The following is a 53,763-nucleotide window of genomic DNA, read 5'->3' as shown; positions in this document are numbered from 1 at the left end:
TTTTCACCATTGTATTGATAATAGTAAGTTTTATCCTCTTTTTCAGAAAAACTTGCGAAAGATAATGTATTTTCATTTTGTGTAAGTGAATGACCATTCAAATGCAATTTTTTCATGAAATTTTTCATCCTCGTTATTTTATATGATAATCCAATTTGCCTCTGGTTCAGGGGCCTTTAAATCATATCCATTTCTCCATAAATAGTAATTCATCTTTTTTAAAGCCTTGTTTCTCATAGAATTCTTGAACTTCTTCATTATTTCTTTCTATTAACAAGTTAATCTTTTCACATCCAATTTTTTTAAAACGCATTTCTAATTCTTTGATGATCTGCTGCCCAATTTTCATTCCTTGGTATTCAGGGTCTACAGCTAAATGGTTTATCCAACCTCTTCTTCCATCATAACTGCCCATTACTACGCCAATAATAAAAGAATCTTTCTCCATGACAAAAAATAACTGCGGATCTCTTTTTATTTTTTTCTTCAGTCCTTCAAGAGTATCTGAACGGGAAATAATCAATCCAGCCTTTTTCCATAAATTAATCACTGAATCAAAATCATATAAAGTAAATTCTCGAAAGTTCATTTATAGTCCTCCTTATGTATAAAAATACAAATCAATAAATTATTATTCATTTTATGTATAGAAAAGTCAACCCTTTTGTACAATTTCCAATAAATATGTATACTTAAAATTTTATGAATCTATTCTTTAAAAACTTTCCTTTCAGTGAGATCAAATATTATTTTATATCCCCTTTCTTATCTTCATTAATTTCAATTATCTTGTTATTCTTCATGTTGTCCCTTGTATAAAAACTAGATAAAACGCTTGTCATATTGATTCATCTACACGGTTATTCATAAGCTTCCCTTTCCTTTTATCAATTTTAATCATACACTTATGTTAAAATTTAACTATCAATAAATATAAGGGGCATTTTTATGGAGATCATCATAACCAAAATTTTTAGTGAGATTAGTTACATAGCTATCATTCCTTTATTAGTGGTTACAATTAAAAATATTATCGATAACAGAAATCTTTCAGAAATTGAAAAGTTATTAATGACTAACTGGAAAAAATTTAAAATGGATTTATCTAATTATGGATTTTATAATTTTGTTATTTTAACCATAGGCATTATCTATACGGCGTTTAGTAATCCTCATTTATTAGACAAAATTTTTCCTTCTATTACAGTAGGTCTACTAGTAGTTGCAATTGTTTGGTTTCTTCTGACATTTACTTTTATTGTATTGTTTAATTCAATTTCTTTAATAGAAAGAAACTTAACTTCTTATGATGAGTTTTTTATTATGCTAGGAGATGAAGAATGGGAAATTATTAAAATGAAAAGTGAAACTTCAATGTTAGTAAAAAAAGACAATAAATATATGTTTATAGATGACTGGAATAACAAGGTGATATATACCCAACCAAAAAAATCTATTCCATTAAAAAGAATCTATATGCTCTTGCCAAACACTAAAGTAATGAATAGAATTATTTTTCCCACAGTTTCTGTCTTTTCACTATCAGGATTTATTTCTTGTTTTTTTATAAAAAACTTAATGCTATTCCCAATATCATTTCTCAGTGTTTTTTCGATGCTAACGTTTGCAATGATATGGTCTGATTATTACCTATACTCTAAATCTAATCAACAAAGTTAATCACTGTTCTTTCCCTCAACCTAGATAATTAAGCCTGAAAACCAATTACTAAAAAAAGTAAATATACTAAACCTTTCCAAGTCCTGTACGATAACAAGTATGGAACTAAAAATGTGAATAGGAAGGTGACAACTTATCATGATTACGACGAAATTTTCTAATATGCAATATTTAATGTCACGTAGGTCCTCGTCTAAGTATTACGGGTTGACGCGACAAATGAGCAAGGAAGTTAAAGCTACATCAAAAGAGGACCAAGAAAAAATAAATAATGTAAATAAAATACTTGAAGAAAGTAAAACCTCTAAACTATCTACCAAGCAAATTGAAACGTTAAAAAGCGCTGTAAAGCAAGGGTTATTAGGATCGAATTCGAATCATTTAAGCCCATTAGGTATGTATAACTATAAAAAATCAATCGCAAGTTCGAATTCAAACTTAAATTCAACTTTAAGAGCTTATCGAAATTCTATCTAGTATTAAAACACCCTTTAACGTATTAGAGGGTGTTTTAATATGGTGAAATAATAATATTCAGTTCATTAATATCATCATTAGTCACTATTCGTCTAACATACTGCCTATCATTCCTGCGAATAATTGATTGCAAAGCATATTTCCTTTCAACCTCACATCCTGTTTTTTGATAATCAATGACTTTTGAATATCCACCTTTGTAAAAAAGTATCCCTTTAATTAATTGTTCCTGAGTTGCGTAATGGCCTGATTCCCTACTACATACTCATGCATCGCAGCCTCATCATAATCAAACCAAGAAATTTATAAAAAGAATCCGCTAGTGCACTGGGGCATAATCCTATGATCACTTAAATCACCTTTCCCCAGGAAATATTGATGCCATTTCGATGTTTCACGATAATGAATTCCGCTTCATTATCAGCACTCATTTGTATTTTATAATAACTTCCTGATTATAATCGTCTGGTGACATGTAATCGAATGCGGAGTTGATTACGAACTCATTTGGTTCTTTCCATTTTAATTGATAGGCACCCTCAGAAAATGGTATATTTTGCATCTGTAGCTAGTAATCCGGTCATGCATGTAAAAGCGAAAATGGAAAAACCTATCAATAATGCGATTGCCGTGTCTCCTTAATGAAATAAATCCCAGATAGTCAGGTGGAAAACATGCATAAACATTTTAAGAAATGATGAGATAGTCCACCTGGTGGGAATCCAATCTGTAGGTAAATGCCATTCATACTAAGAATAAGCATTAAAAGTAACATGGATGCACTCACAATAAAGCATACAAACCAAAGCTGAACATCAAGTATGCGCTTAAATTCTTTCATTAAATTTCCCTGCCATTTGAAACTTCCTCTACATAAAAAAGGTCACTTTCCTATCAGTGACCCTTTCAACAATTATTTAAAATTCTGTGGTTTTACTACTTTAAATGAAGCAACTTCGCCACAGTTTTTACAAAAAGTCATTAGGAATGGTGACCCTACTGCCATAATTGCGCCAATAGGTCTTATATTGCCCTGACTTGTAGTACCGCCCACCTGTCCAGTCGTAAATTTATCTCGACCACAAGCCTTGCACACTAATTTTTCATTCTCCATCTCATCACCTCATTATGTAATTTATGGTAATTATAACATAAAACACTTAGTATGAGCGATGAGCGGGTCTGACCCATTAAATTATTAGCCTCTTGTAACGAAGCCCTATAATTTGAAGTCTACTCTATAAAATCTCTTGGGATATGAATGAAGAAAACATTCTTATTACTCATTTTGTTATTTCTTGTAGGGTGTAATGACACGGTTAAAACGGAGGGAAAACGTTTGCATTTCCTGATGAAATACAAAAAATAATTGTGATGGGACAAGGGGTAAATAGTGAGGACATCGCCATAATGAAAATACCATGCAAAACGCTAATTTAACAGAACCTCATACAGATGAAAGGCCATTCTATCAGCTGGAAGTGATTTATAAGGATTCGATAGATGTATGGTATTACGCAAGCTCCAATAGAGGGCGAGTTTATCTAAACGATATGTATTCTTTGAACGAAGAAGCGCTCCCAGCTTTCATCAAAATGATGGACAATAATTAACGGACCTCGCTTCTTTTAAATCAAGACAAAGCTTTGTACGGACACATAGATTGAAAATAAAGATACGCCCATTAGGCACCAACCAAACACTGTTCTCTGTCTTTGAAATTCTTGAATGCCTAGAGTGAACATGAAGAAGCCTAAGAACAATATCATGAGGTAATTCAATTGGAAATCTCGTGTGATTAGACCGTAGGCTGCGAGAGAAATGCCTGTGATTGAAAAGATAATTTTTAAAATATTTAACATAACTTACCACCTCCTACTTAGTATACTAAAAATAGCTCTTACTCAATTGCAAAGCCACATTCATCAGAAAATGTGGCTTTGTATACTATGTATGTTAAATAGTTTTTTCTAAGTTTATACTTTTCATCTTATAATTATAGAATCTATAGGTTTCACGGGATAAATAGTATAAAGACATAATAGAATTTTTGGTAATTATTAATCCTAACACTAATAGTGCTCCAAAAATTGCACCCATTGTGGCTGATCCATCATTTCGCCTTGAAAATATGGATTCCAACACGGCAGTAAATGCAACAATACTTATACCAGCAGATGCAGCACCAAGTAATGGTTTTATAGAATTATACCTAGTTATAAATAGTATCGTTGCTATTAAAAATAGTACAGCAAAGAATTCAACGATAGAATTATTCCTAAATTTAGCAGCAATATCTACCAGAAAAATAGATAATAGTGCAATAACAATTAGTGACCAACCATAAATTACTGAGGCTTTTAATTTTTCTTCTTCGGTTTCAGCTTTAAAAATATAGTTTAATACTAATTTAAATACCATCTAACACCCTCCTAAAGTAACTTCTAATATATTTCCTTATAAATTAAATTATACCTATATTTAGAAATATTTCTACATAAATATTTACATGAATATAAAATACTTACATGACTAAAGTTATATAAAATAGTTTAGTCCATAATCCGAATAAATTTTAAAAACGCTACTCAATGTGAGTAGCGCTTGAAAAATCAATTAAGAAGTATAGTTTTAAATTTAATTAAACGATAATAAACTCCAAAATAAGATAGAATTTCAAATTAAACTCTTAACGACCCACGGAAGCCTCTTGCGGCGTAGTAGGAATCTGCTCCATTGTGGTACATAAAGACCATGTCATAGCGACGGTCGCAGAAGATGGCACCGCCGAGCTTGCGAATGTTGTCAGGTGTTTGTACCCAGCTGGATGTTTTTAAATCGAATTTGCCAAGCTCCTGTAGATGGCGATATTGCTCCTCTGTTAACAGCTCAATGCCGATGTCCTTGGCAACGTCCATAGCCGTGTTTTCAGGCTTATGATTTTTTCTAGCTTCCCATGCTTCACGGTCGTAGCATAAACTTCTGCGTCCTTTAGGGCTTTCCGCTGAACAATCATAGAAAATGAACTCGTCCGTGTTTGCATCATAGCCTACTACATCTGGTTCACCGCCTGTTGCTTCCATTTCGTGGAGCGACCATAGTTTTTCCATTTTAGCCTCTAGCTTAGCTTGGACATTTGCCCAGTCAAGCCCTTCATGACGAGACGGATTTTTCTCAAAGCGAGCTTGCAAAGTATTGATTAGTTCCTCGCGTTGCTCTTGTGATAATTCCTTCGTTGTCATCGTTGTCTTCCCCCTCGCTTATTTAAATGACAAGCCTTCTTCCTCCAATGATGATCTCATAATCGGTAAGGAGGCTGGTCCAATACCATGCATTTTTACTATGTCCTTTTCCGTATACGTAGATAGTTTTTCCAACGTATCGATGCCTGCGTGCAGCAATGCATTTCTTGCAGGTGAACTCAGTTTGGAAAGGAAGCCACTACTCGGTTTATTTTCCTGATCACAGGTAGGGCAGTTTGGACAATCTGTGCTTTTGTAAAATGTATGCCCTTTTTCGCAAACTTTTAGCCTTTTTTCTGCCAACATCATCCCTCCAAACCTTATGCTATTGTTCATTTTAACATATTTCATCGAGGGAATTGCTAGAGGAACTTAGAAGGCCTCGATTTGTTGATCTGTTAAGTTTTGTGCACCCATATATTGAACTTTCGGTGCCCCATCCATATATTTCACGACCGCATATCTTTGGATCTCTGGTTTTAACCAAATGCGCGCTTCCTTCGGCCAACCCGCAATATCCTTCGCAAACATTTCCTCTGCTGTGATATTTGTATCTTTCGAGAGCGAATATTCAGTATTATTAAATTCATTATCTAAAATGGTCACATAGTATAAATCATCTCTGACTTTATAGACATCTTGAAAATGGCGGTCAATTGCATCGAAATAAAAGCCAGTTGGATATATATAAAACTCCCCTGCTTCATAAGCTATAATGGACTGACTTTCTCTGGATGGGAAATTCATATTCTCTATATCTAAGTCAACGCCAAATGTTTCTTTGTATTTTGCTTTGACAGTTGCCCCATCAAAAACCATTTCACCCATGTCGGAATACTCATGGTCAAGATTGTACTTTTGAATAACATCTAACACTAAAAATTGGACAACTTCACTGGCGTGATGATGAATGCGTCTCGTTGTACTAAATTCATCTAAGGCCTTAATGATTTCCTCCCTTTTGTTCTTCTCTAGTAATTCTTCTTGTCCAACAATACTATTTACGCTCGGTGCGAGGGCAGCAAGGACTTTGCCTACATTACTAGCTGGACTTGTATAATCGAAACCGTATTTTTTCTCTGAAAAATTACTAATCAGGATGGAACGTTCCTCTCCAGCATATGGGGTAAAAGCTGTGTCATATGTAGCTTGATCTGTTTCTTTACCATTTAAAATATAGTCGATAGCACCTTCATTATTATCAATTGTAAATCCAGTTATAGCTAGCTCCATTGCTGAGTTATTTGGCTCCTTTGCATAAATCCATGTCTTGTCAACCGTAATCCCCTGACTTGTTTGATTGGAGAACATTTTAATGAACGTCCGACCATCCTGACCTTTGACTAAAGACACATTCATATCACAGGCCGAACAGACCAATTGATCAACTTCGCTTGAAAAAGATAGAATGGCGCTTTCACCGTTCGCATTTCCCGTCCAAATTTCTTGGATATAATTATCCTTATTTCGATGTGTATATGCAGATACTGGGTAGTCTGTTCCCTTCATGAAGGCATAAACCTCATGAACCCCATCATTATCAAAATCCACCAATTCCGAATATAAAACGCCCCGATTATACTCATTTTCAGCAAATGTTTGCATATCGTATGTATAACCTAATGTCTCAACGGCCTCAGATAATTTTTCATATAATTGACGCTCTACTAACTGCTTCTCCTGTGTTAGCTTAGATGTCGCTTCTTGGTCCACACTAGCCTCCACAGGCTCTTCCTTGGCTTGATTCGAACATCCACACATCAATACCATGAAGAATAATAACAACCAACTTTTTTTCATATCAACCTTCAACCTTTCAACACGATGTAATATCTATGTTATTTTTCTATATTTACTACTTTATACCAATACAAGAGTGCTGTAAGTAATAAAGTTTTGATATACATCTACTAAAATGGCAAAAGAAAAACACCCTAAAGGATGCTCGTAAAGAAAATCACATGCTACTCATCAAAAAAATCTGTTAAGAAGAATGGCTGAATCCCAACCTCTCTAAATAAATATTTGATGGGATGAATCGCTTGAACAAAACGGCTGTTTGGAATGAATATTTTCTCTCTAAGTTCTTGAAACAGCGTTGCCTCAATTTCAGGAAACCATTCTTCATAGCTTACTCCCCTTTGTTGTTCAATCAAAATTAAATACAAGACAATGAATTCAAACATATAGGGAAAGTCTCGCTCTATTTTTGAATAATGCTGCAATAGAGCCGTTAGATAGCGTTCGAAATCGTAGTATGTTGTGCTAGCTCCATATTTTAAACGCTCACTCGCCGGCTTAAAGACAAATGTTGCTTTACTATACCAATTTCCTAGCATGCATACAAAAAGGAACAGTGCATGCTTTCTTGTTTCATAATCGGCATCATCGAAGTACTTGAAATACTCATCAAAAATATAAGGTTTGGCAGTGTCAAAATAGCCGATTTCAATTCCTTCAATTGTTTCCTTTACTTTTTCTACAATCGTTTTTTCAGTCATCCGTCCCACTCTTTCTTTACTTATTTGCAACATATTGCATCACAGCCTGAATCGTAAGAACGAAACTAATGACCGTCGATAATAAAAGTTCCATTGCTTCTTGCTGATTCCATATAAGCCCATGTCGCATGAGCAAATAAAAACCACTTGCCAATGCATGGCAGGCAAATAGACTTCCCCAGATCACGGCCTTGGACCTTTTATAAGCCTTACTGCCTCTTAAATACCTCATATACAAAAAACAAACAACACCTATTCCTATAATAAAAAGTGATGTCTGCGCAAAGGAGGATGTCACGGTCATCGGTTCTTCATTTGGCATATCCACATAAAGAAGGTTACTAAGGTGAATCATGTTAAAAATCAGTAGACAAATCAGCACATATAAAAAGAATAGCCATTCAGCTATCATCAGGAACCGTCTCATTCTTTTTGTCTCTACCATCTTAGTCTAATAACCTTTCATTCTTTTTATATACTATACATCTACAAAAAGGACAAAAATAATCTCTCGCTATGAAAATCGCACGGTACATTTCTGACCATGGAATGGTATCTTCACAGCGATCACATTCTACATAAAGATCAGGTAGTAAACCCTTATCTAACAAGACATCCCATTGCCTATTGGTTAATTGATCTGGTCCATTTTTTATAACAGCCATAATGATTGCCAATACTTCCCCTTCATAAATTCGATTGAATTTCACTAATTCTTTTAAATAAGCGATACATTTAGTCGGTTCACTTAGGATTTTTTGCTTTAGCTTTTCCCTTAGCATGTAACTCCCGCTTCCTTTTCTAACTTCATTCGCAAAAATAACATATCACTCTCTAATTATGTAAAAAAATTAAAATTAAGTAAATGAAAAAACTTATTCTCTTAAAGTGATAGGCAAGAAAGTTTTCAGCATTTTTTCAAACCATAGGGTAAATACCATTTCTCCTTTCTGCCAGCATACATATTATATGTTGTAGAAAGGAGGGATTTTCAGTGGGATACAACGGAAACGTAGGTAACATCAACAACAGCTGCTATTATGGCGGCGGCGACTCTGGCGGTGGCGGCTATTACGGTTCAACATTCGTATTAATCGTCGTTCTATTCATTCTTTTAATCATTGTTGGCGCTTCTTTCATGTACTAATCATCCCAATTAGCACCTAACCTTTTACAGACTTCTATAGTCATGTAAGGTCATTCTAGCCATTTTATAAGGGTCGCTTTTACCAGCCTAGTGACCCTTTTCCTTTTCAGACAGGCGTGCGATAATGAAATCTGAAATGGTAAATGGAGGTGAACCCCTACATGTGGAGAGTAATAAAAGGATTACTAGGCATCGCCTTGATTATGGTTGGTCCCATGCTGATTGTTATTACGGTTGACGATACAGTATTTCTCAAAAATATATTATTAAGAATCATTGGTGGTCTGTGCGTTTTACTTGGCGTTCATTTATTACATAAACAATTTCATCCGAATTCATATAAAAGTAAACCCACGAGCTCAGAATAAAGAGCACTTGGGTATACTTTTTAATTTAGAAATAATTATTCCTTCTCAAAATATTTTGGATCTATTTGAAGAAGAATTGTATTCATATCATAAAAATTTCCTGATTTAAATTTTTCCTCATGAGTAAATCCTTGTTGATTTTGAATAAATGCTAACCAGTCCTTTTCTAACTCACTACTATTTTCCCCATAAACTTCCTCTATTTTTTTTGCTAGTTCCTTCTCGTTGTAGATTTGTTCAAACTTTTCAAGTCCATAGGTATCAATTAAATATGTAACAAATGAAGCCGCATGCGTGTAGCTCATCTCCATCAGAATTTGATTCTCTTTTTGATTTGGTAGTTCTGGGCGAAAATAGACATCATCTTGATTTGGATCAATTAGCTTACTAATGGGAATTAACTTATCTGAATCCAAATAATGCTTCATGTATTTTTCAAAGTATAATTTATTTTTTCCATATTGATCCTCCATATAACTCGCAAAACCCTCTTGCGTAACATAGCCATGGTCTGATTGGAAATTGTCGCCATAACCAAGTAAAGAATGGGTCATTTCATGGACTAGTGGATAGATATCTTCATTAACGCCAACTAGTTCGATTTTCATGCACCGCCCCAAGATAGACCGTCTTCCATAAACCATACGTTAATATGCTCAGATGGCGTGTAGGAAGTATGTATAGAATCCTTTATATGATCATATGCCGTCACAATTTCATCCTTTATAGCCTCTACTTTTTCTTGTGGAACACCTATCTCATTCTTAATCTCAAAGGTTATTTTGCCATCCTTTGTCACCACAATATTTTCATCGTTTTTCGCTTCCTGTATTTGTTCTTTAGGTTGAACGGTTTCCGCTGTACAGGCTGTTAATAGCAATGTACAAAGAAGGATTGTGCCTCTCCATTTAGCCATAATTACCTCCTAAAAAAGTATTTTCCAGTTTATACGAAACTTAAAATCCAAAAGTTTCATTTTTAAAAGAAAAATAAGGAAAATTAGACAAAATTATTTATAATGTTAGTAGACATGGCAAAAAGGAGGTCGCAATGAACAAAAGTACTTGTATTCATTACAACCCACGCTATGGCTGGGATTTAAATAGTGATGCAAATTTAGAAATGCGGTTATTCGCCAAAGCACAGCGTAGACAAGTAACTATTCTCAGCTATGGATGTGACTTAGATCATCACACCATTAAAAAAATTGCTCGGCACTACCTCACTAGGAAAAAATCTGACGAAGCCGAAGAAACATTAGAAATAAGATATGATACATATGATGCTAATTCAAGTAAACATGAAGAAAGTCAATACTATTGGAAAACCTATTTCATTAGTGAAAGAACATTAGCTGCTTTCCTACAAGCGCTACGTCGATTATCTGGTACACATATTCACTGTGAATTTAATGTGCGGGGACATTTTGAAGTAAGGATAAATGGTGTGGAATTTTCTACACGTGTATTAAAAGCCCTTGATTATCCATCTATGTATAAGGAAGATATAATCGGACGCTATCTTTTATTTATTGATACAGAATCACCTGACAATGAAATAATACGTCATAAAATACACTTGCTCCCTAAAGAGCTACAAAGTCTTTCACTTCCTTTAGATAGTTCACCGCTACAGTGGGAACTATTAGTAAAGGACTGGATAACAGCCATTCTTCGATACGAAGTGTAAACTTTAGCTTTTTCAAGATGATGGACTATAAAACCAAGTATTCTTACGCCACAGTGTAATTGCGTCCAGATTTTTTTGAGCTTGCTCGAAAAGCTCCTCTTCCAAATCTGTGATATCCGCTGGGGCTTTTATCTTGATTCAGTCGATGGTTGGACACCCAAAGAGAACAATTTATGCATTCATCTCACCACCTATAGAGGTGGGTATTTTCTGCTGAATCAAGATAAAAAGTAGTGTTAAGCGAATTCGTTTAACATGGCACCTCCCGATTTGTTACGAAGGGGCACTTTCATCGGTGCCCCTTCTATTTTTTGGTTATTGCACACTTCATCGCCATCCATTACGATAGAATTTATTCGTTATGATGGGATGTGGAATTATGTTAGAATTTATTGTTAATTTTTTATCCAATACCTATGTTGGACAACCAACTTTACATACAAGAAAAATTGATCAAAATATAGCAAGGCTACAACAATATGATTGGTTTCAGACCATTTATTATGATGATCAGTATCGCAGCTTATTTTTTGCGAATCGTCACGTCAGAAAATATCTTCAAAGCACTATTCGTGTCAAGAGAATGATGAAGAAAAAGCAGGCGCAAGCGCGGTTTATCCGATTTTTAAATAAGCAATTAAAATAGAAGCCTACAAATTGGTTGTTTACGGTGAAATAGCACTTAGCTAATTTCTATGAGGTCCATTTTCAATCATCATCATCTTTCATACTAGCCGTAGTGTGGAGAAGTGATGCGTGACAACACCACTCCATAAAGGATAGTGAACATCTTCACCTTATTTGAAAACCTTTGCTAAAAGGTACCATTTTTGTAGATTGGAGTGGAAGGCTACTTGACCCGTTAGCTGAACAAGAAATGAACTATTCATTAGGTTTGAATTCAATTGATTTGGCTTGATACATTTTATCCTTAAACATATACGTAATTTGTATATCACCTATACTTCCACCTACGGGAGAAATTTGAGCACCAATTTTCGCAATAAGTTGATGGTTGTTTATTTCAAAGTTGATGATATTGCCAAAGTATATATCAGGAAATAAATGTTCTGGATCAATTTTTAAAGATTGCGTATCGATTGCATATTTCTTTTTACCAATAGTAATGATGGCTTTGTGAGGTAATAACTCGGTCTTTACGTTTTTTAACACGATTGCGATCGGATCGTCAACAAGCACTTCCACTGGTACTTCAACGAGCTCATTACCTATTTTTTTACTTTGGATATGGAAAACGTGAACTTCCCGTTCTACTATTCCAATACCAGTACCCTTGGTCAAAATTATGATGAGCTCATTTTTTCCATCTTTATTCATGTCCTTATAGATAATTTCAGGTAACCAAGTAGGATTAGTTGTATTCATCCAATATGGTCTTGTTAGAACATGGCCATGAAAATCAGTTTTAAAATCTATATACACCCCATCCATCTTTTTAGCATAAAGGGTAACATCTGCTTTATCAGACTTTGTGATTTCATCATATTCATTTATCATGGCTTTAGTTTTTGAGAAAACAGCTAAAAGAGAAATGGCCATAATGAATATCAAAACTTTTTTCATAAGAAAACACCTCCTTTTAAGTGTTCTCTATAACTGTCTATTTATTCCACTAAACTGCTTCGTTTGTTTTAATACATCTTTTCATAATGACAAAAGCAAAAGCCATTCCAAAATTTGGAATGTCCTATTTCGTTCATGTTATCCTTTTACCAAGGTTTTTGAAAGCCTTGTCTTAGTTCATCTGCAACACGAACTAGTTTATCTCTCAATCCAAGAAACCAAGATGGCGTTTCTTTTATTTCATCGTAATCCAAAGACTTTACTATTTTGGCAAACTTATATAAGTTCGCATATCGTTGAAACTGTGGAAATTGAGCCACTACCTCATGATCTAAATCCATTTTGGAACGATATCCGTTCAAAAACGATTGAAGCAGTAATTTTGAATGAGGATTGTCCTCGTCCATAACATCATCAAGAGCTGTTACAATATCAAGTGCATACCAGTGATAGAGGGCATCATCAAAGTCGATGATATTGAAACGATGGTCCTTGTCCTCTTCCCAAAAGATATTATCTAATTGAAAATCATAGTGGATTAATCCAAACACATCTTTGTTAGTAGGTAACGATTGAAGCCAATTCGTCACCCTACCTAGCTCTTGCAGGGCTATTTGTTCTCCTGGATGCTTTTGAAATACATTTTCCATGAATTGTACCGTGTCCAGCCAGCTCGCTCTTCTTTCAGACACAGGCTCAAAAGTCTTTGACAAGAAATGAAGGGAGGCAAGTGATTTGCCCCATTCCTCCATCTGTTTTGTAGTCATTGTATCAGCATCCAAATTGATTCCGCTTGCTGCACTAAAGACAACGGCCATATACGTTCCTTCTGGTGTTTGAAGTGTTTCAATTAGTCTTCCACTTATTGAATATATTGGTGATACCGTTGGCAATCCATTTAATTGTAAGTATTGCATAAACGCTAACTCAGCTTTAATTTGTTCAATAGATTTTTCCTGATCAAAACTAACTCTCAAAAAATATTGAATTTGCTTATGCTCAAAAGCATACACAAAGTTTGCACTTGCACGCCACAACGCCAAAGTTCCCTCATCATATTCCCAGCACTGAACGAGACGCTGCGCAACTGCATCAGAAGCTAATCCTCTTACCATATTTCCTAAATTCATCATCTTTTAGTTTTCCTCCCATTACCTTTGAGAGGATTAAACCTTAGTTAAGAAGTAATCCCTCTCATTAGCATGCTATTTTGAAATTCTTTCATTTTCAATATGTCACCCCTTCCTACAATTTCGGCCATAAAAACTAAATAGCCCTCTATCTACTAATTATACATAAAATGACAAATACCTCTTTTGTGATTTCTACCCTGATGTCAATAAGAAAAAGAGCTGCCGAATCATCTACGTTCAGCAGCTCTTGCACTAGTTAATTAGAAATATGAATGATAAACCCTATATTGTTTGACTAAACTTCGCTGATCGTAGACTATCTATCAATTTATTTTCTATCTCTTATTTCTTCTAGTATTTCTATTATGCGATTGTTTTGCTTTTCAATCGATTTTAACCTTTTTTCAATGATGCCTGAAGAGAAAAACACAATTAGTACAATCGCTATTCCAATTAGTAAATCCATTTTGATTCCCCCATATCGATGTCAATTTACTTCATACTACATACGTTTCAAAAGACTAGTTGAATAAAAAAAGATGGCTCTATATGGAGGCCATCTTAAAGTAAAGTATCCGTGGTTGCATATTAATTGAATGATAAACAACGATGAATTAACGGATTCGAGCCTTACGGAAGCCATCGAATATACTGATTGCGGCATATACAACAAATATAATGATTACGCCGCCAACTATCCATATTTCAAATTGCTTAGTTGATGTGCTAAATAAATGACTCATGTACATAATAAATTCTTGGTTCATTAAATTCGGATTACTTACTATAACAATGGATACAACGGTTGCGAAAAGCTCCACAATTGTATGAAAGATTGCCACTTTTTTCGTCCATTGCCCTTTCAGTAATTTGTAGAGACCTAACCCAATTTCGAGAGCAATGACAACGAGCACAATGGGCCAATAACGAAGTAAAACATCCTGATTGAAAGCTGGCATTACGAATCTGAGTCCATCCCCACCACCTTCATATACACCTAATAGGTGATTTGCATAAAAATAAAAAGTTGCCCAAATGGCCGTCCACATTAAATAGCCAAATACTTCGAGCTTCGTAATTGCTTTTTTCTTCGGAATATAAATGACGGTTTTCAAATCCTCAGGGGTCCATTTTTTAAGACTTGCTGATAATGGATACTGCTCTTTTCCTTTATCTGTTCGTTCAATAATGGCGAAAACGAGCGTTAGCCAGAAAAAGACGTTGATTCCTACTTCGATGATTCTCCATATTCCTTCACTGATTATCGTGATGACAACATTAAGAATCGCTTCTTCTCCACCAAAACCAATAAAGTATTCAGCAATCATCGAGATCACTGCAACGACAGCGGCAATTGGAATAATCATTTTTAATAACGAGATGTATACATCAAAATAGCGTGGGCCAATTAAATGCATGGGTTGATCTCGATAACCACTCGCTAATGCTGCTGGGTTTCCTAATTTCTCAAGAACATCCTTTACATCATCCTCATTGTAATCATCAGGCAACATATCCCCAATCGTTGATCGTAACTCAAGTGCGATATCCTCACGATTTTTTTCAGGCAGCCTCCGCGTGACTTCTTGAATATAAATTTCAGTCAGATTCATCTTTATCCTCATCTCCTTTTAGTAACTCATAAAGTTCTTTTGAATTATTAATCCATTCTCTTTTCAATTGCAAAAAGACTTCTAATCCATATTCACTTAATACATAATACTTGCGCGGTCTACTCTCTGATGTTTCCCAGCTACTCGTCACTAACTCCTGTTTTTCTAAACGGCGAAGCAATGGATATAAGGTACTTTGATCAATGTTAATGCCCGAATCCTCTAATAATTGAACAAGTGAATACCCATACTGGGGTGTTCGTAATTGACTTAAAACGGCTAATGTCAGCGTTCCTCTCCTAAGTTCTGTCGTTAATGAATTCAGTAACGTACTCATTCACTCACCTCAATTCCACTTACTATATGACATACACTGTATAACTTATACTATGTATCGTACACTATTGTTGTTACAACAACAAGCAATTTTAATTTCCTTTATAGAAAAAATGCTGTTTTTCAACACAGAAAGGTGCTCAGAGGTGATTCGAGCTGACTTGGTTTCAAACGTTGGTTGACAGGAAAGGTCTGCGTTCCGTTAATTAAAGGTCGAACCACTGTATTATTGTGAAATTTCCAATACATAACACTTCAGACATTAGTCTGAAGACAAGAATTGACAATAGACTGTATATTGTATTTATACTTTTTAACGATAAAAGTATTAGGAAAAATCCTAGACAACCATTACGTATAGAAAAAAATTACTACTAAAACGTTCAAGTATCTTAATTTATAAAAACTATACGTAATGTGTTTGTTAGATTTGTACTCGAAAAATTACATCTTGTACAACGGGACGTACAGTGATGTTTTTATGCCCTTTTGCTATGGATAAAACTGTATGTTCAGACCGATTAACTATTTGAAATACAAAAGTGTCGAGGTGATTTCTATGAAAGAGAAAATGCATTTTACAATTTTAAGTAACGATTCAACTGACGGAGATGGAGGTTACGGAGTAGGTACCCTTGATCTAAATAATGTAACGTCAATTATTATAGATTGTGAAAAAGAGCACGTGTTTATAGATTTAGAAGCCTTACACGGACGAAGTCAAATTGAAAAAAAAGTTCGTTTTTCCCCAGATCTAGCTCATGCTAGCAACGATTATTCTCGTTACTGGATAGTGTGGGTAGCGATTCAGGTTAATCAAAATGGCCCTTATTATGCGGGATGTACCGCAAGTGAAGTACGGGTATCAAAGGAAGAACGCCGTATCAAGCTTGGCTATAAATCTTTGCCAGAACAAGTAAATTATTTAGATAAGGCACTGAAAGGGAAATTTCTCTTGCAGCATATAGACAGTAATTCAAAAAAACTACTCAATCAGTTTTTATCTGGATTTAATGAAGCGTATTGGCAACACTCACCTGAAGAACTGAAACAACAATTGTCTGTATAGGAGGATTTAAAATGGCATTTGTCATTACAGAATTATGTAGGGATGAAAAAGCGGCTGTCTGTTTAGATGTTTGTCCAGTAAATTGCATTGTTATGACAGATACCCAATATGTAATTGATCCCGATCTTTGCATTGATTGTGGAGCCTGTGAATTAGTTTGTCCAGTAGAAGCGATTTATTTTGAGGATGAGTTGCCTTCTGAATATCAGTCAGCAACCCTGCTAGCACGCAATCATTTTCGAAACTAAATTGATATAAATTGAATAGAAGCGAGTATGTCCTACCTAAAAAAAGCCGATTTCCTATACAATAAGAAATCGACTTTTTCAATAATGATGTACTTATCCTAACTGGCGTTTAAATTGTGTAATGGCGAAGAAGTAAGCGAGGACCATGATGCCGACGCACCACATAAGAGCGAGCCAGATATCGTTACTAACAGACCCTTCATATAAGAGGGCACGAATCGCATTCACGATCGAGGTAACGGGCTGGTTTTCAGCAAACGCACGGATAATTTTAGGCATGGTTTCAGTGGGAACAAAGGCCGAACTGATAAAAGGTAGGAAAATTAGCGGATACGAGTAGGCTGTTGCCCCCTCCATAGACCCTGCTGCCAATCCAGGAATAATTGCCAACCATGTCAGTGCTAGCGTAAACAGCCCAAGTATGCCAGCTACCGCGAACCAATCCAAGAGATCCGTACTAGAACGGAAACCCATCATGAACGCAACAAGAATAACCACTACAACAGTAAGCGCGTTGGAAATAAGCGAGGACAACACATGCGCCCACAATACAGACGAGCGCTTGATAGGCATGGTGATAAAACGCGCCATCAGCCCACTCTTTCTATCTGTAAACAGCCGTGCGGAAGTATAAGCGCAGCCAGATGCGATTGCCATCAGCAAGATGCCTGGCAATAAATAATTGACATAGTTGTCTGTGCCGGTCTCTATTGCCCCACCAAATACGTAGACAAACAGTAGCATCATCATAATTGGCGTAATCGCCACGGTGATTATTGTATCGGGGCTGCGCATAATGTTACGCATTAAACGCCCTAGTAATACCCATGTTTTGCTTTTCATTTAGATCTCCTCCTTTTTGCCAATGATAGCGAGAAAAATGTCCTCCAATGTTGGCTGCTTCTCAATGTACTCTACTTTTGCTGGCGGGAACATCTCTTTAAGTTCTATCAGAGTACCAGTCGTTATAATTTTTCCTTCATGTAGGATGGCAATACGATCCGCCAGTTGTTCGGCTTCCTCTAGGTACTGGGTCGTTAGCAAGATGGTTGTGCCACCATCAGCAAGTTCCTTGACTGTTTCCCAGACTTCCATTCGTGCTTCGGGGTCAAGCCCTGTCGTTGGTTCGTCTAGAAAAATGACTGCTGGCGTCCCAATCATGCTCATGGCGATGTCAAGTCGGCGCCGCATCCCGCCAGAATAGTTCTCTGCCCGACGATTGCCCGCATCGATAAGGCTGAATCTTGCGAGCAGATGGTCTGCGGTTTGAGCGGCATTGGAAACTCCTCGCAACTTGGCAATCATAATCAGGTTTTCCCGTCCCGTAAGCATACCGTCTAAAGTGGCGAACTGCCCTGTGAGGCTGATACTCTGTCGAACATGATTCGCTTGGCGCTGGACGTCAAAACCGCAAATCCCTACTTTGCCACCATCCGGCTTCATCAAAGTGGAGAGGATGTTGATTATCGTCGTCTTGCCTGCTCCATTTGAGCCTAGCAGTGCGAAAATTTCGCCACGCCGCACCTCAAAATCCACCCCCTTTAAGACTTCCTTTTCTTTAAAAGATTTTTTTAACCCTTTTATAGAAATGACTTCATTGGTCATCCTTTTTTCCTCCCTTTTTAATAAGCTCTTTGTAGAAATAGATTGCTCTTCCTCAGCTACTTAGTCTGACCGATAATCTGTATGACTTAGTACTGTAGGAAAATAAAACTGAATAGCAAAGGCGGTAATTAATAGGTAGCTATTCAGTCGGTATTATCTGTTCCATTTATTTTTTTCCTAATCGGTTCAAAATGCTTTGGTTTAAATCCTCACGATACTTGGCGATATAGGTTTTAGCGTTTGCCACTAGTTCATCCGCAAAGGACGCTACGTCTTCGCCAGTGATTTCTAGCACTTGTCTGCCTTCCGCTGCACCTGTTTCGAACAACTCGATTAATTCATACTGCATGTGCAGCATATCCAGCCCATTGCCCACTGTGAAATTCCACATGTAATTTTGAATTTTTTTAAACACAAACTGGTAATCCTCTGGCAGCTCTTCAACTCGTGCCATCATCATCTTGTACTCTTTTTTATCACCCAACATTTTTTTGAACATTTCGATCACGTTATTTTCCTCCTTTGTTATCTAGCTAAAAGACACGTCAAAAATATCGGACGGATTATCATATGAAACTAAATAGACTTTAGAGCATTGATTTTTGACGATATAAAATCCCATTTTTCCCAAAATAATTTAAGTTCGTCACGTCCAGCCTCATTAAGTGAGTAAAACTTGCGGGGCGGTCCCATATCGGATGGTTTCTTTTGAATATGCACCAGCTTTTTCTTCTCTAGACGCACGAGGATGGTGTAGACCGTCCCTTCCACAACTTCAGTGAACCCTAACTCGTTCAGACGTCGGGTAATTTCGTATCCGTAGGTTTCATGGCGACTAATGATTTCCAGTACGCAGCCTTCCAGCGACCCCTTCAGCATCTCCGTTAAATTTTCCATATGCAGAACCACCTCTATTTCGCTTGACTATTCTGTATAACTAAGTACTTAGGTAAAATTTTTTTACTTTCGAGAAGCTATTAAGTAATACTTATTACAACTACATAGTAACACCGAGTAGTTCGAGTGTCAATTACTTTTCTTATCAATATTTTGATACCACTATTCACGGCTATTTAATAAAAAAATCCTCCAAAAGAAAAACCTTGCTTTGAATAAATTAAGTACAACATAGTAACTCTACCCAAAATACAAATTTAGATTGATAACACTTAATCTGTATAAAAGCGTTTCAATTTATTATTGAAACGCCCCTGGTAGTTGTATCATCAATTATTCATTTTCAGTATTCCCCAGTTCTAACCAACCCTCAAATAAGGCGTCATCTTCTAATTCCAAATAGAATTTCATGAACCTTACAAATTCATCTGTATCTACTTCTTTATACTTATAAAGAGTAAAATATCTTTTAAAAAAATCCTCTGCTGTTTGTTTTCCACCATGTTGATTGAAAATCTTAGCTAAGTTTGTAAAGGATTGACCATAGATGTAATTACTTTGTAGACTTTTTGAATACTCGTGTAATGGTAAATTGGAAGGCATTGGTTCTTCGCTGTCTGATAAGTCTAAATATCGTATTTCTTTCTCGTTAGGCATTAGAAATAAATAAGTTGCAAACTCTGCAATTCCCTCATCTAACCACGCATCAGTGTATGGATCATTGCTTACCATTCCATAAAACCATTGATGAGCAATTTCATGAATAACAATGGTTTTTATTTCTTTGTTTGTAACAGAACGCCCATAGATGGAGCCAGCTGTTACTGCTCCTGGATACTCCATTCCTGGCCCATCTAAAATAATATCTAACTGTTTGTGAGGATATGGCCCAATATTACGTTGGAAGTAATTAAAAGACTCGACAGCTGTCTCTGCTACTTCATCTAAAAACTCCTCTGATTCGTCCTTTCCAAATACTCTTATATTTACGTTATTAGATTCTTTTTGGATGACTTTTGGATCTTTTAATATAGCAACAAATATTTCTTTTACATTTTCAATTTTAAATGAATTACTGCTCCTACCTGGATAACTATCTTCGTCAAAGGTTGTAACAAGAGTGTAGTCTTTAGGAATATCGAATGTACCATTAAAATTACTAAAGGTTGTGTGGTATGTCTCTCCTTTAGATCTATAGGCTTGTTTATTCCATCCTTTTTGATAGGTAGGGACCATTGGATACCATTGAGCAAGATGATAATTACTATCGATTTTTTCAAATCTGAACCCGTCGCTTGGTACGGTGAAGTGATATTTCATTTGAAATTTAACACTTCCATTTGGAGAAACCGATGATTTTAAAGGGACCTTAAGTGTGTCTTTCTCTAGGGAGTATGATGAATCAATATTGTCAATTTTTACGGACTCAATTCCTATTTCAGAGGGAGTATTCAGTTGAGGAGCATTTTCGGACGTAAACATATTAGGAATAAAATAGAGTTTTAACTCGTCCCATTTTTCATTAGATACATTGAGGATATCTATTGATACATCTGCACTAAAACGTCCATTGGTATCCATACTTAATTTCATATTATAATCACTTTGACTTCCAGCAGGTACTTCTTGAGGATTAAAGACTACATCTGAACAACCTATTAATATAATTATACTTAGAACGTAAAGAAACCACATTTTCTTCAAAAGATGTTAGCTCCTTTCCTATATCGTGTATTAAAACTTATAAATACTATTATATTCCATATTTACTTTAGAGATTCCTTATTGAACAATCCTACTCCGTTTGTTCAATAAAGAAATAAGAGCTGCCTCGCAACCCAATGTTACCTTTTCTGCTTTAGAAACTTTCTTTATAGAATCCTCAACTATTTGTTGAATCATCGTTTCATCCTTCGGGAAACTTACTAATACAGACCTTTTTTAAAATTACCACCCGTTCTGTAATAGATACTATTATTTCGTTCTATAATTCTGAAAAAGAGTTTCAACATTTCTCCATACATAAGTTCGACCATATAAATTGACAATAGTTCCAATTTAAAACAACTCCCCTCCAAGTAACCTGATTGGTTAGTAGAAATACACAGTTTTAATTGACAAATATTTCTTTTTACTTTATTTTTATATTGACTGGATAATCAATCAAAAAGGAGTTGGCGTAATGCCCAGAACTGAAATTCAAAATTTAGAATTACGGGAGCAAAGACGGGAAGAAATACTAAATGCCGCATTAAAGGTATTTTCGAGAAGAGGAATGGTTGCAACTAAGATCAGTGACATAGCAAAAGAAGCCCATTTAAGTCACGGGCTGGTGTACCACTATTTTAAATCAAAGGAAGAAATCTTTACACTTTTAGTTAAACGTGCTGCCGAAAGCTCAGGTCAAATTATTGAAAGAGCGCATCTACAAGATGGAACAGCACTCAAAAAACTTACATGGATGACTGAACAGATCTTACATAGCTTATCAGAGGGACAGCAAATTTTATTATTTTTAATTATGATTCAAGCAAGTACTTCTGATGCTGTACCTGAGGAAGTGAAGCAGTTTTTAACCTCAGAGGAGTTCAAGTCCCCTGTAAGTAGCTTAATCCCCTTAATTGTAGAGGGGCAACAATGCAAGGAAATTGTGCAAGAAAATCCAATTAAATTGGCAGTTAGTTACTACTCGTTTATTCAAGGCTTTGCCATTAATAAACTACAATGGACGCAATGCCCTATCCCAGAGGCAGAATTAATCATGAAAATTTTCAAATAATTATTTTGGAAGAGAGGTCAGAAATGATAATACATAACCAGAACATAAAATTTTGGTGTTTATTCGCTTCACCATTTTTCATTATCCTACTAGGTTTCTTAACAGCAACGTTTTTTAATCGCATTATTGATGGATGGGCTTGGATTCCTTTAGCACTTGTTTATTGGACTTTGCTCGGTTTTTGTATTTACTTGTTTAAAGAGAATAAAAGTTTAGGAGATTGGTTCCAAAAGTCAAAGAAGGCGCCCTTTTGGATCACCCTCACAATGCTTATTGGCATGTTTCCGTTAACCATTTTAATAATGAATTACCAGTTGTTTCATTCGATTTGGTTAATTATCTATTGGCTATTATTTGCACTGATTAATCCTTGGTTTGAAGAATTCTATTGGCGAGGGATTTTATTTGATCGTTTATTAACAAAGTTTCCAAAATGGTTCGTTATTTTATATACAACGTGTCTTTTTGTCATCAGTCATCCATTCATGTGGGGCGTATTCTCTTATGCTAGTAAATCCTATCATTTGTATATCTATTTATCCATAGTAGGTATCGTGTGGGCCATAACTTATTTAAAAACAAAAAGCCTACGTTCAATTATTTTATCTCATGTGATTGTAGATATAGGGAATTTGACTGTCTTAACCTTCTTAAATATTTACATACCACCTACCATGTAATAGGCAAAGATGGTGTGAAATAACATGACACCATCTTCTTTTTTTTTTCACGCTACTAAACGATTGTCAAAATATCATGGGGCTCATAGAAAACGTAATCTGCCTCCTCAAATCCTATGGTGGATTTAGCTCCCCAATGGGCAAGGGCAAACTTGGCGCCTGCTTGCTTTGCGCATTGGAAATCATAGATGGAATCACCAATATAGATGGCCTCTTGTGGTGCCACCTGTAATGCATCCAGACATTTTAACAGAGGCTCTGGGTGTGGTTTATGCTTTTCCGTATCACTGGCACTCACAATCTGGTGGAAATAATCACTTAACCCAAACGGATCGAACTCATCCACTACCTCTTGCGCTGTTTTAGAGGTTACAATGCCCATTTGTATCGGTTTTGTTGCGAGGTGCTGAATAACTTCCTCTAGATTTTCGAAAACAGCCACTTCATGTGAAAACTCAAGCACAGCAGCAGACCATTTCTGATGTACAGCCTCTATGTCATCCATGTTGAGCCTCTGCAACGCATCTTTCCCTGGGATGCCTAAAGCAAATCGTAGCGCCTCAAACGGATAGTCTTTTTGTGTTTCCTCTCGTAAGGTTCTTTGCAATGACTGTAAAATCGCTTGCTCTGTGTCCAAAATCGTTCCGTCTACATCAAAAATAATCGCTTTCACCATGAATAACCCTCCTAGTTACAGCACGTTATTTACATATGTGCATAATTGCTGATACATTTCCTCTTCATAATCCTTCTGACCTCTTATAAATTTCTCCTTTAAATTATAAAAACAAATTTCAAGATATTCCTGATTATGATGCTGCTGAAAGGGTTTCCTCGCTTTTACTGGTCCTAATCCATCAAAGTAGTGATTCATTTTTTCGTAGGTTCGAATTTGATAGCCCCGCTTCTTCATTTCATCCATGACTTTTTCTGTATACAAATACAGGTCGTCTTTCGGGTATTCGTATAGATAATTAATCAAAATATGCTGATCCTCTTTAGCAAAGATGCTATTTAGCTCCCTCCACTGTGACAGAAGTTGTCCTTTTGGTAGATACGCGATTAAATCTACATGCCATAACCTCATACGTCTTCCCCTTTCTATTAATCAACCATTAATGTAAAATATTACTTACTATACTAAAACTGACGGAGGGATAGTATGGAAATAAAAACTGCAACGCTCGAAGAAATTCCACAAATTGAGCGTTTATACCAAGCGCTTTTTTTAGAAATGTCCATTCTTCAACCTAAATATATCAAACCTGCCAAACAAGATGCCAACTTTATCAGGTATACAATCATTGAAGATGATTCAGATATTTTAATCGCAACATTCGAGAACGAAGTAGTAGGCTTTTTGCTTATTCAAGAAACGACGACCCCACCCTACTCTTGTTTGGTTGAACACAAATATGCCTTTATTGTTGATGTGATAGTTGAAAAATCTTACCAAAGCAAAGGAATTGGATCTGCTTTATTAGATGCAGCGAAAAAATGGGCAGCCTATCGTCACTTGGATTATTTGGAGTTAAATGTATTGGCTGAAAATAAAGGGGCTAAATCCTTATATGAAAAACATGGGTTCAAGGATACGAACCAGACGATGCGCTTAGCATTTTAAGTATGTGATAAGAAAGAAGGGATTTCAATGGACGAAATGAAAACAGTACAAAAGAAATCAAACCTCGTAGTGCCTGTCTTTATTGGCATGGGGTTAGGTGCGTTTATCGGTTTACTTGCCTATGTAAAAGACTGGCTATAAAAAAATAGACAAAGCCTCTCAAACTGCTTTGTCTATTTTTCAATACTATATTAGTTTACTTTCTTTCAGTAAATCATAAATGATTGTATCTTTTGTTTTGTGAATACCCAATTTACCGATTTGCTTTAAGATAAATGGTGCATCAATATCTGTTAATTTTTTGCCATCCAGTAAACGAGCCGTTGAAGCTAACAACGTGCGAACATCAAAGGCAGATGCAAATACTTCTGGCACTCCACGATCAATCGTTAATAATTGATAGACTGCCTCCATCGCCGTTCTTACTGAATATTCAGTGGTAAAGACTGTATCTCTTGCTGTTTCACTAAAGTTGCCAATGAAGGCTAGGTTAGCAGACCCTTCTGGCACAACTAGTGGACGATCGCCCATTGCTCTTGGCATGAAATAAGAGGTGATGTAAGGCATATAGCATGGAATGGTATTACAAGAATTTTGCGCAATGTCTGGAATTTCATCCACCGGTACACCCATATGGTATAACCACTCTTGTGCAATCTCAATGCCTGTACATTCCGTAATACTTTTCTTAATAAAATCACCTGGTTTGTTTGATAGTAAGCCATAAATCCAAACAACTAATTGATCCTTTGGTTGATTTTTAAAGTGAGGTTGTCGATTCAATGTATAGCTTAGCATCCAATTAGAATCGGTAGCTGTGACAATCCCTCCTGTTACAACCTTACCAGCATATGGGTCCCTTTTACTGATTTTTTCAATATAAGGAGCCACACGATCGTCTAATGTCGTAAGAGTAGCTGAAACAAACCAGCTTTCTTCTGGAAGATTATCGCAAAACTTCTCTGGTCGCCCAAACTCTTCACCTTGAGCAGCGATGTTTTTCCATAGCGACCAGCTGCCACCTAACTCTTTATTTATAGGGGCTGGTGTATTATTATCCCCGTAGGTTGTGCTCTCTGTAATACTACCATTTGTCACAAACACTAACTCATTTTCTGTTAGCTCAATATTCTTTTTCACACCATCTTTTCTTAACACCAATGTATGAGCGACTTTTTTGTCTCCTACCTTATCAACCAATACATTTTCTACAACCGTATTAAATTGGAAATCAACATCATGACTTTCTAAGTATTTAATCATAGGAAGCACGAGTGATTCATACTGATTATATTTTGTAAATTTCAATGCGCATAAGTCTGGTAATCCGCCAATATGATGAATGAAGCGCATAATATAACGACGCATTTCCATCGCAGAATGCCATTTTTCAAACGCAAACATAGTGGACCAATAGAGCCAAAAGTTCGATTCAAAAAATTCCTCTGAAAAAACATCTGTGATTTTTTGATCCTCTAATTTTTCCTCAGGGGTAAAGAATAATTTAATCATTTCTTCTGAGGATTGATCGGATAAGGTGAACTTGCCATCATCCTCAAGTCTTTGTCCTCTATCCTTTATTAATCGACATTTTGAATAGTTAGGGTCCTCTTTATTTAACCAATAAAATTCATCTAAAACCGAAGCATTTTCTACTTCTAACGAAGGAATGGAACGGAATAAATCCCATAGGCATTCAAAATGATCTTCCATTTCACGACCACCGCGAATAATAAACCCTCTCGTCGGATTAAGTATGCCATCAAGACTACCTCCTGAAATATCCAACTCTTCGAGAATATGAATATTCTCTCCTTTCATTTGGCCATCACGAATTAAAAAACATGCCGCTGAAAGCGAGGCTAGTCCCGAACCAATCAGATAAGCAGATTTTGCATCTACCCCCTCAGGTTTTTTAGGACGTGCGAAAGCTTCATAGTTACCATTGCTGTAATACATATTACCGCCTCCTGATTTATTATTCTAATATAGAATAACACAGAACATCGGCCTAATGGTAAATTGAGCTAATAATTAACAAAAAATTCAAATTTGAAATTTGGCTGCCAATTAGCATACCCTTCTCATTGGACATAACAACTGTTTGTATTTTTATAAAAGAGAATAAAACATTAAAACGCCGAACTAACCCCCATAAATTTTACCTTAAAAAGGAAAAATAAAGACAGCAGGTTCCTACTAGATTTGCATAATTATTATATCAATAAATCATTTTAACCTTCATAATCTTTTATGTTTAGCCAATTTCTCGTTACCTCGTTTAAAATTACCCGTAATTTTAGCTAACAATAACTGGACTTCCTTTATCTGACCCTTCACTTCCTGAATTTTTGCTAGAAGACGCTCAGCCTCTTTCTCCTTGACGATTTTAATTTGCTTCCCTTCATAATAAATAACGACAGTTCCCTTTTTGGTCATTTGATAAGTAAATGGTTCCTCGTTTAGTCTATTACGTTTATCGATTTCACTCATCGCTTCATCCTCTGATTTCTTAATAATAATGAATCTTAGCTAAATTCCAATATGTTATTATTAACATATGTTATATAAAAATGGTATTTTCAGGGTCACTTTCAGCATAGTGATAAGGAGAGAGGTATGTATATGGAATGGTTGAATGTTCAAACACTTATTTGGTTGTTTCCTATTTTATTTATTATCCATGACTTTGAAGAAATTATTATGATAGAGAAATGGTTACATCACAATCGTCATAAGCTGTATGAAAGATTACCCCCAAAAATAGCCGATAAAGTGGTGAAACAATTTTCAATGACCACAGCTCAATTTGCTGTTGCTGTCTTATTTATCTTCTTGTTTGTCAGTCTCTCTACCATTCTGACTAACTACTATTTTCTAAATGGAGTCACTTTTACTATCTATTTTTTCACAGCTGTTACACTTGTTTTCTTTATCCATGCTTTTACCCATATTGGACAATCGCTCTTATTTCGTTCTATCACCCCAGGAGCGATAACATCAGCGATCATCATTATTCCCTATAGTATTATTTTATTTAAATCTTTGTTTACTAGTGGCATCCTTACGTGGCCTATCGTTTTGATAAGTCTTCCTTTTGGCATACTATTTTTCCCCATTGTCTTTACTGCGCATTGGATAGGAAAAAGAGTGATATAAATACATGTTCATCGTGAAAAGAAAGAAAGGAGGAAATAGAATGGCAAAAATTCCGATCTTTTTAAAATTGATGATTGGTATTGGGATGATGATTATCCTAGCCTCGTTGTACTTTTTAAAAGACCATCCTTATTATTTATGGGTTAGGTGGACAGGTAATATTTTATTGATCGTTGGCATTGTATGGATTCCGTTTATTAAAGAAACGGATAAAAAACAGATAAATACTTAGCTGGTTTTATCTCCTTCACATAGACCTTCGTTTTTTTCTGGAAATACGCCTACAATTATAATAATATGATAAAATCAGATAAAAAAAGAAGGTCTTTGTATGTTAGAAAAACTAAATGTATTTCTCCAAAAATACATTGCAATCCTGACACCATTAAGTTTAATTGTAGGTGTGTTCTTAGAAAGCATTGGACATCATTTATTATTCCTCGTCTCCTGGCTATTTGCCTTTATGACATTCTCAGGAAGCTTACATATGAAATTTAAAGATGTAAAAATTTTCATGAAGCATCCAGTACTCATTTTATTCTCCATCCTTTTTCTTCATCTCTTGATGCCTTTATGGGCGTATTTCTTGTCCACCGTTTTATTCGATGACCATTTGTTGACTGTTGGTTTTGTCTTAGCGGTTGCACTCCCAACAGGCGTAACGAGTGTTATTTGGATCAATATTTGCAAAGGAAACTTACCGTTAGGCTTATCGATTATTTTAATTGATACACTCCTTTCTCCCATCATCCTGCCCTTCATCCTCTATATCGTTTCGGGTGAAAAAATTGAGTTGGATGTGGCATCCCTGATGCTGAACTTGCTGTGGATGATTGTCTTACCTACGATTTTAGGTATTTTAGTGAATGAACTTTCAAAAGGAGCCATCCCCCAAAAAATCGGTAAGAAGCTTGCTCCTTTTTCCAAGCTATGTTTATTTGCAGTTATACTGATTAATAGTAGTGCGATTGCTCCCTACTTAAAGGATATCAACATGCATCTCTTATTCGTGGTGCTTTTAGTGTTCTTGCTTGCTATATCAGGCTATCTATTTGCTTACCTCATTGGTCGATACCTGTTAAAAGATGGCCCTCAAATGGCAACCTTTGTTTTTACTGGTGGCATGAGAAATATTGCCGTCGGTGTCATTGTGGCTACAACGTACTTTCCAGGTAAAGTCGCCATGCCGGTTGTGTTCGGTATGCTATTTCAACAGGTGCTAGCCTCTGTTTTTAGTAAGATGGTGACAAAAAGCTCCGTTGTGTAGACAGTGTTCTTATTTTAGATTTGCACTTATACTAAATAGGAAAAGCTTTTATTTACATTTGAAGGGTGTGCTAATATGTCATACAATTTCCAACTTACCTCACCAAAAATACCTCCGAATCTTGACAAGGCAAACTTTCAGGATATTTTTTATGATGAAGAACCCTATTTAACAAATTGCATGATTGCTGATACGGTTATGGATCACGAGGATGTTGAACGATTAATCGTCTCTAAAGCTATCTTTAAAAATGTCACATTCATCAATTGTACCTTTCAAAAAATTGATTTAACGGATGTCATTTTTGAAAACTGTGATTTATCTAACTCCAACCTAAGTGAAGGCATCATTCATAGAGTGGCCTTTAAAAACTGCAAATTATTGGGTTTGAATTTAACTGAAGCAAACCTCGGCAATGTTTCATTTGAAAATTGTCTTGCAAACTTATGCAATTTCCCTGAAGTGCGTTTCAAACAAGTACTATTTGATAACACCTCCCTACAAGGTGCTAATTTTTATGATTGTTTACTTAATAAAGTGGCGTTTCAGGAAAGTGATCTAAATGATGTGGATTTCTCTCAAACTTCGTTAAAAGGAATAGACATCAGTACATGTCAATTTAAAAGACTACAAGTCACTCCAGAAAGTTTAAATGGGTGTGAAGTATCTTCTGAACAAGCGATAGGCTTTGCTTCATTACTAGGATTGAAGGTTAAATACTAGTTTGAGTGCTTAAAAGTTTAAGAAAAAAATAAAGCGCTTATCCTTATTCACGGATAGCGCTCACTACTTTTTTAGTTTTATACTGCTATTTGAGGGCTATCCCCCTATTTTGCGGGGCTATCCTTCACTTTGAGCGTTCTATCCGCTACTTTTTCAGTTCTATCCTGCATTTTTAGAATTCTATCCTGCTATTTGAGGGTTATCCTCCACTTTAAGCGTTCTATCCGCTACTTTTTCAGTTCTATCCTGCTCTTTTAGAATTCTATCCTGCTATTTGAGGGCTATCCTGCTCTTTTAGAATTCTATCCTTCTATTCAAGGGCTATCCTCCACTTTGAACGTTCTATCCGCTACTTTTTCAGTTTTATCCTGCCCTTTTAGAATTCTATCCTTCACTTTGAGCATTCTATCCGCTACTTTTTCAGTTCTATCCTTCACTTTTAGAACTCTATCCGCTACTTTTTCAGTTTTATCCTTCACTTTCGATTATCTTTATTTAAAAGCTAAAATAGTAAATTCCCATGGGATATTTTCATTTTTCCAACCACGATGCTCATCAAATTTCTTTAATTTGAAACCTGATGTGATGACAGCATTTATTATTTCACTAAGTGTATAAAACCGTATAGATACATCTGGAAAGTCTTGTTGTTCATGCTCATCAAAGAAATGCTTATACGCTAAGTCTCCATTTTGTAATTCTTGGTCAAAATAACCTTGTTGGATTTGATATTGGATTTCAGCGTTAGGCCCTTTAACTATACATCTTCTTAAGGGATGAAAATCACTGAGAATCATTTCCCCACCATCTTTTAGTAAAGAAAACAGAATCAACATGAATTTATCAATATCATTAAAATAGTGTAATATGCCACCTTCTAAATAAATCATGTCAAAATGGCTTCTATACTTTGTTAAGTCAATATCATCAATATCAGTGACAATATAATGAATAGAGGTATTTGCATGTTCTGCTAATTCTAAGGCATATTTTTGGTTTTCTGCTGAAATATCAAATACGGTTACTTCAGCACCTAATAATGCTAATGGTACTGCTTTTCTGCCATTTGAACCGCAAATATTGGCAATCTTCTTTCCTTCAATATGTTCAAAGTATTGTTTGTGCTTTTTAAGACATGCGCTAGGGTTTTCTAATATATGAATAGCCAAATCCTTAGGGGTGCCGTTGCTTTTATTCCAAAATTCATATGCTCGATATTCCCACGCCTTTTTATTTTTTATGCTTTGTTCATTCATCTTCAGTATTACGCCTCCTCTGTAGAACGTTGATTAGCTTTTAATATTTGTTATGGTATTCGACACCTAAAATAAAAATGACGCCTATCCATGTTCCAGGATGGCGCCCGATTGAATGACACAGTTAAAGATACCTAATTTTAGAAGGCGTATAATTTTAATAGCTCATGGATTGATAAACGAGAAGTAGCGTCCACTTTAACAAAATACGGTGATTGCCACTTTTTAGTTGCGATTGCCTGTTTGCTGGTGGGCGTATCCCAACTAGGGTAAACTCTAATAGCCATTTTCCCCTTTGTATTAGCCGTTTTAAGGATGTTTTGTTGTAAAAGAACTTCTTTTGGAAATACAAATTGGCCAAAATCCCCATTAGTATGAAAAGTGTTTATTACCAGTAAATCAGTGGCGTTCTCATATGAGAATGCTTGGTTTTTATTAGCTGCATCCTTTTCCCAAAAGGAAACAAACTGTCCTACCTTGGTAGGTGTTATTTTTGCGACTCTAAATCGAACTGATTTCGAATCCAACTGAAACATCCCAGCCCCGTAATCAGCATTTTGAGTTTCCTCTTGGATGTTTTTTATAGTCAAATGATGAGGTGCATAAAGTAATTCATTTACATATGTTAACGCTTTATTAAATTCATTCATAGTTTTACTCCCTATCTTATATGACGAATACCAGTCTATCATTTGCGAACTTGTTACTGTAATTTAAAAAAGCTGTATATAAATGAAACAAAGAATAACAATCAAAACATGGATATGCCAATGTTTTGATTGTTATATTGTGTCCCTAACTTACATTTTTTGATTTTGTATACTTAATTCATTTCTTCTGTTAAAAATCTTTCTCCAAAAGTTGTCATTGTGACTTGAGTTAGATCAACAGAGTGAACTCTTTCATCGTTATATGTATCATCATCGCCAAACCAATAAATTGTAACATCAGCAATATATGTTCTATCATGCATATATTCAATAAGATCTGCCCAAATGTCTAAATTAATATTGTAATCTGTATGAACAGGTATATGGCCATTTTTGATTTCATTTAAGATATTAAGTATTATTTCTTTGTTTTCCAATTAACAACATCACCTTTCCGAAGCGGTGTTTGGTACTGCTCAAAGTAACATTAGTTTGTGATTTTCATATCCCCATGTGATAGATATAATAATTGCCCTCAGACAGTTGTTTAGATATAGAACTCATTTTTTCAAATTTGGCTATCGCATAGTCTCTATCGAAACGCAGTAATTCATCCTCAGAGTAATCATGGTAATAAATCATTTTGAGGATTTCCTCTGGACCATTTTTTAATAAATCACACCAAGCAGTAAAAATCGAAATAAGGCAAGGAGCCGAATGTTCTTCAAATAGGGTGACGCCAATGTTATGAAAGCCTATGTCTTGAGGCATGCCAGGCAAGCTAGGGTTCCTGCATGGAATCCATGTAAGTGAATCAAAAATATATTCAACTAGGTTGTCTTCAAGTCCAATGTATTCAACAATTAAATCTTTGTATTGCTCTTTATCTCTCCAAAAATATTGAAAAAATTCTTCATCTTGTGTTTCGGTCTTTTTTATTAAATAAAAATCATGCATAAATACCCTCCATATGTAGTAAAACCATTTAATGTAATTAATAACCATCTTATCATATAATGTTCATTCATTTGTTTCAAATATTTATCTTAGTTGTAATAAAGTATGCTGCTTCGTTAATTGAATGAAATATAGCCCCCAAACCATCGTTTGATAATATAAGTTAAAAAAATAGGGAAACATTGTGGCATTACTATTACTTAAGATTTTTAAAATGTAGTTTAATTGATTTACATTGATCCAAAACGGTGCGCTACTAAGAGTGGGAGGTTCTTTTGGACCAGACTTTTTTGCGAAATTGGCTAATAGTGACAGCGCCTTACTACAGCTTATTGGAGGAAGGCTCCTTAAAGTGGTTTAAAAAGTTTCTTTTACACACTTGACTTTCCCCTGTACTGGAAACTATATACTTACATTAAGTTATTAGATTGGAGGTGATATTTTGTTTAAAATCAGTGAGTTTTCTAGGCTAAGCAAAGTATCCTTAAAAACATTGCGCTATTATGATCAGATTGGCATATTAAAGCCGAGAAAGGTGGACGATGACACCTGCTACCGATATTATTCAGCAGACCAGCTACTTGAGCTCAACCGAATCTTTCTCTATAAGGAATTGGGGTTCACCTTGCCACAAATTATACGTTTGCTCCATGAGGATATTACGTTAAAAGATATTCAAGGGATGTTTAAGCTGAAGAAAAATGAAATCCAACATATTATCGATACAGAACAAGCCAAGCTCGCACGGATTGAAGAGCGTATGCAACTTTTAGAACGAGAGGGACAAGTGGAATCAGATCAAGAAATCCGAATCAAGGCAGAAGGTGCTCAGCAGTTTCTTTCATTGAAAGCACGCGGGAGAGAAGAAGATATTCCAGACCTGTTTCGTACATTTAATCAATTATTAACAAAGGAAATACGCCATTTGGCTCAAAGTCCCCAGGTCGTTTTATGGAAAGAAATAGAGGAAAAAGAAGACGAGTTTGAATTTGAAGTCGGGTATTTTTTAACCAAGGAGCTTCCATCATTCCCCGATACATTTCAACTACGGACGCTTCCTTCAGAGTCAATGATGGCCACAATGACCTTTCGTTCGGATTCTAACTTTGCTTGTACAGCCTGTGTTGATTTAGCTAACTGGATTGTGAAAAATAACTATCAGATCAAGGAAAACGAACCAGGTAGAGAAATATATTTGCCATTATCTACAACACAAAACGTCCAATTAATGGAAATACAAATACCTATTACAAATAGATAGCTGAAAGAAGAGTGAAATGAGTTGAAAAATAATCTGATTATCTATGTTTTATCGCTTGTTGTTTTTCTAATCGGAACAGTTGAATACATTATTACAGGCGTGATTGAAATGATTGCTGTGGACTTTGAAGTAACGATTTCAGAAGCTGGGTTATTGGTGACTTTATTTGCCCTTGCAGCAGCCATTTTCGCTCCAATTCTCATAGCGCTCACGATAAATATGGATCGCAAAAAGTTGCTCCTGGCTACCCTTAGTGTGTTCATTGTCAGCAACGGATTAATGTTTATAAGCCCTTCTTATGAATTTGCACTATAGATACGAATTATTCAAGGGGTTAGACAGTGGTAGCCATGGCAGTAGCTACGCGACTAGTTGAAAAAGAACGAAGAGGCCGTGCTATCGGCATAATTTTGATGGGCCTAAGCAGTTCGCTCGTGCTAGGTGTTCCAATTGGCACCTTTTTTAGTGAAATGTTTGGATGGAGAGTTTTATTTATATTGATCGGTTTATTAACCATTTTGCCATTGTTTATCATCTATAAAAAAGTTCCAGTCATCAAGGAGGAAGAAGCTGTTGCCCTCAGGTCGCAACTCTTCATTTTAAAAGATTCAAAAATTCTAACTGCCCTGGCTATTACTTTATTTTATGTCGGTGGATACGCTACCCTATTTACTTATATTACGCCTTTCTTGCAAGCCTCATCCACTCTTTCTATGACCGAAATTAGTGGCATTCTATTTCTGGCGGGAATTTGCAGCTTCGTTGGTTCAAAAGTGGGCGGACAATTGGCAGATGCAAAAGGTTCGCGATTCACCATTTGGTTTGGATTGCTGTTACAAGCAGTAACACTCCTCCTCTTCGCACTATCTGGTAGCAATCTCTTTGTATTGATCTTGGTTTTAATGATTTTTATGGTAGCAACATGGAGTATCTCCCCTGCCCAGCAGCTACTTCTTGTCACGCTGGTACCTCGAAATCCAGACATTGCCCTAAGTATAAATACTTCCTTTATCCAATTTGGTTTTGCACTGGGCTCGGCATTAGGCGGATTTGTCATCGGCCATACCTCTGTCCTAAATTTGAATTGGGTAGGTTTTGGTACTGTAAGCATCGCTTTATTTCTTGCTATTTTGCTATTCAAAAAAACCCCTATTGCTACGAAAGTAAACTATTAAATAGCACTAATTCTACTTTTATATTGAAAATCGGCATCTTCAATATAAAGGTAGTTTTTCTAATCCAATTAGGAATGAATGAGGCCAACCTTTAGTAAAGCTTCCCTTTTGTCAATATAATGGAGGGTCTCCCCATACTATGCCCCTGCAGGAATATGTACTCATGATTAAAATCATTTCATACGTGGTGATATAGGTCAGTGTGCCATTTGATGTACCTGTGGCAGCCTCCTCATCAATGCCTTCCGTTGTATCAACATTCTCATACCCAACGAATAGGAAGTAAGTCACCTATAGTCAAGATCGTATTCTCTCCTACCATGACTTCACATTGATAGTTATCATCATGAATTTGACAAATAAACTCCCTACATCTTCCGCATGGTGGTATGATTGTTCCATCCTTGTAAACTGCAATGACTTTTTTTATTTTACTTTCACCATCCGTAATCATAGCTGCTATGGCTGCGTGTTCTGCACAAAATCCCATAGAGCAAGGCGTATCGATACACACCCCTTTATATACCTTATCATTTTCACATAAAATCGCAGCAGCAACAGATCCTGCATAAGAATTTTTTGAAATTTGTTTTGGATTTAAGGCACCTTTTGCTATAGTATATAATTCTTCAAACTCCATCATTTCCATCCCTTTATTAATCTAATTTTTTATTTTCTGTTTAACTAGATGATCTAGCTTACTTTTAATTTATCTGACTCCATCATATACTTAAGTAACGAAAAGGAGGCTAGAAAATGAAACATCATCCTTTGCACCCATGGCAGAAAGAACAGCATAAACGAGTAAAAGATTTCCATAAAAATCACGCGTTAGCAATAGAAAATGGCGAGAATGGCAATGGATTGTTAGCTAAGTGGGAAAGATTTCTCTACCATAAGGGAAAAGCTCTTTTTAAAGCAGGCAAATAATTAGCTGTTCTTTTTTAGGACAGCTCTTTTTTTGATTTCAAATCCCTTTTTGCACTATCTCCTCAAAATGTTCAGTAAAGGATTCTTCACTAACAACTAATTAAGCCACAAAATCACTAAGACTTTTTATGTTATAATTTACACAAAATACATATTAAGGTGATTCTAATGACATTTATCAGAAAATACTTGAATATTGTTTACTTCGTTACACTTTTTTTACTTTTATCTGTTTCGGATTATTTCAAAATAGGTAATTGGGATTTTCTTAATAATCTCTTCTTTTCTTTATGGGCAGTACTTGTTTATGCTTTTTTAAATTGGGCATGGGGTAGTAAAAAATATGAAAAGAAATAGCATATTGTGCAGTATCATTGGTCCATCCTGAATAGATAGAGAGACCTCTATATAAATAAAGACTGAATCTTTACAGCAACTTCTTTTGGTTTAATATCAATTGTCAACAACTTTTCAATCTCTACCCATATCGGTAGATAAGTTCCACTATCTTTATTGCTGTCTGAGTATTCTTCACCTTGTCCTGTTCCAAATTTACCCCCAATTATTTCTGATAAGAAAAAATATTGATTGCCATTAAATTTTTCCTCTGCGATACAATCCTTGACCCTAACAATTACGCCTAATTCCTCTAATGCTTCCCTCCTTGCAGTATCTTCAGGTTTTTCATTATTCTCCATTCCACCGCCTGGAAAAACATAATAAACGGTACCGTCTCTTTCCCTTCTAATAAGTGCAATCATTTTATTTTCAATTATTACAACCGAACTTCTATCCCTCATGGTTATAACCTTCTTTCAAATTTCCTAACAATTAATTGTACTATTAATTCCTTTTTATTTACTGCACATTATCCTCCGATAGTGCAGTAAATGCATCATTCCATATTTCCATATATTACCCAATTATGTTATCCTTATATAGGTAATTACCTATATATCAGGAGTTGTTATGCAATGAAAACAATGTCTACACTTGGATGGATCATATTTATTTTTGGCATTACTTTGCTTATAAGTGGAGTGGGAAGATTATCTGGTTTCTTTGAATATGATTCAGTTATTCCAAACAAATCTGTTGCACTAATATACATTTCTATGGGCTTTTTTGTCATGTTTATTTCTTACTTTGTGAAACCCAAAAAAGAAAAAGGTTAGTAGTTTTACCAATCAATATCTTTCAAGCATGTTCCTTATATTGTGCAGCAATCAAACCGAACCATGTTTTTAAATATTTCCTAATAATGTTATCATTAACCTAATATCAGGAGTTGTTATGAAGTGAAAACACATTCTAAAATTGGACATATCATATTTGTTTTAGGCATCTTATCGCTTTCAATCGGAACAGCGAGATTAACTGGTGCCCTAGAATACAATTCATTTATTTCAAATAAATCTTTTGCAGTACTATTCATTGCCATAGGGGTTTCTGTTATGTTCCTTTCATTCTTTGTAAAACCTCAAAAAGCTAAATAACTTTACTGAACAATATCTTTCAAATATTCTATAATAATGGTTTTAACCCCTCATCCACGTTAACCTTAAAGCATGATTTGATTTACATAAATTGGAGGTTACAAATGCTTGTTAATTTACGTTTCTATATACAAGTGGTTTCAACAATTTTAATTATGATCTTTGTCTTCATGAATTTTTTGGGGCATTGGACCGCAGACAGATTCGTTCAAATTATATTTTTCTTTAGTATGGTAGTCGCAGTTTTCAGTGTCGGTATGGAAACGGAGAAAAAGCTTAAAAACAGAAGCTGATTGGACGTGCTAATCGGCTTTTTTATGTTCAATCTTTTTAAAAATTCCATTTCAAATCATCTATGGTAAAAATAGATAATTACTGGTATATTATAGGTTGTATTCTATTCATTTCATGAAAGGTGGTGCATTGATGGATAAAACACTGGAAGATTTACAAAAGGAAATGATCGTTGAAGTAAAAAAAGGATTCCCCATTTTACTTGCTGGTGCCGTTGTCTTTTTACTTTTCACCCTAATGCCCTTAGTTTTGCCAATAGAAACTGTACGTTTAATTTGGATATTTGGCTTGGGCGCTATTTTTCCAATCGGTATGTTCATTAGTAAAATTCTTGGTATTAATTTAAACGCTGCTGGTAACCCTTTAGGGACGTTAGGAGGAATCGTTGCCGCTCCTCAAGCTTTTTACATACCTGTATTTATCATTGTGTATATGAACATACCAGAATACCTTCCCTTCACAATTGGTTTACTTGCAGGCTCTCATTTTCTTCCTTACATATGGATTTATAAAAGTAAAGCTTATTTATTTGTGACTTTAGGCGTCTGTTTTTCTGCTCTGATTTTAGGTGGCTTCTTTGTTGATCAAGCTTTCACACTTGTACCTTTAGCAATCTCTATCGTGTATGGAATGGGCGTTCTTTTGATTCTAAAAGAGCTTAAAGTCAATCCGATTTAATCACCTTCCTCAAGGTGATTTTTTTTTGGACACTATCTATCGTTTAATTATTCCAGACCGCATTCAACCTGAGAAATAAAGTATTCATTTCCTATCCCATGCTTGTTCCTTTACAATAAACGTATGCATAAATGAAAGGATGGATGGATTTGCTGTTTCCATATCGTAATGATCTTAGGAAAACATTAATACCTTACCTAAACAATCTTGATGAAGCGTTTTGGTATAAGAAATCCGATTTTTATCCAAATAATGTAGCTTGGGTTATTTCTCATTTATCCAGTAGCGAAGACTATTGGGTGAATGAAATTGGTCTTAAAAAACCTTGTATGTTAAACCTTCACGATGATTGTTCACCCAAGGAAATACTAGATAGCTATATTAAAATTAGAAATTATACGGATAACATTCTACATACATTAGACGATTCGCAGCTCAATCAATTAGTCGAGGTGCCAAAGTTTTCCGATGGTTGGACACCACCTTCCGTACCTACACTTAACTGGTTGTTTCATCATGTTTACTCGCATGAAGCTTACCATGTTGGGCAAATCTCTGTTATCGCGCACCTTAATGGATTTCCAAAGCCATTATTTTAATAAAGGCAAAGCAATGAAAAGAACAACTTGTTTAAATGGAGGAACAGTAATTTGAAAAAATTTCGTGGGAAAAAGCGTTATTTCCGTAACTTATGGCGAGAAACAACGGCAGACCCATATGATGTAGACTTTGGCAAAGAAGGTTGGTTTGACTTGTGGCACACCCACCTTGATTTTTACGGGTATGGCAATAATAGTTTGAAAATAGGAAGAGAGCATATAAAAGCACATATCGCCTTGTATAACCATTTATCAGAAAAGCTTTCGACACTCGGAAAACCCTATCAATTGTGGATGGAGTTCGTGGAGGAAGACGCTAGTTTGGATTCAGTAAATATACATACGCCTAATCCAGCTGAGGATAATTTCCCACTAACAATAGCAAATGTAGATTGGGATTGCCATGTCCCAAAATTCTTTAAGGATTTAATAAATCTGAACGAATTGAATGTAGGACACTATAAGCAGGAATCAACTAATAGCTACTTCATCCAGTCTAAAAATAATGGGGTGAAATTGTAAAGGCGGAAATCTACAAAAGGAAGGTTTCCCCCACCATACTCTCTGTTGTGGTGATTAACAGAATGCAGGATACCTCGTCTAATTTGGATGGTTTGTTCTTCATGTTTCTTTCCCCCTATCTCGTATGGAAATAATCCTATTTTCATCCATAACCCCTAGGAAAACAATGTATATTCTATTATACTTAATAAAAAATGACTTGAGGATGGTGGGATGATTATGATGTTTGCTCCATTATTTGAACAGGATGTACCAGCACTTCTTCTTCCTTAACGGTAGAAGCGCTTTTTCTCCGTTAAGGGCATAGGTATCTATGAAAACGGAGGAAAAAACATGGGAAATCTAGTAATCGGCGCCATCTTTTTATCGCTTGCCGCAAGTATTTGGGGTGCTATGTATGTCGTCGTTAAAGTAGTGGTGGAGGTTGTGCCACCATTAGAGCTTGTTTGGATGCGTTATTTAATTGCGGTGATTGCACTCGGTATCATTGGTATCGTGATGAAGCAATCTTGGAAAATAGTGAAAAAAGATTGGCTGATTATTTTTCTTGTTGGACTTATCGGGAACACCATTTCGATTGTTACGCAGGAAATGGGTACAATGCTGTCCACTGCGCAGATGGGGGCAATCATTACAGCGACAACTCCTGCTTTTATGGTCGTCTTTGCCCGTTTGATTTTAAAAGAAAGCATTACGCTGAAAAAGTGTTTGTCCATCGCTCTTGCCACGATGGGCGTGGGGATCATTGTAGGTAACGGACAAATCGACGTGACACAGCAATTAGGTGGACTCTACTTACTGCTTGCAGCCTTAACGTGGGCATTGATGTCGGTATTAATCAAAAAGGTGCCAAGCCATTACTCACAAATTGTTGTTACGACCTATACATCTTTGATTGCCGTGATGCTATTGACGCCCTTTGTCCTTCCAAGGCTACAGGATTTGGATCTAGCAAGTGTTTTGCAGCCAACGATTTCAGGGGGCTTGCTCTACCTAGGCATTGTCTCAACAGCTGGTGGTTTTTTACTGTGGAATAAAGGGCTTCAACTAATGAATGCGTCTAGTGGTGGCTTATTTTTCTTCTTTCAACCTATTGTTGGCACATTTTTAGGCTGGCTCTTATTGGGAGAGACGATCGGGCTTTCCTTTTGGATTGGCTCCCTGTTAATTTTTAGTGGCGTTTTTATTGTCATTCGAGAGGAATAAATCGAAGTGCGTTTCTATGTAAGATAGAGACGCACTTTTTGCATCTCTATAGTCATCGAAAATCATGTTAGCACATATATTGCAAAAGCCTAAAGGAGCTGATACTATTGATCACCTTTTTAAATAACTTAAAGGATTTTACTTTATTAATTTTTTTACTTGCTAGTATGATCTATTGTCGACAGCTAAAATTAACGAAGTGGCAACGAAAATTATCGCTTGGTGAATGGAGCATGTATATCCTCCTTTCTATTGCCCTTCCCCTTTACGCAGTGCTTTATCTTGCTTTTCTTTTAGGGACATAGGAACATGAAATTTTTGGAGGGATTTCATGTTTCAAACAGTCGATTCACCGATTTTTCCTTTATTTTCGAGTGAATAGCATTTTATAAAGCGCTCAAGTTCGCTATACTATAAACAGTCTATATGGGAGGCTTTTGTTTGTTCAACTTATGTTTAAGCATTGTGAGTACGCTTTCTTAATACAGGGAATGTAGCAAGAAAGCACCATTTATAGATTTTCAAAAGAACAGGAGATTACAAATGGACATGATTATTAGACAAGAACTCACAGCAGATTATCAAACAACGGAGGCCATCGTGAAAAGTGCTTTTTTGAATGAAGCATACAGTGATCATCAGGAGCATTTGCTGGTACAGCGCATTCGCCAAACAGATGCCTTTATCCCTGAGCTATCACTCGTTGCTATTCAACAAGATGAACTGGTTGGTCATATTCTTTTATCAAAAATTCACATACTGGATGGTGACAAAGCTGTGGAATCATTAGCTCTTGCCCCTGTCTCAGTTGCCCCTTCTCATCAGAAAATGGGCATCGGCAGTCAATTAATTCGTGCGGCTCTCAAAAAAGCACAGGAGCTAGGGTACCATTCTGTCATTCTGTTAGGTCACAAAGATTACTACCCAAAGTTTGGCTTTCAACCAGCAAGCAACTGGCATATTCGAGCACCGTTTGAAGTACCAGACGAAGCATTTATGGCTCTTGAATTAACAGAAAATGCACTTGCCGATGTGCGGGGTATTGTGCGTTATTCAGAAGCTTTTGCATAATAAAAAGAGAGGTTGTCCTAAAAATAGGCAACCTCTTTTTATAATTGTTTTTTCGCTATAAAGATGCTAGCCAGTTATTAGTATCAGCGATGGTTGGGTTAGCGAGATAATGGCCGCCTTCAATTTGCAATGTTTGGCCCGTCATAAATTTTGATTCGTCAGAGGCTAAAAATACCACTGCATGGCCAATATCATCTGCTTCCCCATGATAAGGTAGCGCATTAAATTTTCCATAGATTGCTAGCATTTCCTCTGGCATATTGTTTTTCGCAGCTGGTGTTAAAATAAGCCCTGGTGCAACCGCATTACAACGAATATGATCCTTCCCAAATTGTGTGGCAATGTTTCTCGTCATATTCACCACCCCTGCTTTTGTCGCCCCATAGGCTGTACGGATTTGGTCACTGGCGAATGCCGCCATAGAAGCCGTATTAATAATTGAGCCCCCGCCCGCTTTTTGCATATGCGGAATCGCAAAACGACTGCCAAGTAAGATGGATTTTAAGTTCACATTCACTAAACGGTCCCACTCGTCTAAATCAATATTCAATACATCTAAATCCTTCTTCAGGTTAGTTAGACCAACATTATTAAAGAGCACCGTTAATGAGCCGTATCGTTCTACCGTGAAGTTCACGGCCGCTTCAATGGAGGAAGCATCCCCTGCATCAAGGAAAATCGCTGCCGCCTCATACCCTTCTTTGACTAAAGTAGCTGCCGCCTCTTTTGCCCCCTCTACATTGAAATCAGCAATAACTACTTTTGCGCCCTCTTTTGCTAATAAGCTAGCTGCGGATAAACCAATACCAGAAGCCCCACCTGTCACTAATGCCACTTTATTTTTTACTCGATCCATTTTTAATTCCTCCTTCAATCACACGAAAAAGAGCGAATTAGCTCTCTTACCGTTAAATAGTTTAACATTAAACTATTTATTTTTAAACTAATAGCCTTGAATGTGAAGTGTATATTTTCAATCTGAATCGAGATACTTAAAAATAAAGTACTTTCAATAAGGACGTGCAAGCAATGCTGAAGAAAATTACTTTTTCACTATTTATTTTTTTAATTTACCAAACCATTAATCATGTTAGTGCGCATCCTCAGCCGCCCACTTTTGAGGAAAAATTTGATGAAGCGGGCTATCAATCAGTAGAAGCAGCTGTGAAGGAATTCGAACAGTATTATACTAAGGTCAAACTGCCAACTGTTTTACCCCCATTTTCCATCACGCATAAATTTGGCCGATTTTACAAAGATCATGAAGATGGCATAAATGATGCACTAAATATTCTCTATGTTCATAACGAAATGAAACAGCATATTTTTAAAATCGATATTCGACCTATTCAACAAAAATTGAGCTTTTCAGGAAAAGCCTATACACTGCAGGATGGTAGTCAGGGGATTTATTTTGAGCACCTACTTTTTAATTTCTTTGTCTTTGAAGAAAACCATTTACAATATCTTCTCAGCATTTATAAAGATGTCACGAATCATGAAACACCCAATCTTTTCGTTCAAATAGCCAATTCAGTCAAGTCAAATGAAGTATATTTTCCTTCATCTATACAATGAATAAGTTGTTATGCTATAATACTTTAGAAAACCTCAAAGGGTATCAACCAATTCTGAGCTACAGTGATGCATATCGCTGTAGCTTTTTCTATGTTATAATTTCCTTAAACTTACATTATGAGGTGAGAACATGGAAACGAATACATATAGTTGCAAGGCCTGTGGTGGTCAATCTTTTTCTGAAGGGAAATTAGATGGCTATGCGGCTTTAAGACCCGTGAATAGCATCTTTTCTTCTGGCTCTCCTCTTATTTTTACTGTCTGTACGCAGTGTGGAGAAATTGCCTCTATTAAAGCCACAAAACCTGAAAAGTTCAAGTAAAAAACAAGAGAGCATCATTTCAAGAAAAATGAAATTTGCTCTCTTGTTTTATATTTCTTTATTATTCTTCTTCCCCCATTGATACGGCTTTTTCGACCAATTCCACATCCAAATAAAGAAATAGATGATGACCATCGTTATCACCATCATCGTCACATTTTCTCCCCATGTAATCGGCTCTTGCTTCCTCCATTGGTTCACCGTTCTTACAAGGAAGTACATAACAGGATAAATAAAATAACCTACTTGATCCCGTCGCATCCAAACACGCCTCCTTTTGGAAAAGGTGATTTCCCTATTGATCAATCATCGTCGCAAGCTTCATCATCGTTTTCCAATTGCGAACTGTAGCGGGCACCTCCAGCTTATGCAGGTGTTGACTAAGCTTGGCATTGCGAATGCTATCGTAAAATAACAGATAGACATCTCTGCCCTTGATAATGCAGCCCTCTTTTTCACTTACATATTGTAATAACTTAGCACTGTTTATTTCGGTTGGAGCTACTGGTAGTAATGCTACATGGAGACTTTCCCCTGTAGCTGTAGCACTTGCGTCTGTTAAGTCTTGCTCTGGGAAAGGACAATTGTTCACAATCGAGTGGAACTCATCAGCTGTACGGATGATCACTGTACTTGTGATAGTGAATGTAGTTAGGATGGTATCTTGAATTTGCTGTTGCAAGCGTTCTTCAGATTCACTTGATTCGAACAGGATATTGCCACTTTGAATATATGTCCGAATATTTTGGAGTCCTAGTGGTTGCAGGGCATCTCTTAATTCAGCCATTTTTAATTTATTGTGCCCACCTACATTAATGCCTCTTAAAAGTGCTACGTATTTTGTCATTCGCTTCCACCTTTCCTTTTATCGATAGTATAGCAATAATTAGGGAATAATAGGAAAAAACTGCACCCTTTTATTCAAGGTGCAGCTTGATTGGCTATGCTAATCGGTGAATATCGTCTATTAAACGCTCCACATTTTCTTTTGTCGTAGCCCAGCTTGTGCAAAAGCGCACAACCGTATGGGTATCATCGTATGTTTCCCAAATAGAGAAGGAATATTTTTCTTCCAACGTCGGAAGTAGATGGTTTGGTAAAATCGGAAATTGCTGATTCGTTTTCGAGTCATAGCGCATTGCGAAGCCTTTGTCGAGAAACGCCTGTCGAATCAGCATCGCCATGTCTACAGCATGATGCGAAATATCCATATAAAGCGTATCTTCAAATAAGGTTTCGAACTGAATGCCCAATAATCGACCTTTGGCAAGTAGCCCTCCTCTTTGCTTGATCATGTAGCGGAAATCCTTTTGGTACGCAGGATTCACGATCACGACTGCTTCCCCAAACAATGCCCCCATTTTAGTGCCGCCAATATAAAAAACATCCACAAGCTTAGCGATTTCTGCTAAAGATAAATCGCTGTCTTGTGCCACGAGACCATAGCCTAAACGAGCACCATCTAAAAACAGCGGTAAATCACAGTCTCGGCAAACTTCACTTAAAGCCGTTAATTCTGCCTTACTATAAGTTGTGCCATTTTCTGTAGGATGAGATATGTACACTAAACCTGGCTGCACCATATGCTCATGCGTACTGTCCTGCCAATGCGCATCATAGCAAGCTTTCACCTGTGCCGCAGTTAGCTTGCCATCATCGCTAGGCAATGTCAGCACCTTATGACCCGTTGCCTCAATAGCACCCGTTTCATGCACCGCAATATGCCCCGTACTGGCAGCAATAACGCCCTGATGCGGCCTTAAAATCGACGCAATAACGATTGTATTCGTTTGCGTACCACCAACTAAAAAGTGAATGTCTGCCTGCTCCGCTGCAATGGCTTTTTTAATAGAGGCTCTTGCTTTTTCACAATGCTCGTCCATACCATAGCCCGGTGTTTGTTCTTCATTTGTAGCCACTAATCGTTGCAAAATCTGTGGATGGGCACCCTCTGCATAATCATTTTCGAATCGTATCATCTCTACTACTACCTCCAAATTCTCTCTATCTATTACTCTATCTTACGCCTGTTGCCTTATTTTCGCTATTTGTTTAGCTGAAAAAATACTGAATAGTAAAACAGTTCCTCATTTAATGGGCCGGACATTGTCCTCCAAAAGTACAATGACGCACCAAAACTTAGTCGAGGATGCTGAATCTATTCCGTTCTTTTCAACAGTTGTAGATATTTGTGAGGCGATGAAAAATATCCATTCAAATATGTACGATAGAAGAGATCCGAGACAAGCAGATCTCTCCCTCTTTAATCACGCTATAAAAAATTTCCTCTTAAGTTCGATTACTTTGACCTCTCTTTAATTAGGATCACCTATAATCCACTTTGGAGCGGGTTCTTCCTTAGTTGGATCACTTTGGACTTGCTTTGGAGCGGGTTCTCCCTAAGTTGGATCACTTTAGACTCACTTATGAGCGGGTTCTTCTTATTTTGGATCACCTTGGCCTCACTTTAGAGCGGCTCCTTCTTATTTTGGATCACCTTGGCCTCACTTTAGAGCGGCTCCTTCTTATTTTGGATCACCTTGGACTCTCTTTGGAGCGGCTTCTTCTTATTTTGGATCACCTTGGACTCTCTTTGGAGCGGCTTCTCCTTATTTGGGATCACTTTAGCCACACTTTGGAGCGGGTTCTCCTTATTTTAGATCACCTTGGACTCTCTTTAGAGCGGCTCCTTCTTATTTTGGATCACCTTGGCCTCACTTTAGAGCGGCTTCTTCTCATTTTGGATCACCTTGGACTTGCTTTGGAGCAGGTTCTCCTTATTTTGGATCACTTTGGACTCTTTTTGGAGCGGGTTCTTCTTATTTTAGATCACCTTGACCTCACTTTAGAGCGGCTTCCCCTTATTTTGGATCACTTCTACTACATTTAGGAGCGGCTTCCCCTTATTTTGGAGCACTCCAACCACTTTTCCAGAATGGTCACCTTCATTCCCCGCCGGAGCCACAGGATGAGTCACTCGTTGTAGCACTAGAATCGGTACATTGGTGGCTGTCTTGGGAGGAAAGATGTGCATCGTTTGTTGAAAAATCGTTTGTTGAATGGATGTGGTGGTTGTGCTCGTTTGATTTGCTGTGATTTTTATTTGCATTACTGACGATGCCTATGACAACGACCACGCCAACAAACACGATAAATATAATCATTTATTCCAACTCCTTTCATTCATTCTATAAATTGTAACATTAAATCAACGCTCGGTAGTATAGTTCTATGTAAAAGTGGCGATGGCTTTGTCTTCTCTATGATTGATAAAAGAACACCACAATCCAAAATGATTGTGGTGTTCATGTTATGATTGCGATTTGCGTGTGGCGGATTTTTTTGAACGATTCCCTTCGTTCGAATTTTTCTTTTGCTCTTGTGTTAAAGCATTTTCTTCGCGCACATCTAAATCATCTGGACTTAAATCTGTCGCCAATTCCGCCAACTCTGACTGACGTTTATATTGTTTGCCCTTTGTCAAAATGATCACCTCCAAGTAGTATTACATTGCCCTATTTGGTTTGATCTATTCCCAGGACGGTATGAAATGATTATTTCTAGCTAAACTAATGGCACCATCTGTTGGTTCAAAAGATGGTGATAGGCTTGTAAATCTTGGTCGTATAATTTCTGGTAGGTCGCTAGGCTATACTGTTTGATATAGTGAAAGTCCTTTTCAGGAACGAGATGATGTGTACGATTCAGCATCCATGCATTCGTCCAGGCCGTTTGCTCAAATTGACGATTCATTTCATGTTCTTCAATCAGCATGGCTAATAAATGTTCCTGACGATATATTTCCTTTAAGGTATGTTGCTTTTTCATCGTAAAGATTTCCATTGTACGTGGAAGTGATGCCTGTAATGCTTCTCGATCCACAGCATGACCTAGCTCATGTAGGGTCATTGTTTTGACATACACTTCAAGTGAAGTTGGGAGCATTAGCTCATTTCTTGCCTCTACTAGTCGTTTCGCATCAAAACCTACATAATTCATATTCATACCTGAATCATCTTGTTTTATCTTGACCGTCATGTTCACAGCCTGCACAACGGATTCAATTACCTGCAATCGTTCGTTTTCTTTATGTTGTGTCATTTCCTCTGAAAACAAGTAGAGGCGGATTAAATATATACTACCATTAGGAGAACTTCAAAAATTTATCCTGTGGATTGAGGGGAACTTAACAACAAAAAAGGCGCCTGTAGTGAAAACTGCAAACGCCTTGTGTGTGAAGGGTTTCAACCTATTTGAATGTGATTAGTTATTATTGTTATGTCGACGATTTTGGTTGCCAGTGGAGTCCTGACTACGCTGTTTGCTGCGTGCCTCTCCACCTTTACGGCCTATCTCGCCATAAAATTCTTCGCCGTGGTTATCAGCCGTAGCCTCTCCACCTTTGCGACCAATTTCTTCATAAAATTCATGTCCATGATTTTTAGACGTAGCCTCGCCGCCTTTACGTCCAATTTCTTCATAAAAATCAAGGTCATGATTTCTGGAGGTAGCTTCTCCGCCTTTACGTCCCGCTTCTTCGACAGTCATGTTTTCATTGTTGTTTCTGTTGCGATTGTTTTGCTTGTTAGCCATTTCTATTCCACCTAAATGTTTTTTGAGCTATTTATATTCCCAGTGAAAACATATCGAAATATATTCTTTTTAAAAACTAATTTTCTTATTGTGATAGAACACTGTTAGGCGTTGATTGCTTACTAGCCCTTCGATCATATACATGTACCCTTTCCAATATAATACTAATCTATAGATAAAAGAAGGGTGATGGAAAAATGACGACTCTCACAAAGCCATCCATTGGTTTAACACAATTTACAGACTTCACTATGAAGGGAAGTGCAGCTAAGACAAAGTTTGTGAAGGATATAAAATATCAAGGAGAGTACCATCCAATAAAAGATTATTGGAAAGCACTGCGTGATGGATTAAAAAAATACCATGAACAACGTTTTAACGATGCCTATTTACTCGACATTGTGGATAACGCCCTTCCTGCACGCCAGAAAAATTACCAGGAAGCCGTTAAAGCCTATATAATATTTTTAAAAAATAAACATGTTCAGTGGTTTGAGCCAGGGAAGGCGAATTGGTATTGTGACGATTTAATCGTTCGTTCCAATCCTGAGCTTGGTTTAATCATTGACGATGTGCCCTATTTGATTAAGCTGTATTTTAAAGGAAAAAATGAGCGCATTGATAAACATAAATGTCGATCTGCCCTCACTCTTCTAAAAGACTCCCACTATGCGATTGAACATCCTGATTCGGTTAAACATGCCATTTTAAATGTGCAAAAAGGGCGTTTGATTACAGATGATGATTCAACTGATTATCATCAAATTGCCCTCGAATCAGATGCAGCTCAATTTATGTTTATTTGGAATAGACTCTAGCTAAAATGTGGATTTGGAAAATACCAAATCCACATTTTCATTTCATATGATCGTAATTTTTCTATTCTTAAAAAATATATGAACATTACTGATTGTTTTCTTTTCTGTTTGCTAGGAGTAGCTTTATTTTGTCAGCAAGCCCAAACCAAGCTGGAATAAAGATTGGCATCATCATAAACGTCAAGATCACTAATCCAATAATCACTGCCATCGCTACCTGAATCAGCGTAATAACACCAGATGGCATTAATGCAGCAAATGTGCCACCTAAAATAACAGCCGCAGCTAAAATAACACTTCCCATCTGTAGGCTTGTCGGAATAATTTCCTTCAGCCCTGCTTGTGCTGTTTCGTTATAGCGCATCATCAAGAAAATGGAGTAATCCACACCAAGTGAGACAATCATAATGTACGTAAAGAATGGTACATTCCAGCTGAGCATGTCATAACCTAGCAGCTGTTTCGCTATCATTTCAGTTAAACCAAGGCTTGCAAATGTAGCGATTAATAAGCTGGCATTAATAATAAGCGTTTGTAAAAATGAGCGTGTGATCAACCATAAAATCACGCTAATGCCAGCAAGCATCAGTACTGCACTTCGTATAAAGTCAGCTGAAGAAATTTCTTGTAAATCGATATTACTCATTGTTTTACCTGTTAAATAGACGTCTGCTTGCTGCAATAACGAACTTTCCACATAGCTGTCTACTCGATGCTTGATGTCACGCATCATCGTCATGGCTTCTTCCTTATAGGGATTGACCTCCAAAATAATCATGAAGGTTGCGGCATGACGATCATCTGTCATATAGGCATTTAAGCTTTCCTGGAATTCACCCTGTAACACCTCTGTTGGCACAAAAAATGTTCCCGTTTCTTTGTTTGACAATTCATGTAAATAGCCATTTGCATCATCTAATCCTGCGTAAATGTCTTCTAGCCCTTCTGCTCCTTCGCCTAATCCATCGCGCAGTTCCACCATGCTATCCTGTAGGCTGTTTAAATGTTGTTGTAATTGCTGTTGCCCTGCTTTTACCTCAGCTAATCCATTGGTTAAATTGTGAGAACCAGCCGTTATTTGATTGGCCCCTTGTGCGGCTGTCCCTATTCCTTGGGATAAATCATTGACACCACTTTTTAGGGCACGAGCGCCTGCTTTTAATGTCACAATTGCTGATTGGGCATTAGCTAAGGAAGTATTGGCTTGCCCGAAAGCCTGTGTTAATTGATTATATTGGGCTGACAGCGATGCTACATCTAATGCATTGAGCGAACTTATTCCCTGCTGGGCAGTCCTTATAGTTGTTTGGATATGGTCATCATCTGCTGCTTCAGGGTTTGCTTGGACATATGCATTCATGGCCGCTAAAATACCTTCAAATGCTTGTTTAGAGGACGTGATTAGCTGCTCGATTTGAGAAAAAACTGGACGATATTGTTGAAAGCCTGTATCAATTTGTTGATAGAAGCTTTGTAATTGATTGAGTCCTTGTTGAAGCTCCCCAAGTCCCGCTTCTAAGGCTGCTGTCCCGTTTATTAAATCGGTAGAGCCGTTTGCAGCATTGTCTAAGCCTTTCGTTAATCCCTGTAAAGCATTCGTTAAATCACTAGCCCCATTCTGTAATTGTATGGTGCCATTAATTAAATTTTGGACACCACTGACATCTTGTTCTTCCGATAATTGATTGGTGGCATCCTGTAGTCCTTTTTGAATAGAACCGACACCCTCTTGTGCTTCTCCTAAGCCCCCCTTTAGTGTATTTGCTTGTTCATTCACATAAAGATCAGCGATACGCTCCCCTTCAGGACGTGTCGGAGAATAGACTTTTGCTACACCAGGTGTATTGGCAATAATGCCTGTTAATTCATCTAATGCACGTAAATAATCAGTGCTTGCGAGCGATTCCTTTTGTTGAATAACAAGAGTTGCAGGCGCACTCATACCAGGCTCATAATGTTTTTCAATCAAGCTAATTGCCTGCTTCGATTCATATTTGTCGTCAATTTCTACTAAATCGTTGTAATTGAGTTCCCCTGCATAATGGTAAATAAATGGCAAGGTGAGGATACAGGCAAAGATAATGCCCACGAATGGTCTTGCAAAGGCGTTTTTCGCTAAAAAACCCCACAGCTTATTTTCAGTATGCCCTGATATCGCCTTACTTGGCCAAAACAGCTTAAAGCCAAGCAACCCCATAAAGAATGGATTTAATGTCATCAAAACGGCCAATAAAACACAAATGCCAATCGCGATTCCACTGACACTTTGATACAAGGAGAATTTTGAAAAATACAGCACCGTAAAGCCTATTAACACAGATGAGCTGCTTAGTAATACGGTTTTCCCTGCTGTTTTATAGGTGTTTTGTATCGCCTTTAAGACATGATTCGTGTTAGCTAATTCCTCTTTAAAGCGAGTAAACAAAAGAATATTGTAGTCAGTACCAATCCCAAATAATATGACGACTAAAAATACTTGCGTAAAGTTAGAAAACGGAAAATTCCAATAATTAGCAAGTAAGGCGATGATGGATAACGATACAGTATAGGCTACCCCTACTGTTAAAAGTGAGATAAATGGAATAATCGGTGAACGGAAAATGATCACCAATATCGCAATGATAAAAACAACTGCAATGATTTCGGTCTTTTTCACACCTTCTTGTGTTGTGGAAGAGAAATCATCCATCACAATATCGGCTCCTGTTACATATGTATCCATTGATAAATCTTTTACTTCCGCCCTTAATAACGCTGCCGCTTCACTGGCTGTACCGATCTTTCTATCGATTGACAATTGTGCCATGACGGTTGTATGGTCTTTACTAACTAATTGATTTGCCGCCTGCTCACTATCTGTATGGAAGAGCGCATTTGTGATATGAAGCTTTTTTGTGTTTAAATGATGAAGTACCCCTTCGATTGCCGAATAATCAGCAGCTGTTAAACCCTTATCTTGATGAAATACATAGACAAACGAATAGGTATCCTTTCCTTCGTTTTGAATATCATTTAACAGCTCTGTGCCAATGACGCTCTCTAAATCACTAGGCAACGTGATTTGTCCTTTATCTAGTACAAGTTTTTCAAGATTAGGCATTACCATCAGCATCACGATAACTGTTATCACCCAAAAAACAGGACTCAATATCCATGACTTTTTCATGCTTTTCTTCCTTTCCAATTAGAACTGACTATACTGTATATCAAGAAAGGAAGAGCAAGATATAGACAGATGATGTGATTTGTAAAAATTCAGACAAAAATGCAAAATTGTAAAAAAGGTGATCCATATGAAAAAAAGTGAAAAAACAAAGAGGCAATTAGCCAGTGTCTTAAAAGACTTAATGGTCCTTAAGCCATTAGAAAAGATATCGATACAGGAAGTCATGGAGAAAGCACAATTGAATCGACAGACGTTTTACTATCACTTTGAGGATATTTATGATTTATTGAAGTGGACATTAGAGCGAGAGGCAATTGAGTTGCTGGATAATTATAAGGATGAAAGCCTTTGGCAAGAAGGCTATCGAGATATAGTATTATACTTAGAGAAAAATCGAGCGTTTGCGCTTAATGCTATTAATTCCATGGGTCATGAGCATTTTAATCGCTTTTTCCATCAAGAAATATATAGCATTATTGAAGACTTCGTGAAGCAAATTGCGGAAATGTGCCAAGAGATGGAGAAAAAATATATGAGTTTTGTGACCCATTTTTTCACCGTCTCCATTACGGCTGTAACCATTAGCTGGCTACAGGGCGAGCTTGATTTTTCCGTTGAAGAGCTTATTCAAATGGTGGATCGGTTCTTAAGTGACCACTTAGAAGGAACGAAAACGCTATATGGCGTAAATAATACTAACTGTCTCAAGGCAATCGATTAAAGAAAAGGAAGTGCTACTATGAATGCTGAAATGGTGCTGCAGGAGCTAGAGGCTCTGGGCAAGGAACGAACGAAAAAAATGTATATGTCAAATGGCGCTCATGAGCCGTTGTTTGGTGTGGCAACAGGTGCGATGAAGCCCATTGCGAAGAAAATTAAAATCGATCAGGCTTTAGCAGAAGCGCTTTATGCCACTGGCAACTATGATGCCATGTACTTTGCTGGTGTCATTGCAGATCCAAAAGCCATGACTGCGGAAGATTTTAATCGTTGGATTGAGGCAGCTTATTTTTACATGCTGTCGGATTATGTCGTAGCGGTCACTTTAGCGGAAGCACCAATTGCACAGGAGGTGGCAGATGCATGGATTGCCAGTGGTGAGGAACTGAAAATGTCTGCGGGCTGGAGCTGCTATTGCTGGCTATTAGGGAATCGCAAGGATAGCGAATTCTCCGAGAGCAAGCTGGCTAACATGCTGGAGGTCGTAAAAAATACCATCCACGACGTACCCGAACGTACAAAATCGGCCATGAATAATTTTCTATACACAGTGGCTATTTCCTATGTGCCGCTCCACGAACAAGCTGTAGCAACAGCACAGGCAATTGGTCCAGTGGAAATGAAACGAGACAACAAAAAAAGCACGCTGC

75 protein-coding genes and 1 pseudogene (2 of these 76 only partly in view) are annotated in these 53,763 nt (G+C 36.7%); 33 read left to right on the top strand and 43 right to left on the bottom strand.

The window, feature by feature from the left end; all coding sequences use genetic code 11:
• Window positions 1–116, bottom strand: the start of a protein-coding gene (locus tag MHB40_RS10845) for a hypothetical protein (protein ID WP_342534575.1). It extends 802 nt beyond the left edge of the window; the window shows 116 of its 918 coding nt (coding positions 1–116); the start codon lies at window positions 114–116; its stop codon lies beyond the left edge, outside the window.
• Between the two features lie 65 nt (window positions 117–181).
• A complete protein-coding gene (locus MHB40_RS10840; protein WP_342534574.1) occupies window positions 182–589 on the bottom strand; it encodes a GNAT family acetyltransferase in 408 nt (135 codons plus the stop codon).
• Window positions 590–948: 359 nt separating this feature from the next.
• Here MHB40_RS10840 and MHB40_RS10835 point away from each other — a divergent pair, with 359 nt between their 5' ends.
• Window positions 949–1,680: a hypothetical protein gene (locus MHB40_RS10835; RefSeq protein WP_342534573.1), complete on the top strand. Its 732-nt coding sequence runs from the start codon at window positions 949–951 to the stop codon at window positions 1,678–1,680.
• A gap of 219 nt (window positions 1,681–1,899) precedes the next feature.
• Complete coding sequence (locus MHB40_RS10830) at window positions 1,900–2,157, top strand: hypothetical protein (RefSeq protein WP_243456152.1); 258 nt, start codon at window positions 1,900–1,902, stop codon at window positions 2,155–2,157.
• A 913-nt stretch (window positions 2,158–3,070) separates the two neighbouring features.
• Here the strand turns inward: MHB40_RS10830 and MHB40_RS10825 are convergent.
• Entirely contained in the window at window positions 3,071–3,271 is a 201-nt protein-coding gene (locus MHB40_RS10825; RefSeq protein ID WP_342534572.1) for a hypothetical protein, read from the bottom strand.
• A gap of 307 nt (window positions 3,272–3,578) precedes the next feature.
• Between MHB40_RS10825 and MHB40_RS10820 the strand changes: the two genes are divergently transcribed.
• The gene (locus tag MHB40_RS10820) at window positions 3,579–3,770 is read left to right on the top strand and encodes a hypothetical protein (RefSeq protein WP_342534571.1); all 192 of its coding nucleotides are present in this window, start codon (window positions 3,579–3,581) and stop codon (window positions 3,768–3,770) included.
• A gap of 15 nt (window positions 3,771–3,785) precedes the next feature.
• Here MHB40_RS10820 and MHB40_RS10815 read toward each other — a convergent pair whose 3' ends face one another.
• The 8 genes from MHB40_RS10815 to MHB40_RS10780 all read right to left on the bottom strand — a co-directional run bounded on the left by MHB40_RS10815 (window position 3,786) and on the right by MHB40_RS10780 (window position 8,682).
• A complete protein-coding gene (locus MHB40_RS10815) occupies window positions 3,786–4,019 on the bottom strand; it encodes a DUF3953 domain-containing protein (RefSeq protein WP_342534570.1) in 234 nt (77 codons plus the stop codon).
• Window positions 4,020–4,113: 94 nt separating this feature from the next.
• Window positions 4,114–4,578 (bottom strand): hypothetical protein, encoded by a 465-nt coding sequence (locus MHB40_RS10810; RefSeq protein ID WP_342534569.1) that lies wholly within the window; start codon window positions 4,576–4,578, stop codon window positions 4,114–4,116.
• Between the two features lie 260 nt (window positions 4,579–4,838).
• A complete protein-coding gene (locus MHB40_RS10805; RefSeq protein WP_342534568.1) occupies window positions 4,839–5,399 on the bottom strand; it encodes a DUF4256 domain-containing protein in 561 nt (186 codons plus the stop codon).
• Window positions 5,400–5,417: 18 nt separating this feature from the next.
• Window positions 5,418–5,705 carry an RNA polymerase alpha subunit C-terminal domain-containing protein gene (locus MHB40_RS10800; protein ID WP_342534764.1) on the bottom strand — a complete coding sequence of 96 codons (288 nt, stop codon included), beginning with the start codon at window positions 5,703–5,705 and terminating at the stop codon, window positions 5,418–5,420.
• Window positions 5,706–5,771: 66 nt separating this feature from the next.
• Window positions 5,772–7,199 carry a hypothetical protein gene (locus MHB40_RS10795; RefSeq protein ID WP_342534567.1) on the bottom strand — a complete coding sequence of 476 codons (1,428 nt, stop codon included), beginning with the start codon at window positions 7,197–7,199 and terminating at the stop codon, window positions 5,772–5,774.
• A gap of 164 nt (window positions 7,200–7,363) precedes the next feature.
• On the bottom strand, window positions 7,364–7,900 hold the full coding sequence (locus MHB40_RS10790; protein ID WP_342534566.1) for a hypothetical protein: 537 nt from the start codon (window positions 7,898–7,900) through the stop codon (window positions 7,364–7,366).
• 16 nt (window positions 7,901–7,916) lie between these two features.
• Window positions 7,917–8,312, bottom strand: coding sequence for a hypothetical protein (locus MHB40_RS10785; protein ID WP_342534565.1), 396 nt, complete (start codon window positions 8,310–8,312; stop codon window positions 7,917–7,919).
• Window positions 8,313–8,346: 34 nt separating this feature from the next.
• Window positions 8,347–8,682, bottom strand: coding sequence for a hypothetical protein (locus MHB40_RS10780; RefSeq protein WP_342534564.1), 336 nt, complete (start codon window positions 8,680–8,682; stop codon window positions 8,347–8,349).
• 239 nt (window positions 8,683–8,921) lie between these two features.
• On the opposite strand from MHB40_RS10780, the gene MHB40_RS10775 reads away from it, so the two are divergent.
• Together MHB40_RS10775 and MHB40_RS10770 are read left to right on the top strand one after the other, a co-directional pair.
• Window positions 8,922–9,047, top strand: coding sequence for a YjcZ family sporulation protein (locus tag MHB40_RS10775; RefSeq protein WP_205447465.1), 126 nt, complete (start codon window positions 8,922–8,924; stop codon window positions 9,045–9,047).
• A 161-nt stretch (window positions 9,048–9,208) separates the two neighbouring features.
• Window positions 9,209–9,415: a hypothetical protein gene (locus MHB40_RS10770; protein WP_342534563.1), complete on the top strand. Its 207-nt coding sequence runs from the start codon at window positions 9,209–9,211 to the stop codon at window positions 9,413–9,415.
• A gap of 35 nt (window positions 9,416–9,450) precedes the next feature.
• Here the strand turns inward: MHB40_RS10770 and MHB40_RS10765 are convergent, their stop codons facing one another.
• Both MHB40_RS10765 and MHB40_RS10760 read right to left on the bottom strand, forming a co-directional pair.
• Entirely contained in the window at window positions 9,451–10,023 is a 573-nt protein-coding gene (locus tag MHB40_RS10765; protein ID WP_342534562.1) for a hypothetical protein, read from the bottom strand.
• Complete coding sequence (locus MHB40_RS10760; RefSeq protein WP_342534561.1) at window positions 10,020–10,331, bottom strand: hypothetical protein; 312 nt, start codon at window positions 10,329–10,331, stop codon at window positions 10,020–10,022. Before MHB40_RS10760 ends, MHB40_RS10765 begins: the two co-directional genes overlap by 4 nt.
• A gap of 134 nt (window positions 10,332–10,465) precedes the next feature.
• On the opposite strand from MHB40_RS10760, the gene MHB40_RS10755 reads away from it, so the two are divergent.
• Both MHB40_RS10755 and MHB40_RS10750 read left to right on the top strand, forming a co-directional pair.
• On the top strand, window positions 10,466–11,104 hold the full coding sequence (locus MHB40_RS10755) for a hypothetical protein (RefSeq protein WP_342534560.1): 639 nt from the start codon (window positions 10,466–10,468) through the stop codon (window positions 11,102–11,104).
• A 379-nt stretch (window positions 11,105–11,483) separates the two neighbouring features.
• Window positions 11,484–11,750 (top strand): hypothetical protein, encoded by a 267-nt coding sequence (locus MHB40_RS10750; protein WP_342443466.1) that lies wholly within the window; start codon window positions 11,484–11,486, stop codon window positions 11,748–11,750.
• A 236-nt stretch (window positions 11,751–11,986) separates the two neighbouring features.
• On the opposite strand, the gene MHB40_RS10745 is transcribed toward MHB40_RS10750, so the two are convergent.
• From MHB40_RS10745 to MHB40_RS10725, 5 genes are all read right to left on the bottom strand, one after another.
• Window positions 11,987–12,688, bottom strand: coding sequence for a hypothetical protein (locus MHB40_RS10745; protein ID WP_342534559.1), 702 nt, complete (start codon window positions 12,686–12,688; stop codon window positions 11,987–11,989).
• Between the two features lie 146 nt (window positions 12,689–12,834).
• Window positions 12,835–13,821, bottom strand: a complete 987-nt coding sequence (locus MHB40_RS10740; RefSeq protein WP_342534558.1) for a phosphotransferase — start codon at window positions 13,819–13,821, stop codon at window positions 12,835–12,837.
• A 328-nt stretch (window positions 13,822–14,149) separates the two neighbouring features.
• The gene (locus MHB40_RS10735) at window positions 14,150–14,287 is read right to left on the bottom strand and encodes a hypothetical protein (RefSeq protein ID WP_342534557.1); all 138 of its coding nucleotides are present in this window, start codon (window positions 14,285–14,287) and stop codon (window positions 14,150–14,152) included.
• Between the two features lie 148 nt (window positions 14,288–14,435).
• The gene (locus tag MHB40_RS10730) at window positions 14,436–15,434 is read right to left on the bottom strand and encodes a hypothetical protein (RefSeq protein ID WP_342534556.1); all 999 of its coding nucleotides are present in this window, start codon (window positions 15,432–15,434) and stop codon (window positions 14,436–14,438) included.
• Window positions 15,421–15,771 (bottom strand): PadR family transcriptional regulator, encoded by a 351-nt coding sequence (locus tag MHB40_RS10725; RefSeq protein ID WP_342534555.1) that lies wholly within the window; start codon window positions 15,769–15,771, stop codon window positions 15,421–15,423. The genes MHB40_RS10730 and MHB40_RS10725 overlap by 14 nt, the downstream gene beginning before the upstream one ends.
• A 558-nt stretch (window positions 15,772–16,329) precedes the next feature.
• On the opposite strand from MHB40_RS10725, the gene MHB40_RS10720 reads away from it, so the two are divergent.
• Together MHB40_RS10720 and MHB40_RS10715 are read left to right on the top strand one after the other, a co-directional pair.
• Window positions 16,330–16,839 (top strand): YwhD family protein, encoded by a 510-nt coding sequence (locus tag MHB40_RS10720; RefSeq protein WP_205443174.1) that lies wholly within the window; start codon window positions 16,330–16,332, stop codon window positions 16,837–16,839.
• An 11-nt stretch (window positions 16,840–16,850) separates the two neighbouring features.
• Complete coding sequence (locus tag MHB40_RS10715) at window positions 16,851–17,087, top strand: ferredoxin family protein (RefSeq protein WP_205443173.1); 237 nt, start codon at window positions 16,851–16,853, stop codon at window positions 17,085–17,087.
• A 93-nt stretch (window positions 17,088–17,180) separates the two neighbouring features.
• On the opposite strand, the gene MHB40_RS10710 is transcribed toward MHB40_RS10715, so the two are convergent.
• The 5 genes from MHB40_RS10710 to MHB40_RS10690 form a co-directional block, all read right to left on the bottom strand.
• Window positions 17,181–17,930, bottom strand: coding sequence for an ABC transporter permease (locus MHB40_RS10710; RefSeq protein ID WP_342534554.1), 750 nt, complete (start codon window positions 17,928–17,930; stop codon window positions 17,181–17,183).
• Complete coding sequence (locus tag MHB40_RS10705) at window positions 17,931–18,692, bottom strand: ATP-binding cassette domain-containing protein (protein ID WP_342534553.1); 762 nt, start codon at window positions 18,690–18,692, stop codon at window positions 17,931–17,933.
• Between the two features lie 166 nt (window positions 18,693–18,858).
• A complete protein-coding gene (locus MHB40_RS10700; protein WP_342534552.1) occupies window positions 18,859–19,200 on the bottom strand; it encodes a DUF1048 domain-containing protein in 342 nt (113 codons plus the stop codon).
• Between the two features lie 68 nt (window positions 19,201–19,268).
• Window positions 19,269–19,589, bottom strand: a complete 321-nt coding sequence (locus MHB40_RS10695) for a PadR family transcriptional regulator (RefSeq protein WP_205443167.1) — start codon at window positions 19,587–19,589, stop codon at window positions 19,269–19,271.
• 333 nt (window positions 19,590–19,922) lie between these two features.
• On the bottom strand, window positions 19,923–21,284 hold the full coding sequence (locus tag MHB40_RS10690; RefSeq protein WP_342534763.1) for a M1 family metallopeptidase: 1,362 nt from the start codon (window positions 21,282–21,284) through the stop codon (window positions 19,923–19,925).
• A gap of 487 nt (window positions 21,285–21,771) precedes the next feature.
• Here MHB40_RS10690 and MHB40_RS10685 point away from each other — a divergent pair, with 487 nt between their 5' ends.
• Both MHB40_RS10685 and MHB40_RS10680 read left to right on the top strand, forming a co-directional pair.
• Window positions 21,772–22,368 carry a TetR/AcrR family transcriptional regulator gene (locus tag MHB40_RS10685; protein ID WP_342534551.1) on the top strand — a complete coding sequence of 199 codons (597 nt, stop codon included), beginning with the start codon at window positions 21,772–21,774 and terminating at the stop codon, window positions 22,366–22,368.
• A 23-nt stretch (window positions 22,369–22,391) separates the two neighbouring features.
• Window positions 22,392–23,048 carry a type II CAAX endopeptidase family protein gene (locus MHB40_RS10680; RefSeq protein ID WP_342534550.1) on the top strand — a complete coding sequence of 219 codons (657 nt, stop codon included), beginning with the start codon at window positions 22,392–22,394 and terminating at the stop codon, window positions 23,046–23,048.
• A 55-nt stretch (window positions 23,049–23,103) separates the two neighbouring features.
• On the opposite strand, the gene MHB40_RS10675 is transcribed toward MHB40_RS10680, so the two are convergent.
• Complete coding sequence (locus MHB40_RS10675; protein WP_342534549.1) at window positions 23,104–23,724, bottom strand: HAD family hydrolase; 621 nt, start codon at window positions 23,722–23,724, stop codon at window positions 23,104–23,106.
• A gap of 15 nt (window positions 23,725–23,739) precedes the next feature.
• Window positions 23,740–24,135: a pyrimidine dimer DNA glycosylase/endonuclease V gene (locus tag MHB40_RS10670; RefSeq protein ID WP_342534548.1), complete on the bottom strand. Its 396-nt coding sequence runs from the start codon at window positions 24,133–24,135 to the stop codon at window positions 23,740–23,742.
• A gap of 75 nt (window positions 24,136–24,210) precedes the next feature.
• On the opposite strand from MHB40_RS10670, the gene MHB40_RS10665 reads away from it, so the two are divergent.
• Window positions 24,211–24,672, top strand: coding sequence for a GNAT family N-acetyltransferase (locus MHB40_RS10665; protein ID WP_342534547.1), 462 nt, complete (start codon window positions 24,211–24,213; stop codon window positions 24,670–24,672).
• Between the two features lie 186 nt (window positions 24,673–24,858).
• On the opposite strand, the gene MHB40_RS10660 is transcribed toward MHB40_RS10665, so the two are convergent.
• Both MHB40_RS10660 and MHB40_RS10655 read right to left on the bottom strand, forming a co-directional pair.
• Window positions 24,859–26,631 (bottom strand): oleate hydratase, encoded by a 1,773-nt coding sequence (locus tag MHB40_RS10660; RefSeq protein ID WP_342534546.1) that lies wholly within the window; start codon window positions 26,629–26,631, stop codon window positions 24,859–24,861.
• 282 nt (window positions 26,632–26,913) lie between these two features.
• A complete protein-coding gene (locus tag MHB40_RS10655; protein WP_342443459.1) occupies window positions 26,914–27,165 on the bottom strand; it encodes a hypothetical protein in 252 nt (83 codons plus the stop codon).
• 132 nt (window positions 27,166–27,297) lie between these two features.
• Here MHB40_RS10655 and MHB40_RS10650 point away from each other — a divergent pair, with 132 nt between their 5' ends.
• The 4 genes from MHB40_RS10650 (at window position 27,298) to MHB40_RS10635 (ending at window position 29,821) form a co-directional block, all read left to right on the top strand.
• Window positions 27,298–27,831, top strand: coding sequence for an HXXEE domain-containing protein (locus MHB40_RS10650; RefSeq protein ID WP_342534545.1), 534 nt, complete (start codon window positions 27,298–27,300; stop codon window positions 27,829–27,831).
• A 40-nt stretch (window positions 27,832–27,871) separates the two neighbouring features.
• Entirely contained in the window at window positions 27,872–28,063 is a 192-nt protein-coding gene (locus tag MHB40_RS10645) for a hypothetical protein (protein WP_342534544.1), read from the top strand.
• A gap of 99 nt (window positions 28,064–28,162) precedes the next feature.
• Window positions 28,163–29,098 (top strand): bile acid:sodium symporter family protein, encoded by a 936-nt coding sequence (locus MHB40_RS10640; protein WP_342534543.1) that lies wholly within the window; start codon window positions 28,163–28,165, stop codon window positions 29,096–29,098.
• Window positions 29,099–29,173: 75 nt separating this feature from the next.
• A complete protein-coding gene (locus MHB40_RS10635; protein ID WP_342534542.1) occupies window positions 29,174–29,821 on the top strand; it encodes a pentapeptide repeat-containing protein in 648 nt (215 codons plus the stop codon).
• Between the two features lie 314 nt (window positions 29,822–30,135).
• Here MHB40_RS10635 and MHB40_RS10630 read toward each other — a convergent pair whose 3' ends face one another.
• From MHB40_RS10630 to MHB40_RS10610, 5 genes are all read right to left on the bottom strand, one after another.
• Window positions 30,136–30,300, bottom strand: a complete 165-nt coding sequence (locus MHB40_RS10630) for a hypothetical protein (RefSeq protein ID WP_342534541.1) — start codon at window positions 30,298–30,300, stop codon at window positions 30,136–30,138.
• Between the two features lie 12 nt (window positions 30,301–30,312).
• Window positions 30,313–31,077, bottom strand: a complete 765-nt coding sequence (locus MHB40_RS10625) for a class I SAM-dependent methyltransferase (protein ID WP_342443454.1) — start codon at window positions 31,075–31,077, stop codon at window positions 30,313–30,315.
• Between the two features lie 140 nt (window positions 31,078–31,217).
• Window positions 31,218–31,727, bottom strand: coding sequence for a MepB family protein (locus MHB40_RS10620; RefSeq protein ID WP_342443453.1), 510 nt, complete (start codon window positions 31,725–31,727; stop codon window positions 31,218–31,220).
• Between the two features lie 173 nt (window positions 31,728–31,900).
• Window positions 31,901–32,164, bottom strand: coding sequence for a hypothetical protein (locus MHB40_RS10615; protein ID WP_342443452.1), 264 nt, complete (start codon window positions 32,162–32,164; stop codon window positions 31,901–31,903).
• A gap of 64 nt (window positions 32,165–32,228) precedes the next feature.
• Window positions 32,229–32,684, bottom strand: coding sequence for a hypothetical protein (locus MHB40_RS10610; RefSeq protein ID WP_342443451.1), 456 nt, complete (start codon window positions 32,682–32,684; stop codon window positions 32,229–32,231).
• Between the two features lie 442 nt (window positions 32,685–33,126).
• Between MHB40_RS10610 and MHB40_RS10605 the strand changes: the two genes are divergently transcribed.
• Together MHB40_RS10605 and MHB40_RS10600 are read left to right on the top strand one after the other, a co-directional pair.
• Window positions 33,127–33,945 carry a MerR family transcriptional regulator gene (locus tag MHB40_RS10605; RefSeq protein WP_342443450.1) on the top strand — a complete coding sequence of 273 codons (819 nt, stop codon included), beginning with the start codon at window positions 33,127–33,129 and terminating at the stop codon, window positions 33,943–33,945.
• 21 nt (window positions 33,946–33,966) lie between these two features.
• A pseudogene (locus MHB40_RS10600) lies at window positions 33,967–35,120 on the top strand (MFS transporter).
• Window positions 35,121–35,382: 262 nt separating this feature from the next.
• Here the strand turns inward: MHB40_RS10600 and MHB40_RS10595 are convergent.
• On the bottom strand, window positions 35,383–35,763 hold the full coding sequence (locus MHB40_RS10595) for a cytidine deaminase (protein WP_342443448.1): 381 nt from the start codon (window positions 35,761–35,763) through the stop codon (window positions 35,383–35,385).
• A gap of 113 nt (window positions 35,764–35,876) precedes the next feature.
• Between MHB40_RS10595 and MHB40_RS10590 the strand changes: the two genes are divergently transcribed.
• Window positions 35,877–36,050, top strand: a complete 174-nt coding sequence (locus MHB40_RS10590) for a hypothetical protein (RefSeq protein WP_342534540.1) — start codon at window positions 35,877–35,879, stop codon at window positions 36,048–36,050.
• A gap of 404 nt (window positions 36,051–36,454) precedes the next feature.
• On the opposite strand, the gene MHB40_RS10585 is transcribed toward MHB40_RS10590, so the two are convergent.
• On the bottom strand, window positions 36,455–36,850 hold the full coding sequence (locus MHB40_RS10585; protein ID WP_342534539.1) for an NUDIX domain-containing protein: 396 nt from the start codon (window positions 36,848–36,850) through the stop codon (window positions 36,455–36,457).
• Window positions 36,851–37,024: 174 nt separating this feature from the next.
• On the opposite strand from MHB40_RS10585, the gene MHB40_RS10580 reads away from it, so the two are divergent.
• The 8 genes from MHB40_RS10580 (at window position 37,025) to MHB40_RS10545 (ending at window position 41,916) form a co-directional block, all read left to right on the top strand.
• On the top strand, window positions 37,025–37,225 hold the full coding sequence (locus MHB40_RS10580; protein WP_205443146.1) for a hypothetical protein: 201 nt from the start codon (window positions 37,025–37,027) through the stop codon (window positions 37,223–37,225).
• A 123-nt stretch (window positions 37,226–37,348) separates the two neighbouring features.
• A complete protein-coding gene (locus MHB40_RS10575) occupies window positions 37,349–37,546 on the top strand; it encodes a hypothetical protein (RefSeq protein ID WP_342534538.1) in 198 nt (65 codons plus the stop codon).
• Between the two features lie 426 nt (window positions 37,547–37,972).
• Window positions 37,973–38,518, top strand: coding sequence for a hypothetical protein (locus MHB40_RS10570; RefSeq protein WP_342534537.1), 546 nt, complete (start codon window positions 37,973–37,975; stop codon window positions 38,516–38,518).
• A gap of 131 nt (window positions 38,519–38,649) precedes the next feature.
• Window positions 38,650–39,117, top strand: coding sequence for a DinB family protein (locus MHB40_RS10565; protein ID WP_342534536.1), 468 nt, complete (start codon window positions 38,650–38,652; stop codon window positions 39,115–39,117).
• A 51-nt stretch (window positions 39,118–39,168) separates the two neighbouring features.
• Window positions 39,169–39,639 carry a hypothetical protein gene (locus tag MHB40_RS10560; RefSeq protein ID WP_342534535.1) on the top strand — a complete coding sequence of 157 codons (471 nt, stop codon included), beginning with the start codon at window positions 39,169–39,171 and terminating at the stop codon, window positions 39,637–39,639.
• A gap of 333 nt (window positions 39,640–39,972) precedes the next feature.
• Window positions 39,973–40,845, top strand: a complete 873-nt coding sequence (locus MHB40_RS10555; protein WP_066038472.1) for a DMT family transporter — start codon at window positions 39,973–39,975, stop codon at window positions 40,843–40,845.
• 107 nt (window positions 40,846–40,952) lie between these two features.
• The gene (locus MHB40_RS10550) at window positions 40,953–41,150 is read left to right on the top strand and encodes a hypothetical protein (RefSeq protein ID WP_205443137.1); all 198 of its coding nucleotides are present in this window, start codon (window positions 40,953–40,955) and stop codon (window positions 41,148–41,150) included.
• A gap of 238 nt (window positions 41,151–41,388) precedes the next feature.
• Window positions 41,389–41,916: an N-acetyltransferase gene (locus MHB40_RS10545; protein ID WP_342443441.1), complete on the top strand. Its 528-nt coding sequence runs from the start codon at window positions 41,389–41,391 to the stop codon at window positions 41,914–41,916.
• A gap of 55 nt (window positions 41,917–41,971) precedes the next feature.
• On the opposite strand, the gene MHB40_RS10540 is transcribed toward MHB40_RS10545, so the two are convergent.
• Window positions 41,972–42,772 carry an SDR family NAD(P)-dependent oxidoreductase gene (locus MHB40_RS10540; RefSeq protein WP_342534534.1) on the bottom strand — a complete coding sequence of 267 codons (801 nt, stop codon included), beginning with the start codon at window positions 42,770–42,772 and terminating at the stop codon, window positions 41,972–41,974.
• Window positions 42,773–42,945: 173 nt separating this feature from the next.
• On the opposite strand from MHB40_RS10540, the gene MHB40_RS10535 reads away from it, so the two are divergent.
• Together MHB40_RS10535 and MHB40_RS10530 are read left to right on the top strand one after the other, a co-directional pair.
• Window positions 42,946–43,494 carry a carbon monoxide dehydrogenase gene (locus MHB40_RS10535; protein WP_342534533.1) on the top strand — a complete coding sequence of 183 codons (549 nt, stop codon included), beginning with the start codon at window positions 42,946–42,948 and terminating at the stop codon, window positions 43,492–43,494.
• Between the two features lie 130 nt (window positions 43,495–43,624).
• A complete protein-coding gene (locus MHB40_RS10530; RefSeq protein ID WP_205443131.1) occupies window positions 43,625–43,816 on the top strand; it encodes a hypothetical protein in 192 nt (63 codons plus the stop codon).
• A 48-nt stretch (window positions 43,817–43,864) separates the two neighbouring features.
• Here the strand turns inward: MHB40_RS10530 and MHB40_RS10525 are convergent, their stop codons facing one another.
• From MHB40_RS10525 to MHB40_RS10515, 3 genes are all read right to left on the bottom strand, one after another.
• On the bottom strand, window positions 43,865–44,077 hold the full coding sequence (locus MHB40_RS10525) for a hypothetical protein (protein WP_342443437.1): 213 nt from the start codon (window positions 44,075–44,077) through the stop codon (window positions 43,865–43,867).
• Window positions 44,078–44,111: 34 nt separating this feature from the next.
• Window positions 44,112–44,663: a DUF1697 domain-containing protein gene (locus MHB40_RS10520; RefSeq protein ID WP_342534532.1), complete on the bottom strand. Its 552-nt coding sequence runs from the start codon at window positions 44,661–44,663 to the stop codon at window positions 44,112–44,114.
• Between the two features lie 94 nt (window positions 44,664–44,757).
• Window positions 44,758–45,795 carry an aminotransferase class V-fold PLP-dependent enzyme gene (locus tag MHB40_RS10515; protein ID WP_342534531.1) on the bottom strand — a complete coding sequence of 346 codons (1,038 nt, stop codon included), beginning with the start codon at window positions 45,793–45,795 and terminating at the stop codon, window positions 44,758–44,760.
• Window positions 45,796–46,178: 383 nt separating this feature from the next.
• Between MHB40_RS10515 and MHB40_RS10510 the strand changes: the two genes are divergently transcribed.
• Window positions 46,179–46,706, top strand: coding sequence for a hypothetical protein (locus MHB40_RS10510; RefSeq protein ID WP_342443434.1), 528 nt, complete (start codon window positions 46,179–46,181; stop codon window positions 46,704–46,706).
• Between the two features lie 55 nt (window positions 46,707–46,761).
• Here MHB40_RS10510 and MHB40_RS10505 read toward each other — a convergent pair whose 3' ends face one another.
• The 4 genes from MHB40_RS10505 to MHB40_RS10490 form a co-directional block, all read right to left on the bottom strand.
• On the bottom strand, window positions 46,762–46,980 hold the full coding sequence (locus MHB40_RS10505) for a hypothetical protein (RefSeq protein ID WP_342534530.1): 219 nt from the start codon (window positions 46,978–46,980) through the stop codon (window positions 46,762–46,764).
• Window positions 46,981–47,126: 146 nt separating this feature from the next.
• Window positions 47,127–47,309, bottom strand: a complete 183-nt coding sequence (locus MHB40_RS10500) for a hypothetical protein (RefSeq protein ID WP_243456430.1) — start codon at window positions 47,307–47,309, stop codon at window positions 47,127–47,129.
• A gap of 71 nt (window positions 47,310–47,380) precedes the next feature.
• Window positions 47,381–47,917, bottom strand: coding sequence for an integrase (locus MHB40_RS10495; protein ID WP_342534529.1), 537 nt, complete (start codon window positions 47,915–47,917; stop codon window positions 47,381–47,383).
• Between the two features lie 162 nt (window positions 47,918–48,079).
• Window positions 48,080–48,409, bottom strand: coding sequence for a general stress protein (locus tag MHB40_RS10490; protein ID WP_342534528.1), 330 nt, complete (start codon window positions 48,407–48,409; stop codon window positions 48,080–48,082).
• A 197-nt stretch (window positions 48,410–48,606) separates the two neighbouring features.
• Here MHB40_RS10490 and MHB40_RS10485 point away from each other — a divergent pair, with 197 nt between their 5' ends.
• Entirely contained in the window at window positions 48,607–49,227 is a 621-nt protein-coding gene (locus tag MHB40_RS10485; RefSeq protein ID WP_342534527.1) for a hypothetical protein, read from the top strand.
• 85 nt (window positions 49,228–49,312) lie between these two features.
• Here MHB40_RS10485 and MHB40_RS10480 read toward each other — a convergent pair whose 3' ends face one another.
• Window positions 49,313–52,393, bottom strand: a complete 3,081-nt coding sequence (locus MHB40_RS10480) for an MMPL family transporter (RefSeq protein WP_342534526.1) — start codon at window positions 52,391–52,393, stop codon at window positions 49,313–49,315.
• Between the two features lie 127 nt (window positions 52,394–52,520).
• Between MHB40_RS10480 and MHB40_RS10475 the strand changes: the two genes are divergently transcribed.
• On the top strand, window positions 52,521–53,114 hold the full coding sequence (locus MHB40_RS10475; RefSeq protein WP_342534525.1) for a TetR/AcrR family transcriptional regulator C-terminal domain-containing protein: 594 nt from the start codon (window positions 52,521–52,523) through the stop codon (window positions 53,112–53,114).
• An 18-nt stretch (window positions 53,115–53,132) separates the two neighbouring features.
• On the top strand, window positions 53,133–53,763 hold the 5' portion of the coding sequence (locus MHB40_RS10470) for a DNA alkylation repair protein (protein WP_342534524.1). Its footprint extends 77 nt past the window's final position; the window shows 631 of its 708 coding nt (coding positions 1–631); its start codon is at window positions 53,133–53,135; the stop codon falls past the right edge of the window.

The sequence above is a fragment of the Lysinibacillus sp. FSL K6-0057 genome (assembly GCF_038630885.1).
GTDB lineage: Bacteria > Bacillota > Bacilli > Bacillales_A > Planococcaceae > Lysinibacillus > Lysinibacillus fusiformis_F.
This window is presented reverse-complemented; position numbering and strand designations above follow the sequence as displayed.

Bases quoted from the DNA above. Each gene is read 5' to 3' on its own strand.
- MHB40_RS10840 (WP_342534574.1), bottom strand. From the start codon at position 589: ATGAACTTTCGAGAATTTACTTTATATGATTTTGATTCAGTGATTAAT.
- MHB40_RS10835 (WP_342534573.1), top strand. From the start codon at position 949: ATGGAGATCATCATAACCAAAATTTTTAGTGAGATTAGTTACATAGCT.
- MHB40_RS10830 (WP_243456152.1), top strand. From the start codon at position 1,900: ATGAGCAAGGAAGTTAAAGCTACATCAAAAGAGGACCAAGAAAAAATA.
- MHB40_RS10825 (WP_342534572.1), bottom strand. From the start codon at position 3,271: ATGGAGAATGAAAAATTAGTGTGCAAGGCTTGTGGTCGAGATAAATTT.
- MHB40_RS10820 (WP_342534571.1), top strand. From the start codon at position 3,579: ATGCAAAACGCTAATTTAACAGAACCTCATACAGATGAAAGGCCATTC.
- MHB40_RS10815 (WP_342534570.1), bottom strand. From the start codon at position 4,019: ATGTTAAATATTTTAAAAATTATCTTTTCAATCACAGGCATTTCTCTC.
- MHB40_RS10810 (WP_342534569.1), bottom strand. From the start codon at position 4,578: ATGGTATTTAAATTAGTATTAAACTATATTTTTAAAGCTGAAACCGAA.
- MHB40_RS10805 (WP_342534568.1), bottom strand. From the start codon at position 5,399: ATGACAACGAAGGAATTATCACAAGAGCAACGCGAGGAACTAATCAAT.
- MHB40_RS10800 (WP_342534764.1), bottom strand. From the start codon at position 5,705: ATGTTGGCAGAAAAAAGGCTAAAAGTTTGCGAAAAAGGGCATACATTT.
- MHB40_RS10795 (WP_342534567.1), bottom strand. From the start codon at position 7,199: ATGAAAAAAAGTTGGTTGTTATTATTCTTCATGGTATTGATGTGTGGA.
- MHB40_RS10790 (WP_342534566.1), bottom strand. From the start codon at position 7,900: ATGACTGAAAAAACGATTGTAGAAAAAGTAAAGGAAACAATTGAAGGA.
- MHB40_RS10785 (WP_342534565.1), bottom strand. From the start codon at position 8,312: ATGATAGCTGAATGGCTATTCTTTTTATATGTGCTGATTTGTCTACTG.
- MHB40_RS10780 (WP_342534564.1), bottom strand. From the start codon at position 8,682: ATGCTAAGGGAAAAGCTAAAGCAAAAAATCCTAAGTGAACCGACTAAA.
- MHB40_RS10770 (WP_342534563.1), top strand. From the start codon at position 9,209: ATGTGGAGAGTAATAAAAGGATTACTAGGCATCGCCTTGATTATGGTT.
- MHB40_RS10765 (WP_342534562.1), bottom strand. From the start codon at position 10,023: ATGAAAATCGAACTAGTTGGCGTTAATGAAGATATCTATCCACTAGTC.
- MHB40_RS10760 (WP_342534561.1), bottom strand. From the start codon at position 10,331: ATGGCTAAATGGAGAGGCACAATCCTTCTTTGTACATTGCTATTAACA.
- MHB40_RS10755 (WP_342534560.1), top strand. From the start codon at position 10,466: ATGAACAAAAGTACTTGTATTCATTACAACCCACGCTATGGCTGGGAT.
- MHB40_RS10750 (WP_342443466.1), top strand. From the start codon at position 11,484: ATGTTAGAATTTATTGTTAATTTTTTATCCAATACCTATGTTGGACAA.
- MHB40_RS10745 (WP_342534559.1), bottom strand. From the start codon at position 12,688: ATGAAAAAAGTTTTGATATTCATTATGGCCATTTCTCTTTTAGCTGTT.
- MHB40_RS10740 (WP_342534558.1), bottom strand. From the start codon at position 13,821: ATGATGAATTTAGGAAATATGGTAAGAGGATTAGCTTCTGATGCAGTT.
- MHB40_RS10735 (WP_342534557.1), bottom strand. From the start codon at position 14,287: ATGGATTTACTAATTGGAATAGCGATTGTACTAATTGTGTTTTTCTCT.
- MHB40_RS10730 (WP_342534556.1), bottom strand. From the start codon at position 15,434: ATGAATCTGACTGAAATTTATATTCAAGAAGTCACGCGGAGGCTGCCT.
- MHB40_RS10725 (WP_342534555.1), bottom strand. From the start codon at position 15,771: ATGAGTACGTTACTGAATTCATTAACGACAGAACTTAGGAGAGGAACG.
- MHB40_RS10720 (WP_205443174.1), top strand. From the start codon at position 16,330: ATGAAAGAGAAAATGCATTTTACAATTTTAAGTAACGATTCAACTGAC.
- MHB40_RS10715 (WP_205443173.1), top strand. From the start codon at position 16,851: ATGGCATTTGTCATTACAGAATTATGTAGGGATGAAAAAGCGGCTGTC.
- MHB40_RS10710 (WP_342534554.1), bottom strand. From the start codon at position 17,930: ATGAAAAGCAAAACATGGGTATTACTAGGGCGTTTAATGCGTAACATT.
- MHB40_RS10705 (WP_342534553.1), bottom strand. From the start codon at position 18,692: ATGACCAATGAAGTCATTTCTATAAAAGGGTTAAAAAAATCTTTTAAA.
- MHB40_RS10695 (WP_205443167.1), bottom strand. From the start codon at position 19,589: ATGGAAAATTTAACGGAGATGCTGAAGGGGTCGCTGGAAGGCTGCGTA.
- MHB40_RS10690 (WP_342534763.1), bottom strand. From the start codon at position 21,284: ATGTGGTTTCTTTACGTTCTAAGTATAATTATATTAATAGGTTGTTCA.
- MHB40_RS10685 (WP_342534551.1), top strand. From the start codon at position 21,772: ATGCCCAGAACTGAAATTCAAAATTTAGAATTACGGGAGCAAAGACGG.
- MHB40_RS10680 (WP_342534550.1), top strand. From the start codon at position 22,392: ATGATAATACATAACCAGAACATAAAATTTTGGTGTTTATTCGCTTCA.
- MHB40_RS10675 (WP_342534549.1), bottom strand. From the start codon at position 23,724: ATGGTGAAAGCGATTATTTTTGATGTAGACGGAACGATTTTGGACACA.
- MHB40_RS10670 (WP_342534548.1), bottom strand. From the start codon at position 24,135: ATGAGGTTATGGCATGTAGATTTAATCGCGTATCTACCAAAAGGACAA.
- MHB40_RS10665 (WP_342534547.1), top strand. From the start codon at position 24,211: ATGGAAATAAAAACTGCAACGCTCGAAGAAATTCCACAAATTGAGCGT.
- MHB40_RS10660 (WP_342534546.1), bottom strand. From the start codon at position 26,631: ATGTATTACAGCAATGGTAACTATGAAGCTTTCGCACGTCCTAAAAAA.
- MHB40_RS10655 (WP_342443459.1), bottom strand. From the start codon at position 27,165: ATGAGTGAAATCGATAAACGTAATAGACTAAACGAGGAACCATTTACT.
- MHB40_RS10650 (WP_342534545.1), top strand. From the start codon at position 27,298: ATGGAATGGTTGAATGTTCAAACACTTATTTGGTTGTTTCCTATTTTA.
- MHB40_RS10645 (WP_342534544.1), top strand. From the start codon at position 27,872: ATGGCAAAAATTCCGATCTTTTTAAAATTGATGATTGGTATTGGGATG.
- MHB40_RS10640 (WP_342534543.1), top strand. From the start codon at position 28,163: ATGTTAGAAAAACTAAATGTATTTCTCCAAAAATACATTGCAATCCTG.
- MHB40_RS10635 (WP_342534542.1), top strand. From the start codon at position 29,174: ATGTCATACAATTTCCAACTTACCTCACCAAAAATACCTCCGAATCTT.
- MHB40_RS10625 (WP_342443454.1), bottom strand. From the start codon at position 31,077: ATGAATGAACAAAGCATAAAAAATAAAAAGGCGTGGGAATATCGAGCA.
- MHB40_RS10620 (WP_342443453.1), bottom strand. From the start codon at position 31,727: ATGAATGAATTTAATAAAGCGTTAACATATGTAAATGAATTACTTTAT.
- MHB40_RS10610 (WP_342443451.1), bottom strand. From the start codon at position 32,684: ATGCATGATTTTTATTTAATAAAAAAGACCGAAACACAAGATGAAGAA.
- MHB40_RS10595 (WP_342443448.1), bottom strand. From the start codon at position 35,763: ATGATGGAGTTTGAAGAATTATATACTATAGCAAAAGGTGCCTTAAAT.
- MHB40_RS10590 (WP_342534540.1), top strand. From the start codon at position 35,877: ATGAAACATCATCCTTTGCACCCATGGCAGAAAGAACAGCATAAACGA.
- MHB40_RS10585 (WP_342534539.1), bottom strand. From the start codon at position 36,850: ATGAGGGATAGAAGTTCGGTTGTAATAATTGAAAATAAAATGATTGCA.
- MHB40_RS10580 (WP_205443146.1), top strand. From the start codon at position 37,025: ATGAAAACAATGTCTACACTTGGATGGATCATATTTATTTTTGGCATT.
- MHB40_RS10570 (WP_342534537.1), top strand. From the start codon at position 37,973: ATGGATAAAACACTGGAAGATTTACAAAAGGAAATGATCGTTGAAGTA.
- MHB40_RS10565 (WP_342534536.1), top strand. From the start codon at position 38,650: ATGAAAGGATGGATGGATTTGCTGTTTCCATATCGTAATGATCTTAGG.
- MHB40_RS10555 (WP_066038472.1), top strand. From the start codon at position 39,973: ATGGGAAATCTAGTAATCGGCGCCATCTTTTTATCGCTTGCCGCAAGT.
- MHB40_RS10545 (WP_342443441.1), top strand. From the start codon at position 41,389: ATGGACATGATTATTAGACAAGAACTCACAGCAGATTATCAAACAACG.
- MHB40_RS10540 (WP_342534534.1), bottom strand. From the start codon at position 42,772: ATGGATCGAGTAAAAAATAAAGTGGCATTAGTGACAGGTGGGGCTTCT.
- MHB40_RS10535 (WP_342534533.1), top strand. From the start codon at position 42,946: ATGCTGAAGAAAATTACTTTTTCACTATTTATTTTTTTAATTTACCAA.
- MHB40_RS10530 (WP_205443131.1), top strand. From the start codon at position 43,625: ATGGAAACGAATACATATAGTTGCAAGGCCTGTGGTGGTCAATCTTTT.
- MHB40_RS10525 (WP_342443437.1), bottom strand. From the start codon at position 44,077: ATGCGACGGGATCAAGTAGGTTATTTTATTTATCCTGTTATGTACTTC.
- MHB40_RS10520 (WP_342534532.1), bottom strand. From the start codon at position 44,663: ATGACAAAATACGTAGCACTTTTAAGAGGCATTAATGTAGGTGGGCAC.
- MHB40_RS10515 (WP_342534531.1), bottom strand. From the start codon at position 45,795: ATGATACGATTCGAAAATGATTATGCAGAGGGTGCCCATCCACAGATT.
- MHB40_RS10505 (WP_342534530.1), bottom strand. From the start codon at position 46,980: ATGATTATATTTATCGTGTTTGTTGGCGTGGTCGTTGTCATAGGCATC.
- MHB40_RS10495 (WP_342534529.1), bottom strand. From the start codon at position 47,917: ATGACACAACATAAAGAAAACGAACGATTGCAGGTAATTGAATCCGTT.
- MHB40_RS10490 (WP_342534528.1), bottom strand. From the start codon at position 48,409: ATGGCTAACAAGCAAAACAATCGCAACAGAAACAACAATGAAAACATG.
- MHB40_RS10485 (WP_342534527.1), top strand. From the start codon at position 48,607: ATGACGACTCTCACAAAGCCATCCATTGGTTTAACACAATTTACAGAC.
- MHB40_RS10480 (WP_342534526.1), bottom strand. From the start codon at position 52,393: ATGAAAAAGTCATGGATATTGAGTCCTGTTTTTTGGGTGATAACAGTT.
- MHB40_RS10475 (WP_342534525.1), top strand. From the start codon at position 52,521: ATGAAAAAAAGTGAAAAAACAAAGAGGCAATTAGCCAGTGTCTTAAAA.